The 54,839-nt window shown below is 73.3% G+C and carries 54 protein-coding genes and 1 pseudogene (1 of these 55 running past the window's edge); 35 read left to right on the top strand and 20 right to left on the bottom strand.

All coding sequences use genetic code 11. From position 1 onward, the window contains the following. The 4 genes in view from egtD to egtA are tightly spaced (each overlapping or abutting the next) and all read right to left on the bottom strand, a layout consistent with a single transcriptional unit that may run on beyond the window. Window positions 1-266, bottom strand: partial view of an L-histidine N(alpha)-methyltransferase gene (gene egtD, locus ACFY0F_RS05585; RefSeq protein ID WP_388789385.1) — the start only. Its footprint begins 697 nt before the window's first position; only the first 266 of its 963 coding nucleotides appear in the window; its start codon is at window positions 264-266; the stop codon falls past the left edge of the window. Next, a complete protein-coding gene (gene egtC, locus ACFY0F_RS05580; protein ID WP_388789382.1) occupies window positions 263-1,042 on the bottom strand; it encodes an ergothioneine biosynthesis protein EgtC in 780 nt (259 codons plus the stop codon). The genes egtD and egtC overlap by 4 nt, the downstream gene beginning before the upstream one ends. After that, window positions 1,042-2,358 carry an ergothioneine biosynthesis protein EgtB gene (gene egtB, locus ACFY0F_RS05575; protein ID WP_388789379.1) on the bottom strand — a complete coding sequence of 439 codons (1,317 nt, stop codon included), beginning with the start codon at window positions 2,356-2,358 and terminating at the stop codon, window positions 1,042-1,044. The genes egtC and egtB overlap by 1 nt, the downstream gene beginning before the upstream one ends. Then, window positions 2,355-3,680 carry an ergothioneine biosynthesis glutamate--cysteine ligase EgtA gene (gene egtA, locus ACFY0F_RS05570; protein ID WP_388789377.1) on the bottom strand — a complete coding sequence of 442 codons (1,326 nt, stop codon included), beginning with the start codon at window positions 3,678-3,680 and terminating at the stop codon, window positions 2,355-2,357. Before egtA ends, egtB begins: the two co-directional genes overlap by 4 nt. A 255-nt stretch (window positions 3,681-3,935) precedes the next feature. Here egtA and ACFY0F_RS05565 point away from each other — a divergent pair, with 255 nt between their 5' ends. Next, window positions 3,936-4,778 carry a TIGR02452 family protein gene (locus ACFY0F_RS05565; RefSeq protein ID WP_388789375.1) on the top strand — a complete coding sequence of 281 codons (843 nt, stop codon included), beginning with the start codon at window positions 3,936-3,938 and terminating at the stop codon, window positions 4,776-4,778. On the opposite strand, the gene ACFY0F_RS05560 is transcribed toward ACFY0F_RS05565, so the two are convergent. Both ACFY0F_RS05560 and ACFY0F_RS05555 read right to left on the bottom strand, forming a co-directional pair. Beyond that, window positions 4,763-5,209: a type II toxin-antitoxin system PemK/MazF family toxin gene (locus ACFY0F_RS05560; RefSeq protein ID WP_388789372.1), complete on the bottom strand. Its 447-nt coding sequence runs from the start codon at window positions 5,207-5,209 to the stop codon at window positions 4,763-4,765. The genes ACFY0F_RS05565 and ACFY0F_RS05560 overlap by 16 nt on opposite strands. Before the next feature lie 10 nt (window positions 5,210-5,219). Beyond that, on the bottom strand, window positions 5,220-6,023 hold the full coding sequence (locus ACFY0F_RS05555; protein ID WP_388789369.1) for an alpha/beta fold hydrolase: 804 nt from the start codon (window positions 6,021-6,023) through the stop codon (window positions 5,220-5,222). Window positions 6,024-6,084: 61 nt separating this feature from the next. On the opposite strand from ACFY0F_RS05555, the gene ACFY0F_RS05550 reads away from it, so the two are divergent. Beyond that, a complete protein-coding gene (locus ACFY0F_RS05550; protein ID WP_388789366.1) occupies window positions 6,085-6,507 on the top strand; it encodes a MarR family winged helix-turn-helix transcriptional regulator in 423 nt (140 codons plus the stop codon). A gap of 31 nt (window positions 6,508-6,538) precedes the next feature. Here ACFY0F_RS05550 and ACFY0F_RS05545 read toward each other — a convergent pair whose 3' ends face one another. The 3 genes from ACFY0F_RS05545 to ACFY0F_RS05535 all read right to left on the bottom strand — a co-directional run bounded on the left by ACFY0F_RS05545 (window position 6,539) and on the right by ACFY0F_RS05535 (window position 9,832). Continuing rightward, window positions 6,539-8,029 carry a flotillin family protein gene (locus tag ACFY0F_RS05545; protein ID WP_388789363.1) on the bottom strand — a complete coding sequence of 497 codons (1,491 nt, stop codon included), beginning with the start codon at window positions 8,027-8,029 and terminating at the stop codon, window positions 6,539-6,541. A 133-nt stretch (window positions 8,030-8,162) separates the two neighbouring features. After that, the gene (locus ACFY0F_RS05540) at window positions 8,163-8,381 is read right to left on the bottom strand and encodes a hypothetical protein (RefSeq protein WP_388789360.1); all 219 of its coding nucleotides are present in this window, start codon (window positions 8,379-8,381) and stop codon (window positions 8,163-8,165) included. A gap of 29 nt (window positions 8,382-8,410) precedes the next feature. Then, window positions 8,411-9,832: an amidase gene (locus tag ACFY0F_RS05535; protein WP_388789357.1), complete on the bottom strand. Its 1,422-nt coding sequence runs from the start codon at window positions 9,830-9,832 to the stop codon at window positions 8,411-8,413. 200 nt (window positions 9,833-10,032) lie between these two features. On the opposite strand from ACFY0F_RS05535, the gene ACFY0F_RS05530 reads away from it, so the two are divergent. The 6 genes from ACFY0F_RS05530 to ACFY0F_RS05505 all read left to right on the top strand — a co-directional run bounded on the left by ACFY0F_RS05530 (window position 10,033) and on the right by ACFY0F_RS05505 (window position 17,639). Further along, window positions 10,033-10,245 (top strand): hypothetical protein, encoded by a 213-nt coding sequence (locus ACFY0F_RS05530; protein WP_388789354.1) that lies wholly within the window; start codon window positions 10,033-10,035, stop codon window positions 10,243-10,245. A 33-nt stretch (window positions 10,246-10,278) separates the two neighbouring features. Further along, window positions 10,279-12,225: a diguanylate cyclase domain-containing protein gene (locus ACFY0F_RS05525; RefSeq protein WP_388789351.1), complete on the top strand. Its 1,947-nt coding sequence runs from the start codon at window positions 10,279-10,281 to the stop codon at window positions 12,223-12,225. Between the two features lie 395 nt (window positions 12,226-12,620). Then, on the top strand, window positions 12,621-13,367 hold the full coding sequence (locus ACFY0F_RS05520; protein WP_388789348.1) for an IPT/TIG domain-containing protein: 747 nt from the start codon (window positions 12,621-12,623) through the stop codon (window positions 13,365-13,367). Then, complete coding sequence (locus ACFY0F_RS05515) at window positions 13,333-15,012, top strand: IPT/TIG domain-containing protein (RefSeq protein ID WP_388789345.1); 1,680 nt, start codon at window positions 13,333-13,335, stop codon at window positions 15,010-15,012. The genes ACFY0F_RS05520 and ACFY0F_RS05515 overlap by 35 nt, the downstream gene beginning before the upstream one ends. A 448-nt stretch (window positions 15,013-15,460) precedes the next feature. Then, window positions 15,461-16,543 (top strand): right-handed parallel beta-helix repeat-containing protein, encoded by a 1,083-nt coding sequence (locus ACFY0F_RS05510; protein ID WP_388789343.1) that lies wholly within the window; start codon window positions 15,461-15,463, stop codon window positions 16,541-16,543. A gap of 85 nt (window positions 16,544-16,628) precedes the next feature. After that, window positions 16,629-17,639 (top strand): YihY/virulence factor BrkB family protein, encoded by a 1,011-nt coding sequence (locus ACFY0F_RS05505; RefSeq protein WP_388789340.1) that lies wholly within the window; start codon window positions 16,629-16,631, stop codon window positions 17,637-17,639. A 19-nt stretch (window positions 17,640-17,658) separates the two neighbouring features. On the opposite strand, the gene ACFY0F_RS05500 is transcribed toward ACFY0F_RS05505, so the two are convergent. Beyond that, window positions 17,659-19,110 carry a purine-cytosine permease family protein gene (locus ACFY0F_RS05500; RefSeq protein WP_388789337.1) on the bottom strand — a complete coding sequence of 484 codons (1,452 nt, stop codon included), beginning with the start codon at window positions 19,108-19,110 and terminating at the stop codon, window positions 17,659-17,661. Between the two features lie 207 nt (window positions 19,111-19,317). On the opposite strand from ACFY0F_RS05500, the gene ACFY0F_RS05495 reads away from it, so the two are divergent. The 4 genes from ACFY0F_RS05495 to ACFY0F_RS05480 all read left to right on the top strand — a co-directional run bounded on the left by ACFY0F_RS05495 (window position 19,318) and on the right by ACFY0F_RS05480 (window position 21,706). Continuing rightward, on the top strand, window positions 19,318-20,013 hold the full coding sequence (locus ACFY0F_RS05495; RefSeq protein ID WP_388789334.1) for a hypothetical protein: 696 nt from the start codon (window positions 19,318-19,320) through the stop codon (window positions 20,011-20,013). Then, window positions 20,010-20,306, top strand: coding sequence for a BON domain-containing protein (locus ACFY0F_RS05490; RefSeq protein ID WP_388789331.1), 297 nt, complete (start codon window positions 20,010-20,012; stop codon window positions 20,304-20,306). The genes ACFY0F_RS05495 and ACFY0F_RS05490 overlap by 4 nt, the downstream gene beginning before the upstream one ends. After that, window positions 20,303-21,046, top strand: coding sequence for a metallophosphoesterase (locus ACFY0F_RS05485; RefSeq protein ID WP_388789327.1), 744 nt, complete (start codon window positions 20,303-20,305; stop codon window positions 21,044-21,046). Before ACFY0F_RS05490 ends, ACFY0F_RS05485 begins: the two co-directional genes overlap by 4 nt. Before the next feature lie 132 nt (window positions 21,047-21,178). After that, entirely contained in the window at window positions 21,179-21,706 is a 528-nt protein-coding gene (locus ACFY0F_RS05480) for a hypothetical protein (protein WP_388789324.1), read from the top strand. Window positions 21,707-21,773: 67 nt separating this feature from the next. Here the strand turns inward: ACFY0F_RS05480 and ACFY0F_RS05475 are convergent, their stop codons facing one another. Further along, entirely contained in the window at window positions 21,774-23,033 is a 1,260-nt protein-coding gene (locus tag ACFY0F_RS05475) for an MFS transporter (RefSeq protein ID WP_388791287.1), read from the bottom strand. Window positions 23,034-23,478: 445 nt separating this feature from the next. Then, complete coding sequence (locus ACFY0F_RS05470; RefSeq protein WP_388789321.1) at window positions 23,479-24,042, bottom strand: hemerythrin domain-containing protein; 564 nt, start codon at window positions 24,040-24,042, stop codon at window positions 23,479-23,481. A gap of 303 nt (window positions 24,043-24,345) precedes the next feature. On the opposite strand from ACFY0F_RS05470, the gene ACFY0F_RS05465 reads away from it, so the two are divergent. Genes ACFY0F_RS05465 through ACFY0F_RS05410 form a run of 12 tightly spaced genes read left to right on the top strand, consistent with a single transcriptional unit; the run spans window position 24,346 to window position 36,885 of the window. Beyond that, window positions 24,346-25,341 carry an NAD-dependent epimerase/dehydratase family protein gene (locus ACFY0F_RS05465; RefSeq protein ID WP_388789318.1) on the top strand — a complete coding sequence of 332 codons (996 nt, stop codon included), beginning with the start codon at window positions 24,346-24,348 and terminating at the stop codon, window positions 25,339-25,341. A 53-nt stretch (window positions 25,342-25,394) separates the two neighbouring features. Next, window positions 25,395-27,029, top strand: a complete 1,635-nt coding sequence (locus ACFY0F_RS05460) for a carbamoyltransferase (RefSeq protein ID WP_388789316.1) — start codon at window positions 25,395-25,397, stop codon at window positions 27,027-27,029. Further along, entirely contained in the window at window positions 27,026-28,084 is a 1,059-nt protein-coding gene (locus tag ACFY0F_RS05455; protein ID WP_388789313.1) for a glycosyltransferase family 2 protein, read from the top strand. Before ACFY0F_RS05460 ends, ACFY0F_RS05455 begins: the two co-directional genes overlap by 4 nt. Beyond that, window positions 28,081-28,707, top strand: coding sequence for a D-glycero-alpha-D-manno-heptose-1,7-bisphosphate 7-phosphatase (locus ACFY0F_RS05450; RefSeq protein ID WP_388789310.1), 627 nt, complete (start codon window positions 28,081-28,083; stop codon window positions 28,705-28,707). The genes ACFY0F_RS05455 and ACFY0F_RS05450 overlap by 4 nt, the downstream gene beginning before the upstream one ends. After that, a complete protein-coding gene (locus tag ACFY0F_RS05445) occupies window positions 28,704-29,726 on the top strand; it encodes a glycosyltransferase family 9 protein (RefSeq protein ID WP_388789306.1) in 1,023 nt (340 codons plus the stop codon). Before ACFY0F_RS05450 ends, ACFY0F_RS05445 begins: the two co-directional genes overlap by 4 nt. After that, window positions 29,723-30,685 carry a glycosyltransferase gene (locus ACFY0F_RS05440; RefSeq protein WP_388789303.1) on the top strand — a complete coding sequence of 321 codons (963 nt, stop codon included), beginning with the start codon at window positions 29,723-29,725 and terminating at the stop codon, window positions 30,683-30,685. The genes ACFY0F_RS05445 and ACFY0F_RS05440 overlap by 4 nt, the downstream gene beginning before the upstream one ends. Then, window positions 30,682-31,932: a glycosyltransferase gene (locus ACFY0F_RS05435; RefSeq protein ID WP_388789300.1), complete on the top strand. Its 1,251-nt coding sequence runs from the start codon at window positions 30,682-30,684 to the stop codon at window positions 31,930-31,932. The genes ACFY0F_RS05440 and ACFY0F_RS05435 overlap by 4 nt, the downstream gene beginning before the upstream one ends. Further along, window positions 31,929-32,564 carry an SIS domain-containing protein gene (locus tag ACFY0F_RS05430; protein ID WP_388789297.1) on the top strand — a complete coding sequence of 212 codons (636 nt, stop codon included), beginning with the start codon at window positions 31,929-31,931 and terminating at the stop codon, window positions 32,562-32,564. The genes ACFY0F_RS05435 and ACFY0F_RS05430 overlap by 4 nt, the downstream gene beginning before the upstream one ends. Then, window positions 32,561-34,036 (top strand): PfkB family carbohydrate kinase, encoded by a 1,476-nt coding sequence (locus ACFY0F_RS05425; protein ID WP_388789294.1) that lies wholly within the window; start codon window positions 32,561-32,563, stop codon window positions 34,034-34,036. Before ACFY0F_RS05430 ends, ACFY0F_RS05425 begins: the two co-directional genes overlap by 4 nt. A 2-nt stretch (window positions 34,037-34,038) precedes the next feature. Further along, on the top strand, window positions 34,039-35,058 hold the full coding sequence (locus tag ACFY0F_RS05420; protein WP_388789291.1) for a glycosyltransferase family 9 protein: 1,020 nt from the start codon (window positions 34,039-34,041) through the stop codon (window positions 35,056-35,058). Continuing rightward, the gene (locus tag ACFY0F_RS05415; RefSeq protein ID WP_388789289.1) at window positions 35,027-35,971 is read left to right on the top strand and encodes a glycosyltransferase family 2 protein; all 945 of its coding nucleotides are present in this window, start codon (window positions 35,027-35,029) and stop codon (window positions 35,969-35,971) included. The genes ACFY0F_RS05420 and ACFY0F_RS05415 overlap by 32 nt, the downstream gene beginning before the upstream one ends. Then, window positions 35,968-36,885 carry a glycosyltransferase family 2 protein gene (locus ACFY0F_RS05410; protein ID WP_388789286.1) on the top strand — a complete coding sequence of 306 codons (918 nt, stop codon included), beginning with the start codon at window positions 35,968-35,970 and terminating at the stop codon, window positions 36,883-36,885. The genes ACFY0F_RS05415 and ACFY0F_RS05410 overlap by 4 nt, the downstream gene beginning before the upstream one ends. 67 nt (window positions 36,886-36,952) lie before the next feature. On the opposite strand, the gene ACFY0F_RS05405 is transcribed toward ACFY0F_RS05410, so the two are convergent. Continuing rightward, complete coding sequence (locus ACFY0F_RS05405) at window positions 36,953-37,111, bottom strand: hypothetical protein (RefSeq protein ID WP_388789283.1); 159 nt, start codon at window positions 37,109-37,111, stop codon at window positions 36,953-36,955. Between the two features lie 16 nt (window positions 37,112-37,127). Next, entirely contained in the window at window positions 37,128-37,619 is a 492-nt protein-coding gene (locus ACFY0F_RS05400; RefSeq protein ID WP_388789281.1) for a DUF1360 domain-containing protein, read from the bottom strand. Between the two features lie 223 nt (window positions 37,620-37,842). On the opposite strand from ACFY0F_RS05400, the gene ACFY0F_RS05395 reads away from it, so the two are divergent. The 5 genes from ACFY0F_RS05395 to ACFY0F_RS05375 all read left to right on the top strand — a co-directional run bounded on the left by ACFY0F_RS05395 (window position 37,843) and on the right by ACFY0F_RS05375 (window position 44,055). Continuing rightward, entirely contained in the window at window positions 37,843-39,069 is a 1,227-nt protein-coding gene (locus ACFY0F_RS05395) for a polysaccharide pyruvyl transferase family protein (protein ID WP_388789278.1), read from the top strand. Between the two features lie 10 nt (window positions 39,070-39,079). Then, complete coding sequence (locus tag ACFY0F_RS05390; RefSeq protein ID WP_388789275.1) at window positions 39,080-40,534, top strand: FAD-dependent oxidoreductase; 1,455 nt, start codon at window positions 39,080-39,082, stop codon at window positions 40,532-40,534. Between the two features lie 367 nt (window positions 40,535-40,901). Continuing rightward, a complete protein-coding gene (locus tag ACFY0F_RS05385; protein ID WP_388789273.1) occupies window positions 40,902-41,735 on the top strand; it encodes a hypothetical protein in 834 nt (277 codons plus the stop codon). A 135-nt stretch (window positions 41,736-41,870) separates the two neighbouring features. Continuing rightward, a complete protein-coding gene (locus ACFY0F_RS05380; RefSeq protein WP_388789270.1) occupies window positions 41,871-42,629 on the top strand; it encodes an IclR family transcriptional regulator in 759 nt (252 codons plus the stop codon). A gap of 103 nt (window positions 42,630-42,732) precedes the next feature. Further along, complete coding sequence (locus ACFY0F_RS05375; RefSeq protein ID WP_388789267.1) at window positions 42,733-44,055, top strand: PP2C family protein-serine/threonine phosphatase; 1,323 nt, start codon at window positions 42,733-42,735, stop codon at window positions 44,053-44,055. A 19-nt stretch (window positions 44,056-44,074) separates the two neighbouring features. Here the strand turns inward: ACFY0F_RS05375 and ACFY0F_RS05370 are convergent, their stop codons facing one another. Beyond that, window positions 44,075-44,506, bottom strand: a complete 432-nt coding sequence (locus ACFY0F_RS05370) for an ATP-binding protein (protein ID WP_388789264.1) — start codon at window positions 44,504-44,506, stop codon at window positions 44,075-44,077. A gap of 200 nt (window positions 44,507-44,706) precedes the next feature. On the opposite strand from ACFY0F_RS05370, the gene ACFY0F_RS05365 reads away from it, so the two are divergent. From ACFY0F_RS05365 to ACFY0F_RS05355, 3 genes are read left to right on the top strand one after another with little or no spacing between them, the layout of a single operon-like run. Further along, complete coding sequence (locus tag ACFY0F_RS05365) at window positions 44,707-45,474, top strand: IclR family transcriptional regulator (RefSeq protein WP_388789261.1); 768 nt, start codon at window positions 44,707-44,709, stop codon at window positions 45,472-45,474. A gap of 50 nt (window positions 45,475-45,524) precedes the next feature. Continuing rightward, complete coding sequence (gene glpK, locus ACFY0F_RS05360) at window positions 45,525-47,048, top strand: glycerol kinase GlpK (RefSeq protein WP_388789257.1); 1,524 nt, start codon at window positions 45,525-45,527, stop codon at window positions 47,046-47,048. Window positions 47,049-47,055: 7 nt separating this feature from the next. Beyond that, window positions 47,056-47,448 carry a DUF2267 domain-containing protein gene (locus tag ACFY0F_RS05355; protein WP_388789254.1) on the top strand — a complete coding sequence of 131 codons (393 nt, stop codon included), beginning with the start codon at window positions 47,056-47,058 and terminating at the stop codon, window positions 47,446-47,448. Window positions 47,449-47,484: 36 nt separating this feature from the next. Here the strand turns inward: ACFY0F_RS05355 and ACFY0F_RS05350 are convergent, their stop codons facing one another. The 4 genes from ACFY0F_RS05350 to ACFY0F_RS05335 all read right to left on the bottom strand — a co-directional run bounded on the left by ACFY0F_RS05350 (window position 47,485) and on the right by ACFY0F_RS05335 (window position 51,356). Further along, complete coding sequence (locus ACFY0F_RS05350; RefSeq protein WP_388789251.1) at window positions 47,485-48,225, bottom strand: YoaK family protein; 741 nt, start codon at window positions 48,223-48,225, stop codon at window positions 47,485-47,487. After that, window positions 48,206-48,730, bottom strand: coding sequence for a DoxX family protein (locus ACFY0F_RS05345; RefSeq protein WP_388789248.1), 525 nt, complete (start codon window positions 48,728-48,730; stop codon window positions 48,206-48,208). The genes ACFY0F_RS05350 and ACFY0F_RS05345 overlap by 20 nt, the downstream gene beginning before the upstream one ends. Before the next feature lie 19 nt (window positions 48,731-48,749). Beyond that, the gene (locus tag ACFY0F_RS05340) at window positions 48,750-49,412 is read right to left on the bottom strand and encodes a hydrolase (protein ID WP_388789245.1); all 663 of its coding nucleotides are present in this window, start codon (window positions 49,410-49,412) and stop codon (window positions 48,750-48,752) included. 63 nt (window positions 49,413-49,475) lie between these two features. Further along, the gene (locus ACFY0F_RS05335; RefSeq protein ID WP_388789242.1) at window positions 49,476-51,356 is read right to left on the bottom strand and encodes an amidohydrolase; all 1,881 of its coding nucleotides are present in this window, start codon (window positions 51,354-51,356) and stop codon (window positions 49,476-49,478) included. A 246-nt stretch (window positions 51,357-51,602) separates the two neighbouring features. Here ACFY0F_RS05335 and ACFY0F_RS05330 point away from each other — a divergent pair, with 246 nt between their 5' ends. Both ACFY0F_RS05330 and ACFY0F_RS05325 read left to right on the top strand, forming a co-directional pair. Continuing rightward, on the top strand, window positions 51,603-52,574 hold the full coding sequence (locus ACFY0F_RS05330; protein ID WP_388789239.1) for an alpha/beta hydrolase: 972 nt from the start codon (window positions 51,603-51,605) through the stop codon (window positions 52,572-52,574). Window positions 52,575-52,595: 21 nt separating this feature from the next. Continuing rightward, the gene (locus ACFY0F_RS05325) at window positions 52,596-53,315 is read left to right on the top strand and encodes an alpha/beta fold hydrolase (protein ID WP_388789236.1); all 720 of its coding nucleotides are present in this window, start codon (window positions 52,596-52,598) and stop codon (window positions 53,313-53,315) included. 91 nt (window positions 53,316-53,406) lie between these two features. On the opposite strand, the pseudogene ACFY0F_RS05320 reads toward ACFY0F_RS05325, so the two are convergent. Beyond that, a pseudogene (locus tag ACFY0F_RS05320) lies at window positions 53,407-53,535 on the bottom strand (alpha/beta hydrolase); the annotation flags it as partial. Window positions 53,536-53,767: 232 nt separating this feature from the next. Here ACFY0F_RS05320 and ACFY0F_RS05315 point away from each other — a divergent pair. After that, window positions 53,768-54,649, top strand: coding sequence for an LLM class F420-dependent oxidoreductase (locus ACFY0F_RS05315; protein ID WP_388789233.1), 882 nt, complete (start codon window positions 53,768-53,770; stop codon window positions 54,647-54,649). Window positions 54,650-54,839 lie beyond the last annotated feature (190 nt).

The following is a 54,839-nucleotide window of genomic DNA, read 5'->3' as shown; positions in this document are numbered from 1 at the left end:
CCGGAGCCCAGCTCCACCAGGGTGCGTGCCCCGGTCGCGGCGGCGATCTCGCCGGAGCGGCCGGTCAGGATCTCCCGTTCGGCACGGGTCGGGTAGTACTCGGGCAGTTCGGTGATCCGCTCGAACAGCTCGCTGCCCCGGGCGTCGTAGAACCACTTCGGCGGCAGCGTCTTGGGATCGGCGGTGAGGCCGTGCTGGACGTCGGCGCGCAGCGCGGCGTCCGTCGCGTCCTCGGGGAGGGTGCGGGTGACGTGCAGGGGACTCACGTGCAGGGCTCCTTCGGAGGTGCTACGGGGACCAGGTCCTTCAGTGGGGTCAGCCGGACGCCGGCGCGGTCGGCCGAGAGCAGGGTGCGGTCGGGGACCTCGTGCCAGCGCGGGTCGTCGTCGTAGGGCTCGGAGGCCACCACGGCACGGCCGGGCTCCGCGAGGTACCAGAGGGTGTCGCCCCAGGCGGTGGCCGTGACGGTCTCGCCGTCGGTGAGCAGCAGGTTGAGCCGGGAGGCGGGGGTCGCCTCCGCGACCTGGAGAACCGTTTCGCCCATGGCTCGGCCCGGATCCTCGCCGGAGTGCAGCCGGTGCAGCACCAGCGCCCAGACGAACGCCGAGTCGGTGCGCGCCTCCAGGGACAGCAGATCGACCGGGGGCAGCGCGGCGGCGAGGGGCGCCACGGAGTGCGGCCAGCCCTTGAGCGCGCCGTTGTGGCTGAACAGCCAGCGGCCCGCCGCGAACGGTGCCGCCGCGGCCTCCGCGTCCGCGCCCGCCAGCGTGGCGTCGCGCACCGCCGCGAGCAGCGCGCTCGTGCGGACCACCCGGGCCAGATCGGCGAAGGACTGGTCCGCCCAGATCGGCCCGGCCCGCCGGTAGCGGGCCGGCACCGGGTCGTCCGGGGCGTACCAGCCGACGCCGAAACCGTCGGCGTTGACCGTGCCGTACCGCTGGCGCCGCGGCGCCCACGACTGGCGGTACAGCCCGTGCGGAGGCTCCGTGATCAGCCGGGCCGGCGGCTCGGGCGGACCCACGTACGCCAGGTGGCGGCACATCAGACGTCCTCCGAGCGGGCGGTGCGGAAACCGGAGAAGATCTGCCGCCGGATCGGATAGTCCCAGTTGCGGAACGTGCCCCGGCAGGCCACCGGATCCACGGCGAACGAGCCGCCGCGCAGCACCTTGTACTCCGGTCCGAAGAACACCTGCGAGTACTCCTTGTACGGGAACGCGGTGAACCCCGGGTACGGCAGGAAGTCGCTCGCCGTCCACTCCCACACGTCGCCGATCAACTGCCGTACGCCGAGCGGCGACTCGCCCGCCGGATAGCTGCCCGCCGGGGCCGGGCGCAGATGGCGCTGGCCCAGGTTGGCGTGCTCGGGCCCCGGGTCGGCGTCGCCCCACGGATAGCGCCGGGAGCGCCCGGTCGCGGGGTCGTACCGGGCCGCCTTCTCCCACTCGGCCTCGGTGGGCAGCCGGCGCCCGGCCCAGCGGGCGTAGGCGTCGGCCTCGTACCAGCACACGTGCAGCACCGGCTCGTCGGGCGGGACCACCTCGGTGACCCCGAACCGGCGCCTGAGCCACTGGCCGCCGTCACGGCGCCAGAACTGCGGTGCCCCGATGCGGTGGGCCTGTATGTGCGCCCAGCCCTCGGGTGTCCACCAGCGCTCGGTGTCGTAGCCGCCGTCCTCGATGAACGCCTGGTACGCGGCGTTGGTCACCGGCGTGGTGTCGATACGGAAGGGCGCCACCTCGGCCTGGTGCGCGGGGCGTTCGTTGTCCAGCGCCCAGGGCTCGGTGGAGGTGCCCATGGTGAACGGGCCGCCGGGCACGAGGACTTCGGCCGGTCCGGTGAACAGGGGGGCCGGGTCCGGGTCGGGAGCGGTCAGGGCCTGCGGGCCCTTGCGGAGCTGATGAGTGATCAGCATCGTCTCGTCGTGCTGCTGTTCGTGCTGGGCGATCATGCCGAAGGCGAAGCCCGCCTCCGTCAGCCGGGTGCCGTGCAGCGTGGTGCTCTCCAGCAGATCGAGGGCCCGCCCACGCACCTCCGCCACGTAGTCACGCGCCTCCGTGGGCGGCAGCAGCGGCAGTTTGGGACGTTCGGCACGCGGGTGCTCGAAGGCGTCGTACAGGCCGTCGATCTCGGGCCGCATCGGCTCGCGGCCGCCGACCGTCCGCAGCAGCCACAGCTCCTCCTGGTTGCCGATGTGGGCGAGGTCCCACACCAGCGGGGACATCAGCGGCGAGTGCTGGGTGGTGAGGTCGGGCTCGTCGACACAGCCGGTCAGCAGGGCGGTCCGGTCGCGTGCCGTGGTCAGGGAGGCCAGCGCGCGTTCGCGGACGGCCTCGAGGTCGAGGTCGGGGGCGGTCATGGGCGGATGTCCTTCCCGTGGGTGCGGGCGGCCGTGCCGCGCAGGCTGTCCAGCAGGTCGTCGGCGGGGCAGCGGCCCCGGACGACATAGCGGTCGAGGTACGTCGCGACGGCGTCCGTGACTCCGGTGGTGGCGCCGAGCCGGGGGAGTGCCTCCAGCGCCGCCGTGAAGCAGGCGACGGCGGCCTCCCGCAGCTCGGGGTCGGCCGGCCCGTACCGGGCCGCGTCGGACCACAGCGGGTTGTGCGGGGCGGGCAGCGCGAGGGCCCGCTCGGCCAGGGGTTTCACGGCCCGGTACGCGCTCTCCGCGGCCTCGGGGTCGTCGAAGAGCGCGGCCGTCACCGCGAGCGGAACGATCCACCCGTCGTCGCCGGGCTGCGCGTCGATCATGCGCAGCTCCAGGTGCCCGCGCGGTCTGACCGGCGGGAACAGGGTGGTGAGGTGGTAGTCGAGATCCGCCCGGGTCGGCGGCCGGGGTTCCCCCTTGCGGATCCAGTCCCGGAAGGTGAGCCCGTCGGGCACCTCCCAGGGGGCGCCGTCGAGCCGTACGCACATCACCGGGGCGTCCAGCACGTGCCGGGCCCAGGCGGTACGAGGATCCCCGTCCGGCGGGGGCGCGCCGGCCCGGCCCGCACCGATCTCCATCCACATCAGCTGGCGGGTGGACAGCCAGCCCGTCGGCTGCCCGGCGGCCAGCGGGGAGTTGGCGAACGCGGCCACCAGGACCGCGCCCAGCTGGTGCGCCAGCCACCAGCGCCGCTCATGACCCAGCGGGCCGGGCTCCTCGTGCCCGGCGTCGACGCACACCTGGACGGAGGCCGAGGCGCACATCATGTGCCGGCCGGCCGCACCCGTGCGGTCGAGGCAGGCCTCCATGGCGTCGTAGCGGGGCTGACGCAGGAACCTGCGGGGCTCGTGCCAGGGATCGTGACCGACGCCGACGAGGCCGAGGCCGTCCTCGGCCAGGACCGCGCGGACGGCGTCCAGGTCGGCGGATACGGTGCCTATGCACTCCATGAGGGAGGCGGCGGGCGGCGAGCTCAGTTCCAGCTGGCCGCCGGGTTCCACGGTGAGCGCCGACCCCAGGGGGACGGTGCGCAGTGCGGCGTAGGCCGCTTCCAGTCGTTCGGGCGTCACCGGGCGCTGCGGTGTCCGCAGCTCGTGCACGAGCCATTCCACTTCGACCCCGAGCGTGCGGGGCGGTCCGGTCTTGAAGCAGATGCCCCTGACCAGGGCCTCCACCTCGGGTTCGGTGACGGCGGTGCGGTGCTCCGTACAGTCGCCGCAATCGCCGGCCGAACCGGTACCAGATGTATCGGACATGTCGGGATCCTCCTGAGATTCCACCATGTCGCCGACCTGGCCCGGGTCGGCCGGGTCGGCATCGTCCGTTCCACCCAAGACCTTCTCGCCGATTCGCACAAGGGTGCAAATCGGGGCAACGATGTGCCGGAACCTCTCTTTCCACGGCTGGGAAACTCTGTTGCACCGCAGGACCAGCATCGCTCACGATGCGTTCATGAGCACGACGGGGGAGGCCGCGCGGGCCGCGGCCATGGCGCCGACGGGGGTGGCGCCATGAGCGCGCGCCTGCGCGGCATCGCGCGAGAGACCGAGGAGATCGTGGCGGCGGGGGCCTACCGCGCGCCCGGCGGGCACGAGGTGCCGCTCGCCGCGGCGATCGAGGCCGCGCGGGCCGGCACGCGGATGTACGGCCCCGGCCCGGTGCCGGTACCGGCGGCCCCCGAGGCCGGCGGGGCCCCGGGGGCCGGCACGGTCTTCGAGGTCACCGGTGAGAGCAGCCTGGAGGCCGCCCGCCGGCTCGCGGGACCGGCCGCCGTCCTGAACTTCGCCTCGGCCCGCAATCCGGGCGGCGGGTACCTGAACGGCGCCCAGGCCCAGGAGGAGGCCCTGTGCCGCGCCTCCGCCCTGTACACGTGCCTGCTGCGGGCCCCGGAGTACTACGACCACCATCGCGCCCACCGCGACCCGTTCTACACGGACCGTGTCATCCACTCACCCGCCGTGCCCGTCTTCCGCGACGACCACGGCCGCCTGCTGGACGAGCCGTACACGGCGGGGTTCCTGACCTCGCCGGCCCCGAACGCGGGAGTGGTCCGGCGCACGGTCCCGGAGCGCGCGTCCGAGCTGCCGTCCGCCCTGTCGGCGCGCGCCGAGCGGGTGCTGGAGACCGCCGCGGCGCACCGGTACCGGCGGCTGGTGCTGGGCGCCTGGGGCTGCGGAGTCTTCCAGAACGATCCGGCGCAGGTCGCGGGCGCCTTCCGCGCACTGCTCGGCCCGGGCGGGCGGTTCGCGGGAACCTTCGAGCACGTCGTGTTCGGGATCCTGGACCGCACACCGGGGGCCGTGGTGCGCGAGGCCTTCGAGCAGGCCTTCCCGGAGCGTCAGCTCCAGCCGTAGCGCTCGTGCAGCCGGTTCCTGACCAGGTTGAACCGGCCGCGGTCCAGCGCGCACGCCTCACGGCGCATGCCCTCCTCGTGGAGTCGTAGGACGCGGTCCACGTCGACCCAGGAGTCACGCCCCGAGCGGTCCCAGGGGCCGCTGCCGATCGCCACCCACTCGCGGTCGTCGTCATGCCGCTTGCTGGACAGCTGCACGGCGAGGAACGTGCCCGACGCCTCGCGGGCGACCACGAGCACCGGGCGGTCCTTGCCCCGCCCGTCGTTCTCCTCGAAGGGCACCCAGGTCCACACGATCTCCCCGGGGTCCGGGTCGCCGTCGTGCGCGGGGGAGTACTCGGTGCGCACCGGGCCCACCTCGCGGGGGTCGGCCTCGGTGGTGGCGCGGGGGCCGTGGCGGCCGGGGACGTTCTCTTCGGCGAAGGCTGTCACGCGTGGCACCTTACGGGGTGTCGTCCGAGGCCCGTTGACCGGTCCGGCGCAGATGGTCCTCGACCAGGGCGAAGGTGGCGTCCGGCCGTTCGAGCTGGGGGAGATGGCCGGCTTCGGGAACGAGTTCGAACCGCCCCCGCGCGAAGGCGGAGGCATAGGCCGCCCCGTACGCGGGGGTGGCGATGCGGTCGCTCTCGCCCCACAGCAGCAGGGCGGGCTGCGGCACGCGGGCGAGGCGGCGCAGAAGCTTGGGGTCGTGCATGTACGGGTCCCCGGCGAGGATGCGCATGGTGGCCATGTTGCCCTGGCGGCGGGCGAGTTCTTCGGCGGGGAGGCCGGCCGGGTCCACGTGGAAGCGGTCGGGGTCGTGCCAGGAGTGCTCCGCGGCGGCGCGGGCGTCGAGCGCGAAGAAGTCCGTGACCGGTTCCGAAGGGACGTGCACGCCGACCGCGTTGATGAGGACCAGGCCGGTGATCAGACCGGCCGTGTCGCGCACGGCCATCTCGGCGGCGATCCAGCCGCCGAGCGAGGACCCGACGACCAGGACGTCCGCCAGGCCCCGGTCGTGCAGCAGGTGCAGATACGCGAGGGCCAGGTCGTCGACGCCGGTCAGCCAGTCGGGACGGTGGGTGCCGTCCCAGCCGGGGTGCACCGGTGTGAGGACGTGCGCGGTCGCGGACAGCCGGTCGGCGAGTCCGGCGACCGTGGCCCGGCCCCCGCCGCCGTGCAGGACGAGCACCGGTCGGCCGGTGCCGGCTTCAAAGAGGGTGAGGGGCAGGTCGGCGTACACATGGGCGATCTGATCGGTCAGCATGCAGGGAGTCTAACTAAAGATCTTTATATAAGCTAGCTTAGTCATGCGTTAGGCTCGGTTCATGCGTGATGACCTGCAAGTTCTCGGCCGGGCGGTGAAACAGGCCCAGTACCGGCAGCACCGGGCCCTCGACAGCGCCCTCACCGCCGTCGGCACCACCCTCGCCCAGTGGGACGCCCTGCGCGCGATCGGCCGCTCGCCCGGTGCGTCCGCGCGCGAGCTGGCGGCGGCCACCTTCCAGACCGAGCAGGCGTTCGGGGCGCTCATGACCCGGCTGGCCGCCCAGGATCTCGTCGAGCGCCGGCCGGGCCACGGCCGGCGCATCGAGCACCACCTCACACCCGCGGGCGAACAGGTCCTGGCGGCGGGCCACCGGGTCGCCGACGAGGTGCTCGCCGACTGCTTCTCCGCCCTGCCGGAGGCGGACCGGGCCACTTTGCTGACCCTGCTCAGGCGCCTGAACGACGAGGGCGACGCACGCTGACCGCGTGCGCCGCCCCGCCCGGTCCCCGGGACTACCTCCCGTCGTCCTCCACCGGCACCTTCTGCGCCGGAGGCGGCGTCACCACCCCGTTCAGAGGCGAAGTGCCGACCGGGCCCTGCCCGTTGTGGTTCATCGAGGTGAGCAGCTGACGGGCCAGACCGAGGCCCGTGCCACCCATGGTGAGCGCCTTCGCGAACAACTCGGCCATCCCGTCGGCGCCGTTGAGCAGCACCATGTTGTCGACGTTGCCGAAGGCCGACGCACCGGCCTGGACGATCTCCGGCCAGTTCTCGGCGAGTTGCTGGGCGACGACCGCCTCCTGGTTCTCGGCGAGGGCGGCGGCGCGGGCCTTGATCGCCTCCGCCTCCGCCAGGCCCTTGGCCTTGGCCGCCTCGGCCTCGGCCAGACCCCTGGCCTGAGCGGCCGCCGCCTCGGCCTCACCGGTGGCCCGGGTCGCCGCCGCGGTGGCCGCACCCCGGGACTTCGTCGCCTCGGCCTCGGCGCCCGCGGCCGTCTTGACCCGGGTCGCCTCGGCCGCCGCCGCCAGCTCCGTCTCCTTCGCCTTGGCCTGCGCCGCCGAGATACGGGCGTCGCGCTCCGCCTCGGCCAGCGTGCGCTTCTCGTAGGCCTTGGCGTCGGCGGGCTTGCGGACATCGGCCTGGAGCTGCTGCTCGCGCCGGTGCGCCTCGAGTTCGGCGACCCGCGTCTCCTGGACGACGACCTCCTGCCGGGCGGCCGCGTCCTCGAGCGGACCGGCCTGCCGGGACCTGGCCGCCGCCTTGTCCCGCTCGGCCTGGTAACCGGCCTGGAGGATCTCGCTGTCCCGGGTGGCCTCCGCCATCCGGGCGAACGACTGCTGCTCCGCCTCGGTGGCGAGACGGTTCGCCTCCGCCTGCGCGATGCGCGCGTCCCGCTGGACGGCCGCCGCGTGCGGCATCGCCAGGTTCTGGATGTACCCGGTCGGGTCCTCGATCTCGTGGATCTGCAGCGAATCGACGATCAGGCCGAGCTTCTCCATCTCCGTACCGCAGGCCGCCCGGGTCTGCCCGGTCAGCTTCTCCCGGTCACGGATCATGTCCTCCACCGTCAACCCGCCCACGATGGACCGCAGATGACCGGCGAAGACGTTGTGCACCCGCTCCGACATCAGCTTCTGCTGGTCCAGGAAACGCCGGGCGGCATTGGCGATCGACACGAAGTCGTCGCCCACCTTGAAGATGACCACGCCCCGCACCTTCAGCGGGATGCCCTGGTGGGTCACGCAGTCCACCTGCAGCTCGGTCTCGTTCAGATCGAGGGAGAGCTTGCGCACCGCCTGCACACCGGGCAGCACCAGCGTGCCGCGCCCCGTGACGATGCGGAAGCCCATGCCCTCCTCGATGCCCTCGGTGCGGTGTTTGGAACCGGAGATGATGAGCGCCTCGTTCGGCTCGGCGACCCGCCACATCATCTTGAACAGACCGATCAACACGAGAACGGCGACGACCGCCGCCCCCGCAACGACGCCGACAACCATCGGCATACGCCCCCTTTGCATGGTGCCCTCTCGGCACCGAACGAAGGGAGTGTGCTCCTCGGCAGGTCAGGGGAGAAGACACTGGCGCATCCTTGTTGCAATCTTGACGCGTACCGCCCTCACCTGCGGTGAAGCATGCTCAACTGTCGTACGCAGGAGCCACGTACACCGTTCTCGGCGGCAGGTGCTCGACCACCATCACCACCGTGCCCGGCTCGATCCGGCTGCTGCCGTCGGCCGCGTACGCGAGGAAGTGCTCCGCGCCGCCCCGCACCCGGACGATCACCTCGCCGACCAGCCCGGGCCCGATCGTCCCGGTGACCCGCCCCATCAGCCCGACCATCGACGCATCGTCCATGGCCACAGGGTAGGTCCTCGACGGCTGCCTCACGTCGCCTCGACGGCGGCCGAGCTCGGCTCCGGCGGCCACAGGTCGTACCACCGCAGCTCCGCCTCCAGTTGAGCGGCGAGGGAGAGCAGCAGCGGCTCGCTGTTCGCCGGGCCGAGGAGCTGGGCACCCACCGGCAGGCCGCCGACGAAGCCGGCGGGGACGTTGACGCCGGGCCAGCCCAGGACGTTCCACGGCCAGGCGTAGGGGCAGGCCGCGATCATGGCCCGGTCGGTGGCCAGACCGCCGAGGTCGAGGAACGCGCCGACCAGGGGTGGGGGAGCGGCGGTCGTCGGTGCGAGGACGACGTCGTAGCACCGGAAGAACCCCCCGATCCTGCTGTGCATGACCGCTTCGGCGCGCCGGGCCGCCCGCAGCGGGGCCCCGCCGAGCAGCCGGCCCAGGCGGGCGGCGCCGTGGGTGCGCCGGTCCAGCAGCGCCGGTTCGGGGGCCTCGCGGACCCGTTCGGCGATGCCGGCCGTGGCGCGCGGCACGAAGGTCAGCCCGATCCGCCCGTACGGCGGGTCGGCCTCTTCGACGGTGTGCCCCAACGAGGCGAGTTTCCCGGCGAGTTCCACGACCCGGCCCCGTACCTCCGGCCGCAGCCGGGCCGGCACGGCGGTGAAGGGCGGCTTGAGGGCGAGGGCGACGCGCAGCCGACCGGGGTCGCGCCCGACCGCCCGGGCGGCCTCGACGGCGGGCGGGCGGTGCGGGTCGAGGGGGTGGTTGCCGCTCGCCGCGTCCAGCAGCAGCGCCGCGTCGGCGACCGTACGGGCCAGCGTGCCGTTGACCGTGATGCCCTGGAAGGACTCGCCGCGCGGCCAGGTGGAGATGCGGCCGCGCTGCGGCTTGACGCCGATCAGATGGGTCCAGGAGGCCGGGATCCGCACCGACCCCGCGCCGTCGGAGCCGAGCGCGGCCGGGACCAGCCCGGCGGCCACGGCGGCGGCCGAACCACCGGAGGAGCCGCCCGGTGTGTGCCGCGTGTTCCACGGGTTGCGGGTCTCGCCGAAGGCCGGCCCCTCGGTGAACGGCCACTGCCCGAACTCGCAGGTGTTTGTCTTGCCGACGATCACCGCCCCCGCCGCGCGCAACCGCCGTACCGCCTCGCCGTCCTCGGGCACCGGCGGGAACGTGCCACAGCAGCCGAACGCGGTGGGTTCCCCGGCCACGTCCATGTCGTCCTTCACCGCGACGGGCACCCCGAGCAGCGGACGCCGGGCCCCGGTGGCCAGTTCCCGGTCCGCGGCGTCCGCCTCGGCGAGCGCGGCCTCGGCCCGGACGATCCGGAAGGCGTTGAGCGAACCCTGGGTGGCCTCGATCCGTGCCAGGGCCGCCTCGACGAGGGCGCGGGAGGTCACCTCCCCGTCGGCCAGCGCGCGAGCGGACTCCGCCAGGCCTGCGGCACGGTCGAGCGTCATTGCGGGACACCTCCGGGAGCACGTCGTCTACCGAACGGTAACGTCCGCGGGGCGTAACAGACGGCTTTTCCACAGGTGGCAGCCGGCCACGTCGGAATCATCGACGCGCGCCTGCCGCACCCCTGCCTTCCGGCAGGAGCGGACCTCGACCTTCCCGGTCGTGGCGGGTCTCGCCGACGCGAACGCCCTCTCCTGTCGCGATGCCTCCGGCAAGTACCGGCGGCACGACGGCTTCCGCGGCCTTCGGCGCGAACGACGGCGCGACCGCGTTCGCGAAGGACGCCACCTTCATCGCCCGCACGGGCACGGTCCTTCCCGCCGGTGGCCGCCCGGGCCTGACAACCTCGCTACTCGCCCGGGTGTGGCGGTTGTCGTTATTTCAGGTGAACCAATCCCTGGTCCAGGCCAGTTGACCGGAATGTCGGCCTACCCTTTTTTCCTCCGAGTTGTCGCGGGCATTTTCCGGCCTGCCGCTCGACGGTCTGGTCTGGGGGGTGGCGTTGATGCGGCGGTGGGTGCGGCGAGGCGGGTCCGTTCCGGGTGCGGGCGCCGTGCTCGCCGCCGCCCTGGCGGCCGGGGTCGTGGCAGGCGTGTCCCTGCCGGCCGGCGTGGGAGTGCCCGCCGCCTACGCGCTGGCCGCCCTCTCGCTCTTCGTGCGGGCCCGCACCACCTCGGGCAGGGTGCGCCTGCGCCTGTTGCTGTTCGTCGCCGCGGTGGCGGCCGGCGGTCTTCACCACCTTCTCGCGCAACGGCTCCCCGCGGCCGGGCTGCCTTCCGCCGGGTTGCTCCAGACCGTGGTGCAGCTTCTCGCGGCCGCCGGGATCGTCGGCTGTCTGGGGCTGAGCGTCGCCGGCCTGCTGGTGGCGGCCGCGGACAGCGGCACGGTCACGACATGGCTCCGGCGCGTTCTGGACGGATGGATGATCGCGGGCTCGCTGATCACGCTGGGCTGGGTGCTCCTGCAGCACCGCTCGGCCGAAGGCGGGGGTGTGCCCCGGTCCGTGCCGTGGCTCGCGCGCGTGGTGACGGACATCGTCGTCCTGGGGCTCCTGGTGGCCGTGCGGTACGGCCGGCACCCCCGGGAGCGGACGGCAGGCACCCTGTCCGCCGTGGCCCTCGTCCTCCTCTTCCTGAGCGACGCCGTGCGCGTCCTGCCGGCCCCCGCCGAGGCCACCTGGTGCGGTGTCCCCCTCGTGGGCAGCTGCGCGATGACCGGTCTGTTCCTCGTCGCCGCCGTGCCCTGGCTGCCCGGTGGCGCCGATGTGATGGGCGTCGACCAGCGGATGATGCCCGTCGTCGGGGTGGTGGCCTCCTTCGTCCCGGTGGCCGTCTGCGCGCTGGCCCTCGCGGCCCACACACTGACCGGCGGCCGCGTGGACGCCGGCATGATGGTGCTGGCCGGTTCCGTGCTCGTCGCGCTCGGTGTCCGGCAGGCCGTCGTGCACGCCGACCACCTGCGGGCCACCTCCGACGCCGCGGCCCAGGGCGAGCGTTACCGGACGCTGGTCGACGGCTCGCTCGACGTGATCACGATCGCGGACCTGGACTGCCGTGTCCGCTATGCCAGTCCCGCCGCGCTCACCGTCTTCGGCTACCGGCCCGAGGACCTGGTGGGGGCCCCGCTGCCCCTGTACTGCCACCCCCAGGACCTGCCCCCGCTGCGGCAGGCCATCGAAAACCTGCTGCGCGAAGCCCGCTCCGGCATCCGCGGGCCGGTCCGCTATGTCTCCTGCCGGGTGCTGGCCGCGGACGGGCAGTGGCGTCACGTCGAGTCGACGATCGGCCACCACCCCGAGGGCATGATCTTCAGCAGCCGTGACGTGACCGAGCGGACCAGACGCCAGGAGCAACTGGAACGTCTCGCCTACCATGACACGTTGACCGGCCTGGCCAACCGCGGGCTGTTCGCCGACCGGGTCGCGCACGCCTTGCGGAAGCGAAGCGTCGGCACGCGTCCGCCGGCGGTGCTCTTCCTCGACCTGGACGGCTTCAAGTCGGTGAACGACTCCCTCGGCCACGCGGCGGGCGACGCTCTCCTCGTCCACGCCGCCCGGCGGTTGCGGACTTCGGTGCGGGACGCGGACACCGTCGCGCGTCTCGGCGGCGACGAGTTCGCCGTTCTGCTGGAGGCGGAGGCGGGTACATGCCCCCCGCCTGCCATGGAGGTGGCCGAGCGCATTCTGTCCGCCCTGACCGTGCCCTACCGCATCGGCGGCACGAGTGTGGCGGTCTCGGCCTCCATCGGCATCGCGGTGGCCACCGCGGGAATGACGCCCGAGGAGCTCCTGCACCATGCCGACCAAGCCATGTACGCGGCGAAAGCCGCGGGGAAGTGCGGAATTCGCGTTCATCTTGCTTTGCAGGAACAAAGCCAGGAAGTCGGACTTCCGTAGCCCTCGCCGGGGTGCGGCCGTACGGTCGCCAACTACTCCGTTCGGGTGATGCGATTGCGGGCCCCTTGTCGCTCGAATGGCGCTGTGCGTCACTGTGAGTGTGAACCGGCGGGCTGCCCATCCCCGTACCGGGGGAACGTTGAGACGGGCAGCGCTTGCCGGTTTTCTCTGTGCCCAGGGGGAGGCGACGCAGGCTGCTGCGACTTCCGCCGTGTGAGCGGGGGACGTCCCTTCGCTCGCCCTGGGTCCGGCACCACCGACAGCGCCCGTGGGGATCGGGACGAGGGCGAGGCATGCCATGTGACGGCGGCTCGATCCCGGGCGGCGCGACCTCGGTGACCGGGTGTCCCTCGCCGGTTCCTCGCATGTCCCCATCAAGCAGCGAGGAGCGCGTCATGCCTATCACCCCCAACCAGGGTTCCACCGGCGGTGGGACGCTCGTGACCATCACCGGCACGAACCTGGCCAACACCAGCTCGGTGAAGTTCGGCACCAAGCCGGCCACCAACGTCACCCAGGTGTCGCCGACCCAGGTCACCGCCGTGTCGCCCTCGGGAACCGGCACGGTCGGCGTCACCGTCACCACCCCGGGCGGGACCAGCAACCCGGTGCCGTTCTTCTACGTCGGCGCCCCGTTCAAGTCGTCCCTGGGCACCACCTCCGGGCCGCTGGCCGGCGGTAACAGCATCACCCTCAGCGGCACCGGCCTGTCGACGGCCACCAGCGTGTCCTTCGGCGGGGTGACCGCCACCCCGACCGTGGTCAACGACAACCAGCTCACCGTCACCGTGCCGGCCGGTGCGGCGGCCGGGCCGGTCGGCGTCAGCGTGACCACCGCCGGCGGCACGAACAACGGGCTGACCTACACCTACGTCGACGTCCCGACCATCGCGACCGTCACCCCGACCTCCGGTCCGACCTCGGGCGGGACTGCGGTGACGATCACCGGAACCCACCTCGACACCACCGATTCCGTCACCTTCGGCGGTACTCCGGCCCCGTTCTCGGTGATCAACACCACCACGCTGTCGGCGGTCACCCCGCCCGGCGCGGCGGGCGCGACCGACGTGACGGTGACCAACCCGGCCGGATCCGACACCGCGACCGGTGCGTTCACCTACGTCGCCGGGCCCGGCATCTGATCCACCCGGCGGCCTTCGCGCAGCGGAGGCGACGAAACCCCCGTCCGGGCGGCGGCCCCCCACCGCCCGGACGGGCCCGACCCGCGTACACGGACGTGTCCGTACTGAAGGAGTTACAGCGATGGCTGCCCCTGTGGTCTCATCGGTCAGTCCCACTCAGGGGCCGGCCTCCGGCGGTACCACCGTCACCGTGACCGGTAGCGGCTTCACCGGCGCCACAGCCGTCCGGTTCGGCGCCGCCTCCGCGACCTCTTTCACCGTCGTCAGCAGCACCCAGATCACGGCGGTCAGCCCACCCGGCAACGGACCGGTGAACGTCACCGTGACCACCAGCCAGGGGACCAGCAGTCAGTCGGTCCTCTTCACCTACGTGACCGTATCGGCCCCCACACTGACGAGCCTGGCACCGACTCAGGGGCCCGTCGGCACGTCGGTCACGTTGACGGGGACGAACCTGACCGGGGCCACGGCGGTGCGTTTCGACGGGGTGGCCGCGTCGTCGTTCACGGTGGACTCGGCGACGCAGATCACCGCGGTGGCCCCGGCCCATGCGGCGGGCGCGTCGGCGGTGACGGTCACGACGGCCGGCGGCACCAGCAATGCGCTGACCTTCACGTATCTCCCGGCGCCCGCACTGTCCTCTCTGACACCCACTCAGGGCCCCGTCCTCGGGGGTACGTCGGTGACGCTGACGGGGACGAACCTGACCGGGGCCACGGCGGTGCGTTTCGACGGGGTGGCCGCGTCGTCGTTCACGGTGGACTCGGCGACGCAGATCACCGCGATCGCCCCCGCCCACGCGGCCGGCGCCTCCGCGGTGACCGTCACCACGGCCGGCGGCACCAGCAATTCCCTGACCTTCACCTATCTCGCGGCACCCGCGATCACCGGTGTGTCTCCCACGCAGGGGCCGACCTCGGGGGGTACGTCGGTGACGCTGACGGGGACGAACCTGACCGGGGCCACGGCGGTGCGTTTCGACGGGGTGGCCGCGTCGTCGTTCACGGTGGACTCGGCGACGCAGATCACCGCGATCGCCCCCGCCCACGCGGCCGGCGCCGCGGCGGTGACCGTCACGACCCCGGGCGGCACCAGCAGCCCCGACAATCCCCAGGCCTACTTCTTCTACGCCGCCGCGCCCTCGCTGACCGCCGTCGCACCGCCCTCCGGGGCCACGGCGGGCGGCACCACCGTGACCCTGACCGGCACCGGCCTGCTCGGCGCGACGGCGGTGCGCTTCGACACACTGGCGGCGACGTCGTTCACCGTGAACTCGGCCACCCAGATCACCGCGGTGACTCCCGCCCACGCGGCGGGCACCGCGGCGGTGACCGTCACGACCCCGGGCGGCACCAGCAACCCCGTCGCCTACGTGTATCTCGCGGCTCCCGCGCTGGCCTCCCTCGTCCCCGACAAGGGACCCACCCAGGCCGGCACCGTCGTGACCGTGACCGGCACCAATCTCACCGACACCACGGGCGTCCAGTTCGGCTCGACCCCGGTGCCGTTCACGGTGGTGTCACCCACCCAGCTCACCGCCGCCGCCCCCGCGGGAACGGCCGGGCCGGTCACCGTCACGGTCACCACCCCGGCCGGCACCAGCAACAGCCTCACCTACACCCGGATCGCGGCCCCGGGCATCTGAGGGAAGTGGTGAAACCGCGACAGCCGGTGCCGCGAACGGCACCGGCTGCACGGATCCAACTTCCCACCAGGGGTGCCCATCGCGGTATGCCGGCACGATCACACGTGCTCTTCCGGAAAAGCAGCGAGTGGTCCGACTGCCGCATCCCCCGGCGAGAATGGGCGGCCCACCGGTTGGATCCATTCCAGTAATCCATTCCGGCGAAGACCCCGGCAAGTGCCTCGTGACTATGTCACACGAACGGCCCAGCGCACTGTTCACGCCCTCCTTTCCTGGAGGGAACCATTTCCAAAAGAAAACGACCCACGATGCCGTCCCCTCACCCATCCGGATCCCACTGGATGCAGACCACCCACGGTCACGATCAAGTTGGACTGTCGAGGCGGCAGTTCCCCCACTCGGTCGGTTCTGGAGACCGCCGTCCAGCAGACGAACAGAGGGAGTACCGGTGCTGACCGTGAAGAAGACCCGCGCCCTGACCCTGGCCGCCCTGCTGAGCACATCCGGTGTGGGCATCGCCGCGTCGGCCGCCGCCGAGAACCTGGCGACCCCCCGGGCAGTGGTGCCGTGCGGCGACGTCGACGAGCTGATCAGACAGATCAACAACGCCAACACCATCGGCGCCGGGTCCATCACGCTCTCGGCCGGCTGTACGTACAAGATCACCACTCCGGCGGTGGCCGGTGGCCCCTACGGAGCCGACGGACTTCCCGTCATCACCGCGAACGTCACCATCAGCGGCGACTCCGCCACCATCACCCGCACGGCGACCACCGCCTTCCGCATCGCCGAGGTGGCTCCCCAGGGCGCTCTCGCCCTCAACGGGATCACCGTGTCGGGCGGCAGCGCCACAGCCGATCCCGGCACCGTCGGCGGCGGCATCCTGACCCGAGGACGTCTCACCCTGGGCAACAGCCGGGTCACCGGCAACACCGCCGCGGTCACGGGCGGCGGCATCGAGGTGGCTCCCGGTGGCAGCGCGGACCTGTCCGGCGGCGTCGTCACGCTGAACACCGCCTCCGACGGCGGCGGCATCCACGTCGACAACTCCGGCCGGCTGACCGTCAACAGCGCGTCCGTCAACGGCAACACCGCGACCTTCACCGGCGGAGGACTGGCCAACAACGGGACGACGACCCTCAACACCACGACCGTCCACGGCAACCGGACCGACACCTTCGAGGGCGGCGGCATCTACACAGCGACCGGACCCCTGACCGTCAACGGCGGGACGGTCGACGGGAACACGGCCGCCTCCTACGGGGGAGGCATCGCCAACTTCGGCAGCGCCGTGCTCCTCCAGGGCGCGTCGCTGGACCGCAACAGCGCCGCACTCGACGGCGGCGGCCTGTACAACCAGGCCGGCGGCGCCCGGCTGGTCGCCGGTGAGGTCACCGGCAACGGGGCCGGCGGCCATGGCGGCGGAATCTTCCGGGCCGGCGGCTCGGTCGCCGTCACGGGCACCGCGGTCACCGGCAACACGCCCGACAACTGCAACCCGGCGGGCAGCATCCCCGGCTGCCCCCAGTGACACCCGACTCGCTCTGCCGCCACGCCAATTGACTGTTCGCGAACGCGAAAAGATTCGACGGTGCCGGACGGGTTACCTGGGGGACATGGCACGGAAAACGGAATCCGATCAGCCGGACGAACCCGCGCAGCTGTCGAAACGGTCGTGGTGGGCGGCGCTGAAAGGCACGGTGAAGGAGTTCCAGGACGACGATCTCACCGACCGCGCCGCGGCGCTCACCTACTACGGCGTGCTGTCGATGTTCCCGGCCCTGCTGGTACTGGTCTCCCTGCTGGGCGTCGCCGGTGAGTCGGCGACCCAGGAGGTGCTGGACAACATCCAGCAACTGGCCCCGGGCTCGGCCCGGGACATCATCGGCAACGCGGTGCAGGAGTTGCGCGGCCGGGGCGGCATCGGCTCCGTCATGGCCCTCGTGGGCATCCTGCTGGCGGTGTGGGCGGCCTCCGGCTACATCGCGGCGTTCATCCGCTCGGCCAACGCGGTGTACGACATCCCCGAGGGCCGGCCCGTGTGGAAGATCCTGCCCGTCCGGGTGGGTGTGACGGTGCTGCTGCTGGTGCTGGCGGTGATCAGCGCGCTGATCGTGGTCTTCACCGGCGGGGTCGCCCGACAGGCCGGTGCGGCCCTCGGGTTCGGCGATGCGGCCCTGACGGTGTGGTCGATCGTGAAGTGGCCCGTGCTGGTCGTCCTGGTCACGATGATGATCGCGCTGCTGTACTGGGCGACACCCAACGTCAAGGGCCGCGGTTTCCGGTGGGTCACGCCGGGCAGCGTGCTGGCGCTGGTGATCTGGCTGGCCTCTTCGGCGGGTTTCGCCTTCTACGTGTCGAACTTCGCCTCCTACAACAAGACCTACGGCACACTCGCCGGCGTGATCGTCTTCCTGGTGTGGTTGTGGATCAGCAACATCGCCATCCTGCTCGGCTTGGAGTTCGACGCGGAACTGGCCCGTCGCCGCGCTGTCGCCGGTGGCCTCCCGGAGGACGCGGAACCCTATCTGCCGCCCCGTGACACCCAGACGTGGAGCGAGGAGGAGCAGCGCCGCGCGGAACAGATGGAACAGGAGGCGGAGGAGGAGCGGCGGCAGTCCTCCTGAGCGGCCCCGGGTCAGCCGCTCAGGGTTCGCGGTGTTCGTGCGCCGCGCGCTCCAGCGTCTCGGCCTCGGCCTGGGCGAGCCGGGTCTCCGCCTCGACGTCGATCGACCGGGTCAGCAGCCAGTAGAGCACCGCGGACACCGGCAGGCCCACGAAGAGGGAGATGTCGCCACCGTCGAGCGCCTTGGCGACCGGGCCGACGTACAGGGTGCCCACGGAGAAGAACGGCACCATCGCGGCGAACCCCACCAGGTAGGCGATGATGCCGTGCCAGCCCCAGCGCCCGTAGATGCCGTGCGGGTTGAAGATCTCGGCGACCGCGTAGTGCCCCCGGCGCACCACGTAGTAGTCCATCAGGTTCACCGCGGTCCACGGGATGAACAGGTAGAGGACCAGCAACAGGAAGTTCTCGAAGTTGCTCAGGAAGTTGGACGTCGCGGCCAGCGCGCCGATCACGGACAGGGCCGCGGTGAGCCCGATGGTCACCAGCCGGACGGTCAGGGTCGGCGTCACCCGCCGGAAGGAGTCGATGGCGCTGATGAGGGTGAGCGACCCGCCGTACATGTTCAGCGCGGTGACGGACACCAGACCGAGCGTCGCGAAGAGCAGCACGATCGCGCCGAACCCGTCGAACACCTTGTCGCCGGCCGCGTTGATCGACGGGATCGTGTCGAAGCCCTTGCCGGCCCAGGCGGCCAGCAGCGCCCCGAGGACCATCAGCCAGATACCGCCGAGCGCGGAGCCGAAGTACGTCCAGTAGAAGGTCTTGCGGACGGTGACGTCCGGCGGGAGGTAGCGCGAGTAGTCCGAGACGTAGATCGCCCAGCTGATCTGGTAGCCGGCGACCACGCCGAACTGGGCGAGGAACGGCGTCCACGCGAAGTGGCCGAGGTCGAACGAGCCCGGCGGGTAGTGCAGGGTGACCAGGACGCCCACCGTGAAGACGCCGAACACCACGAGGAAGGTGTACGTCAGGACGCGTTCGGCCTTGTGGATGATGTCGTAGCCCACCAGCGCGATGACGAAGGCGACGGCGGTCACCACGATCACCCACAGCTTGACGCCCCCGTGCAGCGTGCTGTGCAGGGACTCTCCGGCGAGGATGGTGTTGAAGACGTTGAACCCCGCGTACTGCACATAGGCGAAGATCCAGACCAGCAGGGCGCCGACGTAGCCGAACTGGGGCCGCGACTGGATCATCTGGGGGAGCCCGAGCTGTGGTCCCTGGGCCGAGTGGAAGGCCATGAAGAAGGTGCCGATGACAGTGCCGGCCACGATCGCGATGAGCGACCAGATCAGGTTGCCGCCCGCGGTGATGCTGACCAGTCCCACCGCCAGCGTCGCGATCTGCGCGTTGGACATGAACCACAGGGGGCCCAGGTGCCACAGCTTGCCGTGCCGTTCGTCCAGTGGGACGTAGTCGATCGACCGGATCTCCAGGCCCGTCACCCCGGGAGCGGATGTGGTCGTCATGGTGCCTCCCGAGTGCTCTTCCGCCCCTGTGGCCATGGTCTTCCCCCGTCCGCGGAAGTGCCAGCCAGCGGACGGTCAAGTCGTCGTCCCGGAGCCGGTGCGTCGCGCGTGTCGACCCCGAGGGGCCGGGTACTAGGAGAGCCCGGCCGACGCCCGGGGCCGGACGGGGCTGTCCGGGGCAGGGCCGACGGGGAGATGGGAGTGGTCATGACGCAGAACGGGGAGGACGTGACGCTCGCCCGGCGACGGGCGGAACTCCACTTGGCGGCGGACGACCCCGGGGGGACCGCGGTGCCCGGTGAGCCGGTCCCGCACCCGCAGGCGCGGGAGCTGCCCCAGGACCGCAGCCAGGCGATCCTCGAGGCGGCCAAACGGGTGGGAGCGGTCCTCAAGCGGAAGGGACACGCCTTCGCGCTGGCCGGGAGCGTGGCCGTGTACGCGCACGGCGGCAGCCGGCATCTGCAGCACGACGCCGACTTCTGCATCCTGCCCGAGGACGCCGAGGCGGTCGCGCAGACACTGCGCGAGGCCGGGCTGGGGGTCCGGATGCCGCCCGAGGACTGGCTGCTGAAGGCCACCTGCTTCGAGCAGGACGTCGACATCATCTTCGAGCTGGCACGCCGGCCCGTCACCCCGGACCTGCTGGAACGGGCGCAGTATCTGCCGGTCGACTCCGTGCACATGCCCGTCCTGGCGCCGACCGACCTCATGCGCAGCCTCATCACCGCCTTCTCCGAGCACCACTGCGACTTCGGGTCCGTGCTGCCCGTCGCCCGGGCGCTGCGCGAGAAGGTCGACTGGGAGGAGGTACGGAAGTCCTGCGGGGACGAGCCGATGCCCGCGGCCTTCCTCTTCCTCCTCGAACGCCTGCACGTCATCGAACCGCAAGAGGAGCAGCCATGACCGACCAAGGCGCCGTCCACGCGCCTGGTGCTCCGGTGGCCGAACACGCCGAACATCTGGACTACCGCGTCGCCCACCTCGCCGAACGCCTGGCCGCGGGGCCACTCGGCGAGCTGGGGGTGCGCGCCGAGATCCGGGGCGAGGCCGTCCTGCTGACCGGCACGGTGCCGTCCGCGCAGTGCCGCGACGACATCCTCCGCCAGGCCCGTGAGGCACTTCAGGGACATCCGGTCCACTCGGACATCTGCGTCGCGGGGACCTCCTCGCCCGGTGAGGCGGAGGAACTCGCATGATCCGGGTCGCGGCCGTGGGGGACATCCACATGGGGGCCGAGAGCCAGGGAGTGCTCCGGCCCTCGTTCGAAACACTGCCCGAGTGCGCCGACGTACTGCTGCTGGCCGGGGACCTCACCCGGCACGGCACGCCCGAGGAGGCCCAGGTCGTGGCCCGGGAGATCAAGGACCTCGGGGTCCCGGTGGTCGCCGTGCTGGGCAACCACGACCACCACGACGACCGGCCCGACGAGGTCACCGCCATCCTCCGGGACGCGGGCGCGCATGTGCTCGAAGGGCAGGCGGTCGTCGTGACCGGCGACGACGGGCCCCGGATCGGTGTGGCCGGCACCAAGGGGTTCGGCGGCGGGTTCGTCGGCCGCTGCGCCGGGGAGTTCGGCGAGCCGATCATGAAGGAGTTCGTCCGGTACTCCCGGCGGTGCGCCGACGCGCTGCGCGACTCACTGGAGGAGCTGGACGAGTGGGGGTGCGACGTGCGGATCGCGCTGACGCACTTTTCACCCGTGTCGGACACCCTCGCCGGGGAGCCGCTGGAGATCTATCCCTTCCTCGGCAGCTACCTGCTGGCCGAGGCCATCGACACGGCGGGCGCCGACCTCGCGGTGCACGGGCACGCACACGCGGGCACCGAGCACGGGATGACCGGTGCGGGCGTCAAGGTGCGCAACGTGGCCCAGCCGGTCATCGGACGGGCCTTCCACGTCTACCACCTGCCGGAACGGGCGGCGTCCCCGGACTGACGCCTCGAGTCGTACCGGAGTGTGGCCGACGACACGTCATCGGTTTGGGCCTGGCCGGGCTACGGTTCTACCGAGTTCTCCTCCTCGTCTTCCTTCCTCGGAAGACCCGGTACCAGCTCGGACGGCCCCGTAGTGCTCACAGACCTCTCCCCGCTGATAGCGGCGACCGCCCAATGGCTGACGCGTGCCTACCCGCCCAGTGGCGGGGCACTGGCCCGCGCCCTGTGCGAGGTGCAGGCGCGGCAGGCCGTCACCGTCGCCGCCTGGCTGCGGTACCCGACCGCGATGGACGCCGCCCTGGTCGGCATGGCGGGCCCCGGCGGCTCCGCCGCGCTGGACTGGGTCTCCGACGCCACCGTCGGCGAGGACGACCAGCCGGAGACATGGGCCTGGCGCACCTGGGTGGACGAGGTCGTCGCCAGCTGGGCGGCCGGACTGCTCAGCGACCCCGAGCTGGCCGCCCTGGCGGTGGCCGCGCTCGCCGACGGTGAGCACACCACCGGTACGCCGGTCGAGTTCCGGCGTCTGACCGACCCGGACGAGGCGGACCGCCGGGCCGCGGCCCTCCTGCGCCACCCCGACCTTCTGGCGCCCGTCGCCGAACTCCACCACGCCCAGCTCCTGGACCGTCTCGACCCGGGCCGGGCACTGGCGGCCTGAGAGCCCCGAACAGTCCGCGGTCCCTCAGGCCCCCCGGGAGCGCCTGCCGCCCGCCCGGGGCCGCCTGTCAGGCCGCCGTGTCCAGTGCCGCCTGCCCCGTGACGTCGCCTTCCCGGGCCGGCAGGGTGACCGGGGCCGGGGTGCGGCGGACGCGCAGGAGGAGGGCGGTGGCGACGGGGGCCGCGATGAGCAGGCCGCCCGTGACGAAGGCGCCCCGGGCACCGGCGTACTCCATGAGGAGGCCCAGGGCCGGCGGACCGCCGAGACTCCACACCGTGCCGATGCTGCTCCACACGCCGAGGACACGGCCGCGCAGACGGGCCGGCGGGTCGGTCTGCAGGACGGCCGTGCCCGCGGTGTCGGAGACGGACTCGACCACGGCCATGGGGAGGACCAGCACCAGCAGCACGGCCAGTGACGGGGACAGCCCGGCCGCCACCTGCAGCAGGGCGCCGGAGGCGGCCAGGGTGCCCACCAGCCGGACGGAGGGGCGGCGCATCCGCGCGCCGAGGACCGCGCCGAGGATGCCGCCGACCGCGAGGACGGTCGACACCGTGCCGAACGCGCCCGCGCCCCCGGCGAGCGGACCGGTGACGAGCACGGCCAGCGTCAGCCCGTAGTTGCGGCCGAAGACCGAGCTGAGCCCGGTGACGGCGGCGAGCGCGACCAGCCGGGGCCGGCGCGCGAAGTACCGCAGGCCCTCCCGCACGGTCATGTCGCCGGCGGACTCGGCGGGGCGGGTGGCGGTGTCCGTGCCGGGCGTGGGACGGGCCGCCGCGGCCCGCGCGGGACGCAGGAACGGCACGACCGAGGCCACGAACAGGAACGACAGCCCGTTGGCCGCGTACGCGGCGGCCGTGCCGAGGAAGCCGACCGTCAGCCCCGCGAGGCCGGTGCCGACCAGCCGGCCCGCGCTGTGCACCAGCGCGCCCACGCCGATCGCGGAGGGCAGGTCCTCGGCCGGCACCAGGTCGTTGCCCAGCAGGGCGCACGCCGGCGCGTCGACGGTGGCGATGATGCCGGTCACCGCGGACAGCACCAGCAGGGAGGTCATGTCGAGCAGGTCCAGCGCCACCAGCAGCGCCGTCACGAAGGCGACCGCGCCCAGCAGCGCCTGGCTCACGGCGACCGTGAGCTTGCGCGGCCAGCGGTCGACGGCGGCGCCGCCCAGCAGGCTCATGAACAGGGCGGGAGCGGCCTGCACGGACATCGACAGACCGGTCGCCGCCGCGGAGCCGGTGATCTGCAGCACGAGCAGGTTCTGCACCGTCAGCTGCATCCACGTACCGGTGTTGGACACGAAGTTGGCGGCCGACCACCAGCGCATACCGCGGTGCCGCAGCGACCGCCACGGGGAGCGCGAGGGCTTCCGGGGCGGTACGGGCACGGTTTTCGGCGCAGGAGAGGGCAGGGCGGGGGCGGTAGGCACGGTGCGGTTCTCGGCAGACGTCAGTCAGGGGGGACCGGCGGAAACCAAGGACGCCGGCTGCACTGCACGGCCGCTCCACCGAGTCGGTCACGGCGCCGACCATGGTGGCAGAAGGGACGGCCGAGTCGATGACACCGACCGCCGGGGGAGGCCCCGCACAAAAACCAACTACGAGCGGACCCCCAGCACTTGGCAGGCCGAGTGGGTTTGCTCACAGGTGGGCAGCTGGGTTCAAGGGCTGAAGCCGACTGCGGACCGCACAGCCGCCGAGAGCGCAGCGAAAAGCCCGCCGCCACAGCGACGGGCCCGTTTCGGCATCTGCCGGGAGTCCGGCCGGAAGACCTCAGTCCATCTTGCCGCGCCCCGACAGCGCATCCCGCAGCCGGTCCACCAGTCCGGCGCCCGGCGCCAGCATCTTGTTGGCCGGTGGCTTGTCCGGGGCGGTCGGGTGGGGCCGTGTCGGTGCCGTCTTCTTCGCCTGGCGGACCTTGTCCCCCAGCTCGTTCAACGCGTCCGCGGGGCACGCCGCCCGCAGCCTCGGGAAGAGGTTCTCCTCCTCGTCCGTCACGTGCTCGCGGATCTCGCTCATCAGCGAGGTGATCAGCCGGTCGAAGTCCGGGTGGTCGGCGTCGCGGCTTTCGAGGTCCTTCATGATCTGCTCGGCCTTGGCGTGGTCCTCGAGTTCCTTGTCCGCCAAGGGGCCGCCGCCGTCCACGTGCTCGCGCACGGCCGGGTACAGATAGGCCTCCTCGGCCACCGAGTGCCGCACCAGCTCCATCGTGGCCTGGTCGGCGTACACCTTGCGCTTCTTGTCACCGGAAGGCAGCGCCTCGATCTTGCCGAAGAGCTCCTCGACCTCGCGGTGATCGGTCACCAGCTCGTCGATGACGTTTCCACCGTGTCCCATGTCCTTCACCTCCAGCCCCCGAGTGCCCGGCCGCGGACGACTCACACGAATCGCGCGTACAGCCCGGATTTCGCACAATAGACATCAACGTGTGAAAACAACTGAGACGGGAACCCCGTGTCAGTGCCGTCGAGACCACGGCGGCCACTGGAGTCGCACAGCACTCCCACTGCCCCCACGACCGGTTCTTTCACTCCCCCCACATCCTGTTTTTCCCGCGCCGGGCGGGTTCGCGCCCGGCTGCCGGGGTCCCCTGCGCCCGATCGCGCCCACGGGGCCCGTGACGCGGACGAAGGACCTTCCATGACCGATGCGACGACGCGCGTCCCCTGGGGACGGGCCGTGGTCACCGGCGGTGCCGGTTTCCTCGGCAGCCATCTGTGCGAGCACCTGCTGAATGCGGGTGTCGAAGTCGACTGCGTCGACAACCTGCTGTCCGGATCGCCCGACAACGTCGCCCACCTCGACGGCCGCCCCGGCTTCCGTTACGTCGAGGACGACGTCTGCGCGCCCGGCGTGCTGCGGCGCCTGCCGGGACCGTACGACCTGGTCCTGCACTTCGCCTGCTGCGCCTCACCCGCCGACTACCTCCGGCTGCCCCTGGAGACGCTGGACGCCGGCAGCCTGGGCACCCGCAACATGCTGGCCCTCGCCGAGCGCGACGGGGCACGTTTCCTGCTCGCCTCGACCTCCGAGGTGTACGGCGACCCGCTCGTGCACCCGCAGCGCGAGGACTACTGGGGCAACGTCAACCCGGTCGGCCCGCGCAGCGTCTACGACGAGTCAAAGCGCTTCGCGGAGGCGCTGGTCACCGCCCATGTGCGCACCAAGGACGCCGACGCGGGGATCGTCCGCCTGTTCAACACCTACGGGCCCCGGATGCGCGCCCACGACGGCCGCGCCGTGCCCACCTTCGTCTGCCAGGCCCTGGCCGGCGAATCGCTGACGGTGGCCGGTGACGGCAGCCAGACCCGCTCCCTGTGCTACGTCGACGACACCGTCGAGGGCATCCTGCTGGTCGCGGCGAGCCGCTCGGTACGGCCCGTCAACATCGGCGGCAGTGACGAGGTCCCCGTCCGGGACATCGCCCGGCGCATCGTGGAGCTGACCGGCTCCTCCTCCCGCATCGAATACGTCGAGCGCCCCGTCGACGACCCGCAGCGCCGGCGCCCGGACACCACACTCGCCCGCGAACTGCTCGGCTGGGCGCCCCGCGTGCCCTGGGAGGAGGGCATCAAGCAGACCATCGCCCACTTCGCCGCGGTGCCGCCGGGCCGTGAACCGGCCCCGCAGCCGTAGAGAGGTCACCCGCACCCGCGGGGAGCCGACCACCACCCCGCCACGGAGGCAGCATGCGCGTCCTGGGAATCAACGCCCTCTTCCACGACCCCGCCGCGGCCCTGGTCGTGGACGGCCGGATCGTGGCAGCCGCGGAGGAGGAGCGCTTCAGCCGGCGCAAGCACGGCAAGCGGCCCGTTCCCTTCTCCGCCTGGGAACTGCCCGAACTCTCCGCCCGATGGTGCCTGGACCAGGCCGGGCTGACCCCCTCCGACCTCGACGCCGTCGCCTACTCCTACGACCCGGAACTCGCACGTCCGGCCGAGCAATTGGGCCTGCACGACCCCTGGGACCACCTGCGCCAGGAATACGCCCGCCGGGCACCGGAGTTCCTCGCCGAGGCGCTGCCCGGCCTGGACCCGGACAAGGTGCGGTTCGTCGCCCACCACGTCGCCCACGCCGCCTCGGCCGGCCAGGCCTCCCCGTACCCGGACTGCGCCGTGCTGGTGCTGGACGGCCGCGGCGAATGCGGCTCGCACCTCGCCGGACGCTACGTCAACCGCGAACTGACCGTGCTGGGCTCGCAGTCGCTGCCCGACTCCATGGGCCTGTTCTACGAGGACCTCACCCAGCACCTCGGATTCCTGCGCAGCAGCGACGAGTTCAAGGTGATGGCCCTCGCCTCCTACGGCAAGCCGCGCTTCCTCGACCAACTGCGCCCCCACGTCGGCCTCGACGGGCAGGGCGGCTTCCGGGCACGGACGGTGCCCTGGGCGTCGCTGGTCCCGCCGCGCCCGGCGGGCGCCCCCTGGTCGCAGGACCACGCCGACCTGGCGGCCAGCGCCCAGGCCTGTCTGGAAGAGGTCCTGCTCGGCCTCGTGCGGTGGCTGCACGAGCGCACCGGCGAGGACGTGCTGACGCTGGCCGGCGGTGTGGCGCTCAACTGCGTGGCCAACACCCGGATGCACCGCGAAGGCCCCTTCGAACGGATCTGGGTGCAGCCCGCCGCCGGGGACGCGGGCACCGCGCTCGGCGCCGCACTGCACCTCGCCCACCAGAAGGAGACGGTGGAGGCGATGCCGACCGCCGCCCTCGGCCGCGGCTGGAGCGACGACGAACTGCGCGCCTGGCTGGAACGGGCGGCCGTCCCCTACGAGGAACCCGACGACATCGCCGAGACCGTCGCCGAGGAACTCGCCCGGGACGGCGTCGTGGCCTGGTTCCAGGGCCGCAGCGAGTACGGCCCCCGCGCCCTCGGCCACCGCTCGCTGCTCGCCCACCCCGGACGCGCCGAGAACCTGGACCGCCTGAACGCCGTGAAGGGCCGCGAGGAGTTCCGGCCCGTCGCCCCGATGGTGCTGACCGAACGGGCCGGTGAACTGTTCGACGGGCCGCTGCCCAGCCCGTACATGCTGTTCGTGCACGACGTCGCCGAGGCGTGGCGGGAGCGGATCCCGGCCGTCGTCCACGTGGACGGCACGGCCCGCATCCAGACCGTGGACCGCGCGGACGAACCGCTGGTGGCCCGGATGATCGACGGGTTCGAACGCCGGACCGGGCTGCCCGTGGTGGTGAACACCAGCCTCAACACGGCGGGCCGGCCCATGGTCGACGACCCGCGCGACGCCCTGGAGTGCTTCGGCTCCGCACCCGTGGACCTGCTCGCGCTCGGCCCGTTCGCGATCCGGCGGAAGAAGGTGTTCGCATGACGCATGCTCGTACGACGGGCGCCCCCGCCTACAGCGTCGTCATCCCGACGATCGGGCGGGACTGCCTCGCCGACTGCCTGCGCGCGCTGGCCGCGGCCACGACCGGCCACCCGCCCGAGGAGGTCGTGGTCGTGGACGACCGCCCCGAACCGGCCGGGCCGCTGCCCGTGCAGACGGCCGGGGTCCTGCTCGACCGGGTCCGCACGCTGCGCAGCGGCGGCCGCGGCCCGGCAGCCGCCCGCAACACCGGCTGGCGCACGCTCACCACGCCCTGGACCGTCTTCCTCGACGACGACGTGCAGGTGCTGCCCGACTGGTCCGACCGCCTCGCGGAGGACCTGGCCCAGGCGTCCGCCGACACGGGCGGCACCCAGGGCCGCCTGAGCGTGCCGCTGCCCGAGGACCGCCGCCCGACCGACTGGGAACGCGGCACCGCCGGGCTGGCGGACGCCGCCTGGGCCACCGCCGACATGGCCTACCGCACGTCGGCGCTGATCCACGTCCACGGCTTCGACGAACGTTTCCGCCGCGCCTTCCGGGAGGACGCCGACCTGGCCCTGCGGGTGCTCGACGCGGGGTGGTCGCTGCACCGCGGACGGCGCGTCACCCGCCACCCGGTGCGTGACGCCGACCAGTGGGCGTCGGTACGGGCCCAGCGCGGCAACGCCGACGACGCGCTGATGCAGTACCTCCACGGCCCCGGCTGGTGGGACCGGGCCCGAGCCCCCCGCGGCAGGCTGCCCCGGCACGCCGCCGTCACCGCCCTCGCGTTCGCGGCACCCGTGCTCGCCCTGACCGGTCGCCGCCGCGCCGCCTCGGCCGCCGCGGTCCTGTGGGCGCTGGGCACCACCGAGTTCGCCCTGGCCCGTATCCTGCCCGGCCCCCGGACCGCGGCGGAGGTCACCACCATGGCCGCGACCAGCGTGGCCATCCCTCCGCTGGCGGTCAGGCACTGGCTCACCGGCCTGGTACGCCACCGCGGGGCCGCGCCGCTGAGCGCCGAACCGCTGGGGGCCGCGCCGCCGGCGGCCGCACCGCTTCGGAGTCCGACATGAGCGCGGCGACCGCACCCCAGTGCGCCGGCGCCTGGACCGTGGGGCCCGCGGCCGTGGAGGACCCCGTACACCCCCGGCCGCCCCACCGCACCGCCGTGGCCGCCGTCCTCTTCGACCGCGACGGCACCCTGGTGGAGGACGTGCCCTACAACGGCGACCCCGACCTGGTGCGGCTGCTGCCCGGCGCCGAGGAATCCGTGGCACTGCTGCGGGCGGCCGGCATTCCCACCGGCGTGGTGAGCAATCAGTCCGGCATCGGGCGCGGGCTGCTCACCGACGCCGACGTCCGCCGCGTCAACGACCGGGTGGACGCCCTGCTCGGCGGGCTCGGCACCTGGGTGTACTGCCCGCACCCGCCCGAGGCCGGCTGCGCCTGCCGCAAGCCCCGCCCGGGCCTGGTCCTCGAAGCCGCCCGCCGCCTGGGCGTGGACCCGCGAAGCTGCGTGGTGATCGGCGACATAGGGGCCGACGTCCTGGCCGCGCGGGCCGCGGGCGCCCGGGCCGTGCTGGTGCCCAACGCCGTGACCCGGCCCGAAGAGATCGCCTCGGCACCCGAGACCGCCGGCGACCTGCTCACGGCCGTACGGCGGATCCTCACCGAAGAGCGAGGGGACCGCCCGTGAAAGCCCTGGTCGTACGCCTCGACAGCTTCGGTGACGTGCTGCTCGCCGGCCCCGCGGTACGCGCGGTCGCCGCGCACGCCTCGCACGTCACGATGCTGTGCGGGCCGCGTGGCGAGCCCGCCGCCCGGCTGCTCCCCGGCGTGGACGACGTGATCGTGTGGGAGGCGCCCTGGGAGGGCTTCGACCCGCCCGCCGTGCCCGAGGCGGACGTCGACGGCCTCGTCGGACGGCTGAGGCAGGCGGCCTTCGACACCGCGCTCGTACTGACCTCCTTCCACCAGAGCCCGCTGCCCACGACCCTGCTGCTGAGGCTGGCCGGGGTCGGCCGGATCGGCGCCGACAGCGTCGACCACCCCGGCCGCCTCCTCGACGTACGCCACCGTCGGCTGCCCGGCCGGCACGAGGCGGAGGCCGCGCTCGACACCGCCGCCGCGATGGGCTTCCCGCTCCGCCCGGGGGACGACGGCCGGCTGCGCGTCGTGCCCCCGCCGGACACCGTCGCCCTCACCGGCGACGGCCCGTACGTCGTCGTCCACCCCGGCGCCAGCGCGCCCGCCCGCGCCTGGAGCCCGGGGCGCTGCGCCGAGGCCGTCGCCCTGCTCACCGACGCCGGTCACCGGGTCGTCGTCACCGGAGGTCCCGGCGAGCTCGACCTCACCCGGCGGGTCAGCGGCGACACCGGGGTGGACCTCGGCGGCCGAACCGACCCGCGCACCCTGGCCGGCGTGCTGCGCATGGCCGACGCCGTGGTGTGCGGCAACACCGGGCCCGCCCATCTGGCGGCGGCCGTCGGGACGCCGGTGGTGTCCCTGTTCGCGCCGGTGGTCCCGGCCGAGCGGTGGGCACCGTACGGCGTGCCGTGCGTGCTCCTCGGCGACCAGCGGGCGCCGTGCGCCGACAGCAGGGCACGGCACTGTCCCGTTCCAGGCCACCCGTGCCTGGAGGAGGTCACGGCCGAGGACGTGGTGAGCGCGGTGCAGAAGCTGATCAAGGAGCGCATGACCGAGGAGAGCCCATGAACGTCCTTGTCTGGCATGTGCACGGCTCGTGGCTGACCTCGTTCGTGCAGGGGCCGTACACCTTCCTCGTGCCGGTGCTGCCCGACCGGGGCCCGGACGGCCTCGGCCGGGCCCGCACCTGGCAGTGGCCCGCGTCCGTGCGGGAGCTCAGTCCCGCCGGACTGCGGGACGCCGACATCGACCTGATGGTGCTCCAGCGGCCCCACGAGCTCGAGCTGGCCCACGAGTGGACGGGCCGCCGCCCCGGCCTCGACGTGCCCGCCGTGTACGTCGAGCACAACGCCCCGCACGGGACGGCCGACGGCACCCGCCACCCGCTCGCCGACCGCACCGACATCCCCGTCGTGCACGTCACCCACTTCAACCGCCTGATGTGGGACAACGGCCGGGCCCCGACCGAGGTGATCGAGCACGGCATCATCGACCCGGGCCACCTGTGGACGGGTGAGGAACCCAGCGCCGCGGTCGTCGTCAACGAGCCGGTGCGCCGGGGCCGCACCACCGGCACCGACCTGCTGCCGCTCTTCGCCCACTGGGCCCCGCTGGACGTCTTCGGCATGCGCACGGAGGGCCTCGCGGCCCACCTCGGTGTCCCGCCCGGCCGCTGCCGCAGCCGGGACCTGCCCCAGGGCGAACTGCACCCGGCGATGGCCCGGTGCCGCCTCTACATCCACCCGATCCGCTGGACCTCGCTCGGCCTGTCCCTGCTGGAGGCGATGTTCCTCGGCATGCCGGTGGTCGCCCTGGACACCACCGAGGTGCGTGCGGCGGTCCCCGAGGGAGCGGGGGTGGTCTCCAACCGCTTCGACGTGCTCGAGGACGCGGTCCGGGGATTCCTCGCCGATCCCGCACACGCCCGGTCGGCGGGGGAGGCCGCCAGGGCCGCGGCACAGGCCCGCTACGGAGAGCGGCGTTTCCGGGACGACTGGGAGCGCCTGATCAAGGAGGTCACCCGATGAGCCAGAGCCACCCCTCGGCCGGCCGCGTCGCCATGGTGTCCGAGCACGCCAGCCCGCTGGCCGAGCTCGGCGGACCGGACGCGGGCGGCCAGAACGTGTACGTGGCCCAGGTCGCCCGGCAGCTCGCCCGCCGCGGCCACGAGGTCGTGGTGTACACGCGCCGGGACGACCCCCGGCTGCCGGACCGGGTCACCACACCGGACGGCGTGAAGGTGGCGCACGTACCCGCCGGCCCGGCTGCCCCGATCCCCAAGGACGAACTCCTGCCCTACATGCCTCAGTTCGGCGCCTGGCTGGCCCGGGAGTGGTCCGCGGAGCCGCCCGACGTGGTGCACGCCCACTTCTGGATGTCCGGCACGGCCGCCCTGGCCGGCGCACGCGACCTGGGCATCCCCGTGGTGCAGACCTACCACGCCCTGGGCACCGTGAAGAAGCGCTACCAGGGACCCGCCGACACCAGCCCGGCCGACCGGATCGCGATCGAGACCGCCGTGGGCCGCGAGGCCAGTGCGATCATCGCCACCTGCCGGGACGAGGTGGCCGAACTGGAGGCCATGGGCCTGCCCCGCGGGAACATCTCGATCGTGCCCTGCGGCGTGGACCCCGACGAGTTCTCCCCGGTCCGCGGAGCCGAACGCGACCGGTCCGCGCCCCGGCGGCTGCTGACCGTCGGCCGGCTCGTCCCCCGCAAGGGCTTCGACCGCGCCATCCGCGCCCTCGCCGACGTACCCGACGCCGAACTCCTCGTCGCCGGCGGCCCCGAACAGGCCCTGCTCGCCGCCGAACCGGAGGCCGAGCGGCTCCGGGCGATCGCCGAGGAGTACGGCGTCGCGGACCGGGTGACCTTGCTGGGCGGGGTGAGTCGCGAGGCGATGCCGCGGCTGATGTCCAGCGCGGACCTCGTGCTCTCGCTGCCCCGCTACGAGCCGTTCGGCATCGTCCCCGTCGAGGCGATGTCCTGCCGGGCCCCCGTGGTCGCCACCGCCGTCGGCGGCCAGCTCGACACCGTCGTCGACGGCCGCACCGGGGTCCTGGTCCCCGCCGGCGACGACTCGCCGGACGCGGACCACGCCGTCGGCGCGACCGTCCGCTGTCTGCTCGACGACCCGGACCTGCTCGCCCGCCACGGCGACCGGGGACGGCGGCGGGTCCTCGACCGCTACACCTGGGACCGCGTGGCCGACGGCGTGGCCCGGGTCTACAGCGCCGTCTCCTCCGTCCCCTCGCTCTCAGGAGTCGTCCGATGAAACTCGTCACCGACGTCACGCACTGCGACGACCTGATGAAGGCCCTCGAGGGATTCCGCGAGGACGCCCCGCTCATCCAGCGCTGGGGCACCGCGCTCGCCGGACGCCTCGGCGGCGGTGCCCGGCTGCTGGTCGCGGGCAACGGCGGCAGCGCGGCCCAGGCCCAGCACCTGACCGCCGAACTGGTCGGCCGCTACCGCGACGACCGGCCCGCGTTCTCCGCGCTCGCCCTGCACGCCGACACCTCCTCCACCACCGCCATCGCCAACGACTACGGCGTCAGTGAGATCTTCGCCCGGCAGGTCGCCGCCCACGGCCGCGAAGGCGACCTGCTGATGCTGCTGTCCACCAGCGGCGCAAGCGCCAACCTGCTGGTCGCGGCGGAGGAGGCACACCGGCTCGGCATGACCGTCTGGGCCCTGACCGGCCCCGCGCCCAACCCGCTGCAGGCCGCAGCCGACGAGGCCCTGTGCGTGGCAGCCGCGACCGGCGCCACCGTCCAGGAGCTGCACCTGGTGGCCGTACACATGGTCTGCGAGGCCTTCGACCAGGCCGTCGCCCGGCGGGAGCGGGAACAGCGTGCCACGGGCCACGAACGGCGGCGGTGGGCGGCGGGGGAGGGCGCCGTATGACCGCCCGTACGACAGCCGCCCCGGCGCCGCTGCTCGTCGTCGGGGACGCGCTGCTCGACCACGACCTGACCGGCCGGGCCGAACGCCTCGCCCCCGACGCGCCCGTGCCGGTCGTCGACGGGGTCCGGCGCCACACCCGCCCGGGCGGCGCCGCCCTCGCCGCGTGGCTGGCCGCCGCCGACGGCCGGGAGGTCACCCTGGTCACCGCGCTGGGCGACGACCCGGCCAGCAACGACCTGCGCGAGCTGCTGGCGGGCCGGGTCCGCCTGGTCGAACTGCCCCTGGACGGCGCCCTGTCCAGCAAGACCCGCGTCCTGGCCGAGGGCAGGCCCCTGCTGCGCCTGGACGACGGCGACGGGCGGGCCGGCGACGCCACCCACGAGGCCCGCCGGGCGATCGCCGAAGCCGGTGCCGTCCTCGTCGCCGACTACGGCCGCGGCACCGCGGACGCCCTGCGCGAGCCACTCACCCGTGCGGCGGCGCACGTACCCGTCGTCTGGGACCCGCACCCGCGCGGTGAACACCCGGTGCCCGGCGTCCGCGTGGCGACCCCGTCGGCGACCGAGGCCCGCGCCTTCGCGAGCCGTCTCGGCGGCGCGGAGGAGCAGGAGCACGACAGCGAGCTGCGCACCGCCGCCCGGGACGCCGACACCCTGGTCCACGCCTGGCGCGCGGCCGCCGTCACCGTCACCCTGGGCGGCCGGGGCGCGCTGCTGTCGCACGGCGGGACCCCGCTGATGGTGCCCTCCCCGGTCACCGCCGAGGGCGACGCCTGCGGGGCCGGGGACCGGTTCGCCGCGACGGCCGCCGGGCTCCTGGCGGACGGCGAACTCACCGAGAACGCCGTCCGCGGGGCCGTGCACGCCGCCACCCGCTACGTCGCCGAAGGCGGCGTCCGCTCCCTCGGCACCCTCGACACCGACACCGGCGCCGACGCCGACGACGAGCGCCGCCCGGCCGCGCCGGACGGGCCGGCCGAGGACGCCCTGCGCACCGCCGCCCGGGTCCGCGCGGCCGGCGGCACCGTCGTCGCCGCGGGCGGCTGCTTCGACCTGCTGCACGCCGGCCACGTCGCCCTGCTCCAGGCCGCCCGCCGCACCGGTGACTGCCTGATCGTGTGCGTCAACTCCGACGCGTCCGTGCGCCGCCGCAAGGGCGACGGCCGCCCGCTCGTGCCCCAGGCCGACCGGATCCGGGTGCTGCGCGCCCTGGAGTGCGTCGACGCGGTCGCCGTGTTCGACGAGGACACCCCCGAACGCCTGCTCGGCGAACTGCGCCCGCACATCTGGGCCAAGGGCGGCGACTACGCCCTGGCCGAACTGCCGGAGGCCTCCCTGGTGGCCAGCTGGGACGGGCAGGTCGTCCTCTTCCCCTACCTGGACGGCCGCTCCACCACCGGCATCGCCGAACGCGCCGCCCTCGGCCCGCGACCCGAGCACCTCGCCCGGACCGGCCCCCGCGGACGGAGGTGACGGTGACCGCCGCACCCCGCCTGCTGGTGCTGCGCGCGCTGGGCCTCGGCGACCTCCTCGCCGGGGTGCCCGCACTGCGCGGCATCCGCCGGGCCCACCCCGGGCACCACATCGTCCTGGCGCTGCCCCCCGCGCTCACCGAGGCCGCCCTGGCCACCGGGACCGTCGACGGGGTGCTGCCCGCAGAGGCGCCGGAGCGCGGCGTGCCCTCCCTGGAGCACTGGCCGGGACCGCCCCCGGACCTCGCGATCGACCTGCACGGCAACGGGCCCGAGAGCCGCGACGCCCTCGCCGCGCTCCGCCCCGGGCGCCTGCTCGCCTTCGCCCACCCGGACCCGGCGCCCCGCCGCCCCGCCGACTGGCGCCCCGACGAGCACGAGCGCGAGCGGTGGTGCCGCTTCCTGCGGGCGTACGGCATCCCCGCCGACCCCGACGACGTACGCCTGCCCGCGCCGGACGCGCCCTCCCCGGCACCCGGCGCGGTCGTCGTGCACCCCGGTGCGGAGGCCGCCGCCCGCCGCTGGCCGGCCGAGCGCTACGCCGAGACCGTGCGACGGCTGCGTTGCGCAGGTCACCGGGTCGTCCTCACCGGCGGCCCGAAGGAGGACGGCCTGGTGCTGGACGTCGCCGCCCGCGCCGCCCTGCCCGCCCGGGACGTACTGCGCGGCGGGCTGCCCTTCGGCGCCCTGTCGGCGCTCATCGCCCACGCCGCGCTGGTCGTCAGCGGGGACACCGGCCCCGCCCACCTCGCGGTGGCGCACGGCACGCCGTCCGTCACCCTCTTCGGCCCGGTGCCGCCCCATCTGTGGGGCCCGCCGCCCTCCCCGCACCACCGCGCCCTGTGGCATCCCGGCCCGCCCGGCGACCCGCACGGCACCGCCCCCGACCCCCAGCTGCTGCGGATCACGGCCGACGAGGCGACCGGCGCCGTCCTGGCCCTGCTGCGATCCGGCCCGCCGAGCGCCCCGACCAGGAAGGGAGACGACGACCGTGTGCCCCCAGTCCCCTCGGCCCGCCCCTGACCCGGCACCCGCCCGCACCGCCGCCCCGGACGGCCGGGTCACCGTCGCCGTGATCACCCGCCGCGCCAGCGTGCTGCGCACCCTCGACGCCCTGGCAGCGCTGCCCGAACAGCCGCCCGTCATCGTCGTCGACAACGGCATCGACGACACCACCCTGACGGCGATACGCCGCCACCCGGCGGCCGTCCGGGTCCTCAGGCCCGGCCGGAACACCGGCGCCCTCGGCCGCAACCTCGCCGCACGGCACGCCCGCACGCCCTACGTCGCCTTCAGCGACGACGACTCCTGGTGGGAGCCGGGAAGCCTCGGCCGGGCCGCCGACGTGCTGGACGCCCACCCCCGCCTCGGCCTGCTGGCCGCCCGCACCCTCGTCGGCGCCGACGGCACCGAGGACCCGCTCAACGACGTGCTCGCCGCCTCCCCGCTGCCACGCGAGACAGACCTGCCGGGCCGTCCGGTCCTCGGCTTCCTCGGCTGCGCCTGCGTGGTGCGCCGGGACGCCTTCCTCGCCGCGGGTGGATACCACCCGGTGCTCTTCTTCGGCGGCGAGGAGACCCTGCTCGCCTACGACCTCGCGGCCGGCGGCTGGGGTGTCGCCTACGAGCCCTCCCTGACCGCCCGCCACCACCCCGAGCCCTCCCACCGCACCGACCGCGGCCACCTCCAGCTCCGCAACGAGATCCTCACCCTGTGGCTGCGCCGCCCGGTCCCGGTCGCCCTCAGGGCCAGCGCCCGCCTGGCCGCCGCCGCCCTCACCGGCCGGCCCGCCGCCCGCCCGGCCCTGCGCGGAGTGCTCACCCGCCTTCCGGCCGCCCTCGCCCGGCGCCGCAGGCTGCCCCCGCACGTGGAGCGGGCGGCCCGGCTGCTCGACGGCCCCACGCCCGCCACGACCCGGGAAAGCACACCGGCATGATGAACGCACGCACCACCGAACGCGACGACCGCACCACCGTCGTGGTGATCACCCACAACCGGCGCGCCGAACTCCTGCGCACCCTCCGGCTGTTGCGTGAGCTGCCCGAGCGGCCTGCGGTGACCGTCACCGACAACGGCTCCCGCGACGGCACGGCCGAGGCGGTCCGCCGCGACTTCCCCGAGGTGCGGCTGCTGACTCCGGGCCGCAACCTGGGCGCCGTCGGCCGCAACCTCGCGGTACGCGGGGTGCGCACCCCTTACATCGCCTTCTGCGACGACGACTCCTGGTGGGAGCCGGGCAGCCTGCGGCGCGCCGCGGACATCCTCGACGCACGGCCGCGACTCGCGGGCGTCACGGCCCGCATCCTCGTGGAGCCCGGCGGCACGGAGGACCCCGTGGTACGTGAGCTGCGGGATTCCCCGCTGACCGGACCCGAGTGGCTGCCGGGGCCGCCGCTGGGCTCCTTCCTCGCGGCGGCCACCGTGCTGCGCACCGACGCCTTCCGCACCGCGGGCGGCTTCCACCCCGGCCTCTGGCTGGGCGGCGAGGAGGAACTGCTGGCCACCGACCTGCAGCGGCAGGGCTGGTGGCTGAGCTACGCCGAGGAACTGACGGTCCACCACGAGGCGTCCGTACTGCGGGACAGCACGGCCCGCCGGGTCCTCGGGCTGCGCAACACGCTGTGGTTCACCTGGCTGCGCCGCCCGCTCGGTCCCGCGCTGCGCCGCACCGCCCACCTGCTGGCCACCGTCCCCCGGGACGCCGCCTCCGCCCGCGCCTTCGCCCACGCGGCGGCCGGGCTGCCCTGGGTGCTGCGGCAGCGCGACCCGGTCCCGCCGGAACTCGAGCGGCGGCTGACGCAGCTGCAACGCGCCCGCCGCGACTCACCCGCCCGGCGGTACGTGGGCTGAGCGCCCCTCGACGTGCCAGGGCCCCGGGCGAGCAGCCCGGGGCCCTGGCACGCGATGCCGACGGGTTTCAGGAGCCGGTGCCCTCGGGGTCCTCGGGCACGTCCGTGTCGTCCCGGTCGCCCTCCGCCTGCGACGGCGTCGGGTGCTCCGGGGAGTCGGCGGCGCTCGTGGTGGTGTCCGGCTCTTCCGCTTCGCCCTCGGCCTGGGAGGGGGTGTGGTCGCTCATCGTGCTCTCTCCTCGGTCACTCCTCGGTCGCCTGCTGCGTCCAGGTCCAGGCGTACTGCAGCCAGTCCGCCACCGTGAGCGCGCCCAGCCCGCCGCAGACCAGGCGGGTGGCCCGGGGCGCCGAAGCGTAGGCGCACACCAGAACGCCGGCCAGCCAGGCCGAGGTGCAGAACGGGCAGGACACCAGCTCGCCGACGGCTCGCCGCACCCCGTGGCCGCGGGGCGTGTCCGTGACCTCGCTCGCCTCGTCCTCGGACTCGCGGCGGGTGAACGGTGCCCGCACGAAACCGGTGACCTTGTCCCTCGTCAGCAGCCTGGAGCCCTTGTACGCGGCGGCGCCCATGAGGGCGACGTCCCAGGGCGGCACCGTCCGCGGCAGCCGTACACCGCGGCGGCGCGCGACCGCGGCGAACACGGCGACACCCGCCGTGAACGTGCCGGCGAGCAGGGCATAGCCCCCCAGGGGCTCCTCACCCTCGCCCTCGTACCGCACGGTGTCCGTCGTCATGGCACCTCCCTGCTGTCGACCTGTCCGCCCTTGTCACCGGGCCGGCACCGAGTTCCCCGGGGCGGCACCACCACACGTCGCTGGGCGGCGGGCCGCGGTCCTGAGGCGGGGCGGGGCCCGACCGCCCATACTTGTTGCTACGTACGGATCTGCGTACGGAGCCCTTCCCGGAGACGGACCCGCCGCCGTGCGGCGCGCCACCTCCCCCGACAAGGAGTTCCGGATGACCCAGACCCAGCGTCCGTCTCCGTCGCATCTGCGGATCGGCCTGCTCGGTTCGTACGGCGGGTGCAACATCGGCGACGAGGCGATCCTGAGTTGCGTCCTCGCCTGCCTGCGCGCGCACCGGCCCCACGCCCGCCTCGTCGTCTTCAGCCGACACGCCGACCACACCCGGCTCCACCAGGCGCACGCCGACGAGGTGGTGCCCTGGGAGGGCGTCCCGCAGAAACCCGTGCTCGACGCCCTGGCGAGCCTGGACCTGCTGGTGCTCGGTGGCGGCGGAATCCTGTACGACGGGGAGGCGCGGCGCTATCTGCGGCTGGTCCGGGCGGCCCAGGACCGCGGAGTGCGCACCTTCGCCTACGCCGTCGGCGCGGGCCCGCTGCGCGAGCCGGAGGACCGGGAGGCGGTGCGCACCGTGCTGCCCGCGATGGACGACGTCGTGGTCCGCGACGAGGAGTCCCGGCTGGTCCTCGAGGAGGTCGGCGTCGAGCGGGAGCTCACCGTCACCGCCGACCCGGCGCTGCTGCTGCCGGCGGAACCCTTCACCGAGCGGATGATGCGCCAGGAGGGACTCCCCGTCGGCGGACGTCTGGTCGGGATGTCCGTGCGGGAGCCGGGCCGGGCCGCGGAGAACCTCGACGAGGCGAGCTACCACGCCCTCCTCGCCGACGTGGCGGACTTCCTGACCCGGCGCCTGGACGCGCACGTCGTCTTCGTACCGATGGAACGCCAGGACGTCCACCACGCGCACGGCGTCCTGTCCCGGATGAGCGCCCCGGACCTGGGCCGGATCCTGCACAACTCCTACAGCCCGGGCCAGGTGCTGGGCTTCATGCGCCACCTCGACCTGGTGGTCGGCATGCGTCTGCACCTCGTGATCTTCGCAGCGGTCACCGGCCTGCCCTACCTGCCGCTGCCGTACGCCGGCAAGGTCTTCGACTTCGCCCGCCGCACCGGCGCGCCGGCACTGGTCGGCGTGGCCCGGGAACAGGCGGGACTGCTGCTCGCCGAGGTGGACCGGCTGTGGGACGAGTTCCCCGAGCGGCACGCGGACCTGGGCGCCCGGGTGGCCGGGCTGCGCGCCCTGGCCGGCCGGACCTGTGTCCGCTGCGGCGACCTCCTCGACTCACTCGACGGCGGCCCGCTGGGCGCCGCACGGAACCGCGAAGCCGATCTGTGCCTGTTCGCCACGGGGGCGGCGCCGGCGCGGACCGATGGCGCGTAGCGGGGGACAGATGCCAGTTCTGGAAGAACCGCCCCGCCTGCGGACCGTCACCCTCCCGCCGCGCCCGGCCCGGCACGGCGGGCGGACCGACGTCCTGGTGGTCGGCGGCGGCCCGGCCGGCACCGCGGCGGCGTACGCGGCCGCCGACGCCGGCGCGGACGTGGTCCTGGTGGAGCGCTACGGCTTCCTCGGCGGCAACGCCACCGTGGCCCTCGTGATGCCGTTGATGTCCTTCCACAACGAGCACAAGCAGGCCGTGTTCGCCGACCCGTGGGAGCAGGGCGAGCGGCTGCTGCCCGGTGACCACGGCGAGGGCGAGGCGGTGGTCGCCGGCTTCCTGCGGCGGCTGCTGGACCGGCTCACCGAACGCGGCGGCTGCGTCCCGCCCTCGCTGGAGACCGGCTACACCGTCCCGTTCGACCCGGAGGTGTACAAATCCGTGCTCCTCGATCTGCTCGACGGGGCGGGTGTCCGCCTGCTGCTGCACGCCTTCGCCTCCACCGCACTGCCCCTGGACGACGGCTGGCGGGTGGTGTTCGAGACGAAGTCGGGGCCGGTGGTGATCGACGCCGGGGTCGTGGTCGACGCGACCGGCGACGGGGACGTGGCCGCCGCCGGCGGGGCGCCCTGCGAGGTCGGCCGCCCCGAGGACGGGCTCGTACAGCCGATGACGCTGATGTTCCGCGTCGTGGACTTCGCCCAGCCGCGGTTCACCGAGTACGTGCGCTCCCATCCCGACCAGTGGCGCGGAGTGCACGGGCTGTGGGACCTGGTCGAGGAGGCCGCGGCGGCCGGCGAACTGCACCTGCCCCGCGAGGACGTCCTGTTCTTCGGCACGCCCCATCCGCACGAGATCGCCGTGAACAGCACCCGGGTCACCGGGGCGCTCGGCATCGACGTCTGGGACCTGACCCGGGCCGAGTACACCGCCCGCCGCCAGATGACCGAGATCGACCGCTTCCTGCGCACCCGGGTCCCGGGCTTCGAGGACGCCTACGCGGTGCAGAGCGGCACCCAGATCGGCGTACGGGAGACCCGCCGCGTCCTCGGTGACTACCAGCTCACCGGAGACGACATCCTGCGGGCCCGCGCCTTCCCGGACGTCGTCGCGCACGGCGCCTACCCGATCGACATCCACAACCCGGAGGGCACCGGAACCGTCCTGAAGCGCGTGCCACGAGGGCGTTTCTACGACATCCCGCTGCGCGCCCTGCTGCCGCGCGGCGTCGAACGGCTGCTGGTCGCCGGCCGCTGCATCTCCGGCACCCATGTGGCGCACTCCTCGTACCGGGTGATGCCCATCGCCATGGCGACCGGCCAGGCCGCGGGCGTCTGCGCCGCGCTCGCCGTACGCCTCGGCCGGCGCCCCCGCGAGGTGCCCCACCGGATCGTCCAGCAGGAACTCCTGCGCCAGGGCGCCCGCCTGCGCTGCGAGGCCGCCGACCTGTCGCCGACGCCTCAGTGACCTTGCCTCGCCCCCGCCGGAGCCGGCTCCGGTGCGGGCTCAGGCGGCGTCGGCTCGGGAGGCGGGGTCGGCGAGGGGCCGGGCGGCGGCTCGGGCACCGGCTTCGGCAGCGGTGGGCCGGGCGCCGGATCGGGACGGCCCGGGACCGGCGGGGCCGGGGCGGGTTCCGGTGGGACGGGGATGGGCGGCTGGACCATGTTCTCCTCCTTCGTCCTCATGGCTACGGGCTGCTGCGTGTTCCCCGTACGCCGGACGTCACGCCCCGCGACGGTCCCGAGCCTTCTGTCGCTCGAAGTCCTGGCGAGAACGGTCCGGTTGGCGGGGCCATGGTCGGGCCCTTGCGCTCTGTTCGCTACCATCCCTGGGCATGACGATGCGGGGGTGGCGACTGGGTGTCGTGGTGGTGCTGGTGGCACTCTGCGTCTCCGGTCCAGGACGCCCGGAGACCGTCCGTACGGCGTCGGATCTCGGCCCCCTCCCGGCCGACCGCTACGACTTCACGCCCCAGGACTACCAGCGATCGCAGCGGGTGTCGGCGTTGCTGGTCCGGCAGTGCATGGCGGAGCACGGCCACCCGGACTTCCCGCTCGACCCCCGCTACCCCAGCGATCCCATCGTCGCCACCGCGGTCGGCACCGACTACGGTGCCCTTGACCTCGACGCCGCCCGCCGCTGGGGCTACGGCTGGGACCCGGCGAAGTCCCTGGCTCTGCGGCCGAAGGGCCGCCGCATGACCGACGCCGAGTTCGCGGACTTCCCCGCCTGCAGCGCGGAGTCGAGCCGGCGGCTGATGCGCGGCATCGACGTCAAGCGGGACTGGGTCTACGCAAGTACACGGGGGATCGAGATCGACAAGGCCGTCAAGCGCGACCCGCGCCTGCGTGCGGCGTGGGATGTGTGGTCCCGCTGTGTGGCGGAGCAGGGGTTCAAGCGCTACCCCGACCCCGTGGCGGCGTACACGGACACCGCTTGGCAGCGGGGCAGTGACGGCAACACCCGGCATACGCCGCGGGAGCGGGCCACCGCCACCGCGGACGTCGCCTGCAAGCGCCGCCACCGTACGGCCGAGCTCTGGCACGCCGTCCGGGCGCGGGAACAGGCCGTGGACATCTCCAGGCACCGTGACCGCTACGCCGCAGGGCTGCAGGCGCTGCGGACGTACCGGGCCACCGTCGCCGAGGTGCTGCGGAAGCTCGGGTAGAGCCGAACACTCCGGCCGGGGAGTACTCCAGCACGTCCGTACCGCCGAAGTGCACGGCGGCGGTGGTGCCCCACGGCCGGCGGCCCCGGGCGTGCAGCCCTTGCCTGGGGCGGGGGCCCGGCGCAGGCTGGTCGTATGGCTGCTCAAGACGGCCCCACCCTGATCGGCTCCGTGCAACGTGCCTTCCGTCTGCTGGAAGCGGTGAGCGCGCACGCGAACGGCGCGCCGGCCAAGCAGCTGGCCCGGGAGACGGGACTCCCGCTCGCCACCGCCTATCACCTGCTGCGCACCCTCGTGTACGACGGCTACGTGCGAAAGCTCGACGACGGCGGGTTCGTACTGGGCGACAAGCTGCAGACGCTGCACGTCAGAGGCGGCGGACAGGCACTGCTCAGCCGGGTCCGGCCCACGCTCGCCGCGCTGCGGGACGAGCTCGCGACCGCCGCCTACCTGACCTTCTACGAGGAGGGCGAGATCCGCGTCGCGGAGATCGTCGACGGTCCCCGGGCGCCCCGGGTCGACCTCTGGGTGGGGTTCGAGGACGCGGGGCACGCCACCGCGCTGGGCAAGTCCGTGCTGCGGGAGCTCGACGACGAGGCCCGCCGGGACTACCTCTCCCGCCACCATCTCGCCGACCTGACACCGCGCACCATCACCAGCGCCCCCGAACTGCTCCGGCAGCTCGACACCTCGCCCGTGGCCCCGGCCGTCACCGACCTCGAGGAGTACTCCCTCGGCACGGTGTGCGTGGCCGTGCCGGTCTACAGCGGGAACACGCTCGGCTCGCTCGGTGTCTCCCTGCCGGCGGACCGGGTCTCCCGGCTGGGGGAGATCCGCGCCCGGCTGCTGCCGACGGCGAGCCGTGTCACCAGGGGCCTGTCGCTCACTATCTGAAAATCCGCTCCTTGTCGCGCCGAGGACCGAACCCGTTTCCTGGATTAAACGGACTTATGGGAAGTACCTCCCCGGCTTAGAGACAGAGGACTGCGGACTACACATGAGTCAGGCGCGAGACCATGGCGGCGACCACCGGCCGACACGACTGTTCAGGAGGCGAGCGGCCGGTCCCGTGTCCAGAAGGCGAGCGGCCGGCCCCGGAGCCTCCGTCCGCAGACGCGCCGCCGCGCGGCTGGCCGCCGGCACCCCCGTACTGCCCGCACTGATCGTCTGCCTGGTCGTCCTCGTGGACCTCGCCGGGGGAGCGGGGCGGATCTGGCTGCCGCTGCTCGCCGCCGGGCCCGCGCTGGCCGCCACCACCAACGGGCCGCGCGGAGTCCTGAGCGTCGGACTCCTCGCCGCGGTGCCGAGCGCGACCCTGGGCGTCTGGCACGGTGTTCCCGGTCACGAACTGGCGGCGGTCCTGGCCGCCCTGACGGCCGTCACCCTGGCGAGCGGGCTCACCAGCGCGATGCGCGGGCGGCGCGAACGGGTGCTCGCGGCCGTCCGTTCGGTCGCGGAGGCCGCTCAGCACGCCCTGCTCAGGCCGGTGCCCGCGATGGTCGGCCCCTTCCAGGTGGCCGTCCGTTACAGTGCCGCCGCGGCGGAGGCCCGTATCGGCGGGGATCTGTACGCCCTGCTGCCCACCCCGTACGGAGTCCGGCTGATCGTCGGTGACGTGCGCGGCAAGGGGCTGCCCGCCGTGGGCACCGCCGCCCTGGTGCTCGGTGTCTTCCGGGAGGCCGCCTACGATGAACCCGACCTCCTCGCCGTCGTCGGCAGGATCGAGCGGAGCCTGGCGCGCAACCTCGGGGACGACGACTTCGTCACCGCCGTCGTCGCCGGATACCCCTCGGCCGGGCGGCTCGAGGTGGTCAACTGCGGGCACGCGCCACCCCTGCTGGTGCGGGCGTCCGGCGGCGTGGAGACGGTGGAGCCGGACCGTCCGGCGCCGCCCCTCGGGCTGCGCGCCCTCTCGGGCGAGGCACCCGGACTGAAATCACTGCCCTTCGCCGACGGGGACCAGCTGCTGCTGTACACCGACGGGGTCACCGAGGCCCGCGACCACGGCCGCACGTTCTACCCGCTCGCCGAGGGACTGGCGCGCCATGTGTCCGACGAACCGGCCCGCACCCTCGCCGCCCTCCATGACGAACTGCTGGCCCATGTGGGCGGCCGGCTGCACGACGACGCGGCGCTGCTCCTGCTGCGCATACCGACCGCCTCCGAGTCGCCGGGCACCGCGGCGGCCGTCACCGCGCTCCCCGGCGTCCCCCGCGCCACGGTCCCCGCGGAGCGCGACTCCGAGCGGTGCTGCCCCGAGCGGTACGCCTGCGAGCGGTTGCGCAACCCCGTCCGGCAGCCCCTGCCGGAGCAGGCCTGACCTGCCCGGAAGCGGGTTATCACGGCGCGACGAGATCCGCCCACCGGGTCACGCCGCCGGAGTGGACGCGCATGCCGTGCCGGGTCGCCAGCGCATGGACGATCTGCTCGCCCCGGCCGTGCTCGTCCGGGTCCACACCGGCCGGCGGCTGTCCGGCCTCCCGCGCCGGCCCCGCATCGGTGACCTCGACCCGTAGCGTGCCCGCCCCCGCCTCCCGGGCCCAGGACAACCGCAGCTCGGCGGGCGGCAGGGCGTGCACGAGCGCGTTGGTGAGCAGCTCCGACACCACCAGGAGCGAGTCCTCGACGATCTCCCGGGACACCTTCCAGCCGGCGAGCACGGCCGCGACGCGCCGGCGCACGGCGGGAACGGCCCCGGTGACGGGCTGCAGCGGACACACGTGTTCCACTGCGCCCCGGAGCATCGGGCCGAGCTCGAGCTGTACCGACATCGTCGTCTCTCCTCCGGTGGGCGCGATCGGCCGGGCGCTGGGCCGCAGCGCACGGAGCCGGGCCTCATAGCAACCTAGGTATCCGGACGAAGCAGGTCAATGAACGGCGGTCGGCATTGCCGAACGCCGGCGGGTGGGCGGCCACGGGGCGTCCACCTGCTCGAAAAGCGGACCGACCGCGACGGTAATAGGCTCAGCTCATGACCGGCCCGGTCCAGTCCATCGAACGGGCGGCGGCGATCCTGCGCCTGCTAGCCGGCGGGCCTCGCCGACTCGGGCTCGGTGAGGTGGCGGCCTCGCTCGGGCTGGCGAAGGGCACCACCCACGGCATACTGCGCACCCTCCAGCACGTGGACTTCGTCGAGCAGGACGCGGCGACCGGAAAGTACCAGCTCGGGGCCGCCCTGCTGCATCTGGGCACCAGCTACCTCGATGTCAACGAGCTGCGGTCGCGCTCCATCAACTGGGCCGACGCCCTGGCCGCCCGCAGCGGGGAAGCGGTCCGCCTGGGCACCCCGCTGGAGGGCAAGGTCCTCGTCGTCCACCATGTGTTCCGGCCCGACGACACGCTCCAGACCCTGGACGTGGGCTCGCTGCTGCCGCTGCACGCCTCCTCCCTCGGCAAGGTGCTGCTGGCCTTCGGGACCGCTCCCCTGGAGCCCGCCCTGGAGTCCGGCCTCGAGGCGTACACCCGGCACACCCTGGTGGTGCCGGAGCAGCTGACCCGGGCCCTCGCCGAGGTCAGGGAGGTCGGGTGGGCCGCCGAGGTCGAGGAGATGAGCGTGGGCGAAGCCGGCATCGCCGCGCCGATCCGAGGACACGGCGGACTCGTGGTGGGTGCCGTCGGAGTGTCCGGCCCGGTCGAGCGGATCTGTGACGGCCGGGGCCGGCCCCGGCCGAACCTGATCACCCTGCTGCGGGAGGCGGCACGGGCGATCTCCAGAGACCTCGGAGCGGCTCGCTGGTAGCGGCGCCGGCGGTCCCCGCCCCGCGACACATCGGAAGGGCAGAGCCGATCATGGTTGAACGGTATGTGATGTCCGTCGATCAGGGCACCAACTCCACCCGGTGCATTCTGTTCGACCATCACGGGCGGCTGGTGTCCGTCGCCCAGCGGGAGCACCGGCAGCACTTCCCCCGGCCCGGATGGGTCGAGCACGACGCGGTCGAGATCTGGCGCAATCTGGAGCGCATCATGCCCGAGGCCCTGTCCGGCGCTCACATCGGCGTCTCGGAGGTCGCCGCCGTCGGTGTCACCAACCAGCGGGAGACGACGGTGCTCTGGGACCGGCGGACGGGGGAACCGTTGGGCAGGGCGATCGTCTGGCAGGACACCCGCACGGCGCCGCTCGTCGAGGAACTGAGGCGCGACCCGGGCGAGGAGTTCTTCCTCGAGCGCTGCGGCCTGCCCCCCTCGACCTACTTCTCGGCGCTCCGCGTCCGCTGGCTGCTCGACCAGGTCGACGGACTCCGCCGGCGCGCCCGGGACGGCGAGGTGCTGTTCGGCACGATGGAGAGCTGGCTGATCTGGAACCTCACCGGCGGAACGGACGGCGGACTGCACATCACCGACGCCACCAACGCCAGCCGCACCATGCTGATGAACATCCGCTCGCTCACCTGGGACGAGGAACTGCTGGCGTGCTTCGGCATACCCCGTCCCATGCTGCCCGAGATACGGTCCTCCGCCGAGGTCTACGGTCAGGCCCGCGCGGTCCTGCCCGGGGTCCGCATCACCGCCGCCCTCGGTGACCAGCAGGCCGCCCTGTTCGGACAGACCTGCTTCTCCCCGGGCGAGGCGAAGTGCACCTACGGAACGGGCAGCTTCCTGCTGCTCAACACCGGCGCCGACGTCGTACGGTCCCGGCACGGGCTCCTGACGACCGTCGCCTACAAGATCGGCGACCAGCGGCCGGCCTACGCCCTGGAGGGTTCGATAGCCGTCACCGGTTCGCTGGTCCAGTGGTTCCGTGACCGTCTGGGACTGATCAGCACCGCGCCGGAGATCGAGACCCTCGCCCGGACGGTCGAGGACAACGGCGGCTGCTACATCGTCCCCGCCTTCTCCGGTCTCTTCGCGCCCCGCTGGCGCAGCGACGCACGCGGTGTCATCGTCGGCCTCACGTCGTACATCACCAAGGGACACCTGGCCCGGGCCGTTCTGGAGGCCACCGGCTGGCAGACCCGCGAGGTCGTCGACGCCATGAACGCCGACTCCTCGCTGGCGCTGAACGAGCTGAAGGTGGACGGCGGCATGACGGCGGACAACCTGCTCATGCAGTTCGTGGCCGACGTGCTCGACGTACCCGTGGTACGGCCCATGGTCGCCGAGACGGTCTCCCTCGGCGCCGCCTACGCCGCGGGGCTCGCCGCCGGTTACTGGCCGGATCTGGAAGTCCTGCGCCGCAACTGGCACCGGGCCGCCCAATGGCTGCCGGACATGGATCCCGAGCGGCGGGAGCTGGAGTACGACAACTGGCAGCGCGCCGTGGAGCGCTCACTGGGCTGGATCAGACCACCGAAACACACCCGACCGAAGTGAGGTGGCCATGGACTGCGACGAGTTCATCGCCCGGGTCCGCGAGCGCGGCGAGTACCGGAGCACGGACGAGGCCCAGAAGATCACCGAGGACGTCCTCGAGGTCCTGGGGCAGCGGATCGACGCCGGGCAGGCCGAGGACCTGGCGTCCCGGATGCCCGACCCGCTCGGGCGGGCGCTGACCGGACCCGGACGACGGCAGCCGGAGGAGTTCGGGATCGAGGAGTTCTACCGGCGGGTGGCGGACCGCACCGGTGCCCGGCCGCGCACCGCGCAGTGGGACGCCGGCGCGGTCCTGACGACCGTCGCCGACTCCGTCACCGGCGGCGAACTCGACCGGTTCGTCAGCCGGCTCCCCGCCGGCTACGCCGTCCTGTTCGGCCGGGCGGACCCGGCCGGCTGAGGTCCGAAGCCCGCCCGCCGCGGCCGCGGGCCGGGCTCACCCCGCCTGGTTCCCGGCCCACACGGCGCCGGAGGTGGAGAGTCGGTGCGTGGTCAGCGAGGTGCCCGCGAGCAGCACGAGCGCCAGGCCCAGGGTCACCACCAGGTGGGCGTGTGCGATGAGTACGGCACCCGTGAGCGCCCCGGCGAACATGGCCAGCACGGACAGCACCCGGCGGCCGGGCCGGGGCGCCGCGCCGCCCGCCGGGGAGGAGTCGGCGGCCAGCCCCGTCAGGGTCAGCGTCAGCACGGTGGTGGTGAGATCCGGCACCCCCAGGCGGCGGGCGGCCGCGTTCTGCACGCCCATGGCGAGACCCAGCGACACGATCAGGGCGTAGCGGACGCCGGTGGTGACATGGCCGTCGGTGGCCGCGGCGACCGCCACGGCGACGGCGACCAGCGCCGTCTGCACCGCGGTGGCCGTCCGCAGCAGATGCCCGCGGTGGGCGGCGAACCGGGTCCCGAGACGGCCGCCGACGAGCGCCCCCAGCAGGAACGCCGCCAGCGACACGGCCGAGGCGAGCGCCGACAGACCGGCCGCGCCCGCCAGGGCGAAGCCGAGGAAGACCACGTTCCCCGTCATGTTGGCGACGAAGACGTGCCCGAGCGCCAGATAGCTCACCGCGTCGACCAGCCCCGTGACCACGGTCAGGGCCAGCATCAGCGGCGGCAGCGGACCGTGCCGGTCGCCGCTCGGCGGCACCAGGGTCCGGGCCGCGTCAGTCAGCAGCCGGCGCATACGGCGCTCCCCCCGGCGACGGGGCCGGACGGCGCAGCACCATCCGGGTGAGCAGCCCGGCGGCCGGGCCGGTCACGACCGCCGCCGCACCGGTCCACCACGGCGGGCCGGCCAGGCCCAGCACCTGGTCGGCCGACCAGCGGCCGGGACCGGTGAGTGCCAGGACCGCCGAGACGACGACGAGGACCAGCGGGTACTCGTAGCCGTCGTTCTGCACCCACAGGCCGTTGCGCCACTTGACGGTGGAGGCGACCGTCATGACTCCCATGGCGGCCATGGCCGCCATGGGAGTGAGGAGTCCGGCCGCCAGGAACACGCCGGCGCCGACCTGGCTGCCGCCCGCGGCGAGCGCGGTGAGCCGGCCGCCGCGGAAGCCGTCGTGCCGGAACTCCTCCGTCCCGCCCGCCAGACCGCCGCCCCCCAGCCGGAAACTGACCTTCTGCACTCCGTGACCGGCGATGAGGAGACCCGCCACCAGCCTCAGGACCAACAGTCCGGTGTCCATCGTGTCGCCCGCGCCCCGGTCAGCCGGCCGCGTGGGCGCCGATGACGGCCTGCGCGTAGACGATGCCCATGCCGTAGGCGCCGCCGTGCTCCTTGACGACCTCCGTGACCGGGACGTACGTGTCGGTCCGCGCCCAGTCCCGCTGGAGCTCCAGCAGTACCTGCACCCAGGTCACGGGCACGGCACCGGCCTGCGCCATGCGCTGCACGGCGTGCTCGTGGGCCTGCGGGCTGACACCGCCGGACGCGTCGGTGACGACGTACACCTCGTAGCCCTGGGCCAGCGCGGACAGCGTCGGCAGGACGACGCACACCTCGGTCCACAGACCGGCGATGACCAGCTTCTCGCGGCCGGTCGCCTTGACCGCCTCGACGAAGGCGATGTCCTCCCAGGCGTTCATCGTGCTGCGGTCGATGATCTTCTGCTCCGGGAACACCGCCGCGAGCTGCGGCAGGATCGGGCCGGAGAAGGACTCGGCGGCCACGGTGCTCAGCACCACCGGTACGTCGAACACCTTGGCGGCCTTGGCCAGGCCCACGGTGGAGTTGATGATGGCGGTGCGGTCGCCGCTTCCGGTGCCGAAGAACATCTGCGGCTGGTGGTCCACGAACAGCACCGCGCAGTTGTCGGGGGTCAGCAGGTCCGGGCTGGGAGCCGCGGTGACCTCGGCGATGTCGATCATGTGTGTGCCTTTCCTCGAGTGGTGATGTGTCGGCAGGGGAGGGGTCGGGAGGGAGTCAGAAAGTCAGAGGGAGAAGCAGGGATCGAAGGAGGTGCCCGCCGTCGGTGCGAGGGAGCCGCGGCGGACCCGCCACTGCCGGTGCAGATCCGCCTCGGCGACGGCCTCCGCCAGGGACTCGGCCTGCCGGACGCCCGGCAGTCCGGCGCCGGGCGCTGCCTGGTAGCCGCCGAAGTGCGCCACCGGGCTCCAGGCGGGACTGACAGGGGGCAGCTCCTCGTCGAGGCCCTCGTACTCGGCGGCCGCGTACACGATCCGGCCGCCGGTGACCGTCAGCAGCGACTCGATGTGCGGGATCACCGGTTCGGCCACGGTGAGGAAGTCCTCGGAAAGGATCGCGAGGTCCGCGTGACACCCCGGGCGCAGCACGCCCTTGACGTCCTCCTCACCGGTCAGCGCGGCCCCGGACCGGGTGAACAGGGCCAGTGCGGTCTCCCGGTCGAGACGGTGCCGCGGGGCGCGCAGTGCCAGGTCGCCGACGGTGCGGCCGCTGACCAGCCAGTGCAGGGCGACCCACGGGTTGTAGCTGGAGACCCGGGTGGCGTCCGTGCCGGCGCCCACCGTCAGCCCGCGCGCCAGCATGTCCCCGATCGGCGGGGCGTCCGCGGCGGCGCCGGTGCCGTACCGGCGGGCGAAGGCCTCGCCCTGGAACGACAGCCGGTTCTGCACGGACAGCGCCCCGCCGAGCGCGGCGATACGGTCGAGGCTGTCCGGGGAGACGGTCTCCGCGTGGTCGAACAGCCAGCGGTTCCCGGCCGGGAACAGCCCGTCCGCGGCGAGTTTCTCGAACACCGTCAGGTCGCGGCGGATGGTCTCGTCGTAGGTGGCGTGCAGCCGGAAGCCCCAGCCGTTCTCCATGAGCAGCCGGACCGCCTTCTCGAACTCCGCCTCGTAACCGGGCGCGAGTTCCGGGCGCGGCTGGCTGAAATTCTCGAAATCCGCCGCCGCCCAGGTCAGGTTCTCACCCGCGCCGTTCAGCCGTAGCCAGGCGTCCCCGTCCTCGGGGCGGGCCATCTCGATCCAGCGGGTCAGGTCGGCGATCTCCTGGCCCGGTGTCTGCGGAAAGAGATGATAGGCGATCCGCAGCGAAAGCCGGCCCTCCCCGGCCAGTTCCACGATCGTCCGGTAATTGTCGGGGAAATTCTGGAATCCGCCGGCCGCGTCGATCGCCGACGTCAGTCCGAACCGGTTGAGTTCCCGCAGGAAATGCCGGGTCGAGGTCTTCCTGTCCTCGCCCTGGAGCACCGGCGCCTTGGCCAGCGTCGCATAGAGGACGAGGGCGCTGGGGGCCGCCAGCAGCATGCCCGTCGGCTCCCCGTCCCGGCCGCGCACGATCTGCCCGCCCTTCGGGTCGGGCGTGTCCCTGCCGAACCCGGCCGCCTTGAGCGCCGCCCGGTTGAGCACGGCCGCCTGGTACAGGTGCAGCACGAACACGGGGGTGTCCGGCGCGGCGGCGTTCAACTCGGCGACCGTCGGCAGCCGCCGCTCGGCGAACTGCTCCGCCGACCAGCCGCCCACCACCCGCACCCACTGCCCCTTCGGGGTGCGCGCGGCCTGCTCGCGCAGCATCGCCAGGCCCTGGCGCAGCGTCGGCACACCGTCCCAGCGCAGTTCGAGCACGTAGTTGAGGCCGCCACGGATCACGTGCAGATGGGCGTCGTTGAGGCCCGGCACCACCCGCCGGCCGAGCGCGTCCACCACCCGCGTGGCCGCCCCGACGCGGCTGGCCACGTCCGCGTCGTCGCCCACGGCCGTGACGATCCCGTCGGTCACGGCGAGCGCGGTCGCGTGCGGGCGGCGCGGGTCCTGTGTGTGGATCCGCGCATTGCGGACCACGAGTTCCGCGGCGTTGTCGGTGGCTCGCGGGACCAAACCGCCGACCGGCATGGATGACACCGTGGGAAACCCCTCCCGAAATCGAATTGTTCGGTGTCACGCTAAGCCGGGCCGCCGGTCCCGTGTGTACGGTGAGTGCACCGAATGCGTTCTCAAAGTGCACTGACAGATCCCCGGAATTCCGTGCGCTGTGAGAACAGTGTCAGTGCACTACCGGGCAATGTACGGCCGTCCGCCGGTATTAGCGTTACGTGCGTATCGACATCACCGCACCACCGGAAACACCAGGAGAAGCCCATGTCCGACTCCGTCGAGCCGGTCACTCCGGTACTGGAGCCCGCGGCGGCCGCCTTCGCCCAGGCGACCGCGAACCCGCCCTACCTCTTCGACCTGCCCCCCGCGGAAGGGCGCAAGGCGGTCGACGAGGTGCAGTCCGGCGACATCGACAAGCCCGCCGTCGACGAGGAATGGATCACCGTCTCCGGCGGTCCCACCGGCAGCGTCCGGGCCCGCATCGTCAGGCCCGCCGGCACCGAGGGCCCCCTGCCGGTGATCCTCTACATCCACGGGGCCGGCTGGGTCTTCGGCAACGCCCACACCCACGACCGCCTGGTGCGCGAACTCGCCGTCGGCGCGGACGCCGCCGTCGTCTTCCCCGAGTACGACCTCTCGCCCGAGGCCCGCTACCCGGTCGCCGTCGAGCAGAACTACGCGGTCGCCCGGTGGGTCGTCCAGGAGGGCGGGTCCAAGGCCCTGGACGGCTCGCGGCTCGCCGTGGCCGGTGACTCCGTCGGCGGCAACATGACCGCCGCCCTGACCCTGATGGCCAAGGAGCGCGGCGACGTCCCGCTGGTCCAGCAGGTGCTGTTCTACCCGGTCACGGACGCGAGCTTCGACACCGGCTCCTACCACCAGTTCGCGGAGGGCTACTTCCTGCGCCGCGACGGCATGCAGTGGTTCTGGGACCAGTACACGACCGACCCGGCCGAGCGCGCCGAGATCACCGCCTCCCCGCTGCGCGCCACCACCGAACAGCTCACCGGCCTGCCCCCGGCCCTGGTCGTCACGGCCGAGGCCGACGTGCTGCGCGACGAGGGCGAGGCCTACGCGAACAAGCTCCGCGCGGCCGGTGTCCCGGTCACCGCGGTCCGTGTCCAGGGCATCATCCACGACTTCGTGATGCTCAACGCCCTGCGCGAGACGCACGCGGCCGCGTTCGCCATCACGCTGGCCCAGGAGACCCTGCGCGCCGCCCTGCACACCGCCTGAACCTCCCGGGAGACATCCGCCATGACCACCTCCACGCCCACCGTCGTCCTCGTCCACGGTGCCTTCGCCGACGCCGGCAGCTGGTCCGGCGTCATCGCCGAACTGCAGGGCCACGGCATCCCCGTCATAGCCCCGCCCAACCCGCTGCGCGGCCTCGCCTCCGACGCCGCCTACATCGCCTCCGTCGCCGCGCAGATCGACGGCCCCGTCGTCCTGGTCGGCCACTCCTACGGTGGCGCCCTGATCACCGTGGCCGGCACCACCGAGAACGTCGTCGGGCTGGTCTACGTCGCCGCCTACGTCCTTGAGGAGGGCGAGAGCCTCGGCGAGCTGCAGGGCCGGTTCCCACTCTCCCCGCTGGTCAGCAACCTCAAGGAGTGGACGTACCCGGTGGCGGGCGGTGACCCGGCCGTCGAGGTCACCATCGCCGAGGACGCCTTCCCGTCCGTCTTCGCAGCCGACGTGCCCGCGGGCGTCACCAAGATCCTCGCCGCGGCGCAGCGTCCGCTCGCCGCCGCCGCGTTCGAGGAGACCGCCGCCGCGGCCGCCTGGAGGACCAAGCCCTCCTGGGCGCTGATCGCCGGCGCCGACGAGGCGATCAACCCGGAGGTCGAGCGTTTCGGTGCCAAGCGCGCGGGCGCGACCGTCGTCGAGCTGGAGGGCGCCTCGCACGCGGTCGCCGTCTCGCAGCCGAAGGAGGTCGCCGACCTGATCCGCGAGGCGGTCGGCGCGACGAGCTGACCGGTCCGCGCACGGCCGGCCGCGCGGCCGGTGCTCACAACCCGCACCCCCGTCGTGTGCGGTGGCCTTAACCCCCGGTGATCAACAGAGCGACGCGCGTCCCGGGGCCCTGACGGACGGCGTCGATCTCCTCCGGGGTGAGCCCGGGAGAGATCACATCCTTGATCATCTCCAGGGCGGCGGCGAGTTCCGGGTCGAACGGGGGCGGGGCCGACGTCATGGCTTCTCCTCACACGGGGGGTGCTGCGGCTCGTTCGGTCATCATCGGCGCGCCGCTCACGGTGCGGAGGCCGCCGTACGGCGGAACCTGCCCGCCGTTCGGCGGGTGGCCCGGTCGCCGTCCCCCTCTTCCCGGACCACTTCGCGGGGTTGACTTGGAGAGCGCTCGAAGGCCTAGCGTCTCCACTCGACGTCGGATCCGCCGACGCCGGTCCGGGCGAACGGAGAAGCACATGCGGGTGGGCGTGCACATCAATCGCTTCGATCACTCCGGGGGAGCGCCCGCGCTCGGCGCCGAACTGGCCGCCGCCGGAGCCGCGGCCGAGGCGGCGGGCGTCAGCTGGCTCTCGGTCATGGACCACTACTTCCAGATGGAGTTCAACGGCGGCGCCGAGGACCCTATGCTGGAGGCGTACACGACCCTCGGTTACCTTGCCGGTCGCACCTCGACGGTGCGGCTCGGCGCGCTGGTGACCGGAGTGACGTACCGCCACCCCGGACTGCTCGCCAAGATCGCCACCACGCTGGACGTGCTCTCCGGGGGCCGGGCCACGCTGGGGATCGGGGCGGCCTGGTACGACCGCGAGCACCACGGGCTCGGCGTGCCCTACCCGCCGCTCGCGGAGCGGTTCGAGCGGCTGGAGGAGACCCTGCGGATCTGCCTGCAGATGTGGGACCCGGAAAACGACGGTCCCTTCGAGGGCCGCCACTACCGGCTCGCCGAGACGCGGTGCGTGCCGGCGCCGGTGAGCGCCCCGCACCCGGAGATCATGATCGGCGGCGGGGGAGAGAAGAAGACACTGCGGCTGGTCGCGCGCTACGCGGACGCCTGCAACCTGATCCCCGCCTCGCCGGAGGAACTCCGGCACAAGCTGGACGTCCTGCGCGGCCACTGCGACACCGTCGGCCGCGACCACGACGCCATCCGCAAGACCGTCCTGTACACCGGGGAGCACGCCACCACCGGTGACCTGGACGCCTTCAGCCGGGACATCGAGGGCTACACGAAGCTGGGCGTCGACACCGTGATCCTGGCCCCGCGCCTGGGCGGCACCTCCGAGTGGATGGAGCGGTTCGTCGCACCGGCCGTGCAGCGGCTGGCAGGGCTCGACTGATGTGACTCAGGGGCCGGAGCCCGTACGGGACGCTGTTGGTTAATCCCGGCCTTCGCGTGACGTCGGTTCCCCAGACCTTGTTGTGGTCTGGGGAGCCGACGTTGTCGTATGGGGAGGGTGTCGATGTCGATGCAGCCGCGGGAGCCGGGGGAGGTCCCGGTGGAGACGGTGCGGGTGGCCCGGGCGGCTT

The sequence above is a fragment of the Streptomyces sp. NPDC001544 genome, from assembly GCF_042894285.1.
GTDB lineage: Bacteria > Actinomycetota > Actinomycetes > Streptomycetales > Streptomycetaceae > Streptomyces.
Note: the sequence above shows the minus strand (reverse complement) of the source record. Positions and strands in the feature narration are given on the sequence as shown.

Coding starts and splice junctions, on each gene's coding strand:
- egtB (WP_388789379.1), bottom strand. CDS start 2,358: ATGACCGCCCCCGACCTCGACCTCGAGGCCGTCCGCGAACGCGCGCTG.
- ACFY0F_RS05535 (WP_388789357.1), bottom strand. CDS start 9,832: ATGACGCTCGACCGTGCCGCAGGCCTGGCGGAGTCCGCTCGCGCGCTG.
- egtC (WP_388789382.1), bottom strand. CDS start 1,042: ATGTGCCGCCACCTGGCGTACGTGGGTCCGCCCGAGCCGCCGGCCCGG.
- ACFY0F_RS05350 (WP_388789251.1), bottom strand. CDS start 48,225: ATGCGCCGGCTGCTGACTGACGCGGCCCGGACCCTGGTGCCGCCGAGC.
- ACFY0F_RS05520 (WP_388789348.1), top strand. CDS start 12,621: ATGCCTATCACCCCCAACCAGGGTTCCACCGGCGGTGGGACGCTCGTG.
- ACFY0F_RS05315 (WP_388789233.1), top strand. CDS start 53,768: ATGCGGGTGGGCGTGCACATCAATCGCTTCGATCACTCCGGGGGAGCG.
- ACFY0F_RS05435 (WP_388789300.1), top strand. CDS start 30,682: ATGAGCCAGAGCCACCCCTCGGCCGGCCGCGTCGCCATGGTGTCCGAG.
- ACFY0F_RS05330 (WP_388789239.1), top strand. CDS start 51,603: ATGTCCGACTCCGTCGAGCCGGTCACTCCGGTACTGGAGCCCGCGGCG.
- ACFY0F_RS05460 (WP_388789316.1), top strand. CDS start 25,395: ATGCGCGTCCTGGGAATCAACGCCCTCTTCCACGACCCCGCCGCGGCC.
- ACFY0F_RS05430 (WP_388789297.1), top strand. CDS start 31,929: ATGAAACTCGTCACCGACGTCACGCACTGCGACGACCTGATGAAGGCC.
- ACFY0F_RS05450 (WP_388789310.1), top strand. CDS start 28,081: ATGAGCGCGGCGACCGCACCCCAGTGCGCCGGCGCCTGGACCGTGGGG.
- ACFY0F_RS05530 (WP_388789354.1), top strand. CDS start 10,033: ATGCCTCCGGCAAGTACCGGCGGCACGACGGCTTCCGCGGCCTTCGGC.
- ACFY0F_RS05400 (WP_388789281.1), bottom strand. CDS start 37,619: ATGACGACGGACACCGTGCGGTACGAGGGCGAGGGTGAGGAGCCCCTG.
- ACFY0F_RS05370 (WP_388789264.1), bottom strand. CDS start 44,506: ATGTCGGTACAGCTCGAGCTCGGCCCGATGCTCCGGGGCGCAGTGGAA.
- ACFY0F_RS05340 (WP_388789245.1), bottom strand. CDS start 49,412: ATGATCGACATCGCCGAGGTCACCGCGGCTCCCAGCCCGGACCTGCTG.
- ACFY0F_RS05345 (WP_388789248.1), bottom strand. CDS start 48,730: ATGGACACCGGACTGTTGGTCCTGAGGCTGGTGGCGGGTCTCCTCATC.
- ACFY0F_RS05325 (WP_388789236.1), top strand. CDS start 52,596: ATGACCACCTCCACGCCCACCGTCGTCCTCGTCCACGGTGCCTTCGCC.
- ACFY0F_RS05470 (WP_388789321.1), bottom strand. CDS start 24,042: ATGGGACACGGTGGAAACGTCATCGACGAGCTGGTGACCGATCACCGC.
- ACFY0F_RS05495 (WP_388789334.1), top strand. CDS start 19,318: ATGACGCAGAACGGGGAGGACGTGACGCTCGCCCGGCGACGGGCGGAA.
- egtA (WP_388789377.1), bottom strand. CDS start 3,680: ATGTCCGATACATCTGGTACCGGTTCGGCCGGCGATTGCGGCGACTGT.
- ACFY0F_RS05485 (WP_388789327.1), top strand. CDS start 20,303: ATGATCCGGGTCGCGGCCGTGGGGGACATCCACATGGGGGCCGAGAGC.
- ACFY0F_RS05555 (WP_388789369.1), bottom strand. CDS start 6,023: ATGCTGACCGATCAGATCGCCCATGTGTACGCCGACCTGCCCCTCACC.
- ACFY0F_RS05565 (WP_388789375.1), top strand. CDS start 3,936: ATGAGCGCGCGCCTGCGCGGCATCGCGCGAGAGACCGAGGAGATCGTG.
- ACFY0F_RS05490 (WP_388789331.1), top strand. CDS start 20,010: ATGACCGACCAAGGCGCCGTCCACGCGCCTGGTGCTCCGGTGGCCGAA.
- ACFY0F_RS05455 (WP_388789313.1), top strand. CDS start 27,026: ATGACGCATGCTCGTACGACGGGCGCCCCCGCCTACAGCGTCGTCATC.
- ACFY0F_RS05365 (WP_388789261.1), top strand. CDS start 44,707: ATGACCGGCCCGGTCCAGTCCATCGAACGGGCGGCGGCGATCCTGCGC.
- ACFY0F_RS05380 (WP_388789270.1), top strand. CDS start 41,871: ATGGCTGCTCAAGACGGCCCCACCCTGATCGGCTCCGTGCAACGTGCC.
- ACFY0F_RS05335 (WP_388789242.1), bottom strand. CDS start 51,356: ATGCCGGTCGGCGGTTTGGTCCCGCGAGCCACCGACAACGCCGCGGAA.
- ACFY0F_RS05500 (WP_388789337.1), bottom strand. CDS start 19,110: ATGACGACCACATCCGCTCCCGGGGTGACGGGCCTGGAGATCCGGTCG.
- ACFY0F_RS05355 (WP_388789254.1), top strand. CDS start 47,056: ATGGACTGCGACGAGTTCATCGCCCGGGTCCGCGAGCGCGGCGAGTAC.
- glpK (WP_388789257.1), top strand. CDS start 45,525: ATGGTTGAACGGTATGTGATGTCCGTCGATCAGGGCACCAACTCCACC.
- ACFY0F_RS05505 (WP_388789340.1), top strand. CDS start 16,629: ATGGCACGGAAAACGGAATCCGATCAGCCGGACGAACCCGCGCAGCTG.
- ACFY0F_RS05390 (WP_388789275.1), top strand. CDS start 39,080: ATGCCAGTTCTGGAAGAACCGCCCCGCCTGCGGACCGTCACCCTCCCG.
- ACFY0F_RS05545 (WP_388789363.1), bottom strand. CDS start 8,029: ATGCCGATGGTTGTCGGCGTCGTTGCGGGGGCGGCGGTCGTCGCCGTT.
- ACFY0F_RS05440 (WP_388789303.1), top strand. CDS start 29,723: ATGAACGTCCTTGTCTGGCATGTGCACGGCTCGTGGCTGACCTCGTTC.
- ACFY0F_RS05540 (WP_388789360.1), bottom strand. CDS start 8,381: ATGGACGATGCGTCGATGGTCGGGCTGATGGGGCGGGTCACCGGGACG.
- ACFY0F_RS05425 (WP_388789294.1), top strand. CDS start 32,561: ATGACCGCCCGTACGACAGCCGCCCCGGCGCCGCTGCTCGTCGTCGGG.
- ACFY0F_RS05410 (WP_388789286.1), top strand. CDS start 35,968: ATGATGAACGCACGCACCACCGAACGCGACGACCGCACCACCGTCGTG.
- ACFY0F_RS05465 (WP_388789318.1), top strand. CDS start 24,346: ATGACCGATGCGACGACGCGCGTCCCCTGGGGACGGGCCGTGGTCACC.
- ACFY0F_RS05395 (WP_388789278.1), top strand. CDS start 37,843: ATGACCCAGACCCAGCGTCCGTCTCCGTCGCATCTGCGGATCGGCCTG.
- ACFY0F_RS05375 (WP_388789267.1), top strand. CDS start 42,733: ATGAGTCAGGCGCGAGACCATGGCGGCGACCACCGGCCGACACGACTG.
- ACFY0F_RS05405 (WP_388789283.1), bottom strand. CDS start 37,111: ATGAGCGACCACACCCCCTCCCAGGCCGAGGGCGAAGCGGAAGAGCCG.
- ACFY0F_RS05550 (WP_388789366.1), top strand. CDS start 6,085: ATGCGTGATGACCTGCAAGTTCTCGGCCGGGCGGTGAAACAGGCCCAG.
- ACFY0F_RS05385 (WP_388789273.1), top strand. CDS start 40,902: ATGACGATGCGGGGGTGGCGACTGGGTGTCGTGGTGGTGCTGGTGGCA.
- ACFY0F_RS05475 (WP_388791287.1), bottom strand. CDS start 23,033: ATGCGCTGGTGGTCGGCCGCCAACTTCGTGTCCAACACCGGTACGTGG.